Genomic DNA, 56,294 nt, shown 5'->3' with positions numbered 1-56,294 from the left:
GTCGCCAACGTTTTTCATCGTTATCCTCTAAAACCCGGTGGAATGTGGCTGTCAGGTTCACTGACGCTGTTCACATCGCGCTTTGGCATTCCGCCATTGCTGGCCCGTCCAATCTGAATGCTGCGCGCCAGTTTTTGCTGCCACTGAATATGGTGAAAGACTTTGCCTTCAGCCTGCCAGTAGGCAACAAATGAGGCCAGTTCTTCAGCAGTAACCGGCTCTCGCAACGCTACGCCCCATAAAGCGGCCTGACGCTGAAAGTCGGCATCAGGCTGCCAGGCCGCGTACATCGCAAATTTCCCCATTGGCACGGCAACGGGAGCGGTTTGCGGCTCTTCATAAAATTGATCATCCAATGTCACATCGCTTCCCGGGCGTGACAGTTTCTCCTCAAGCGCCAACAGCTCAGCCAGTCTCGCAGGCGTCACCGCGTAAAACGCTGGTGCATTGTTAGCGAATACGGCTACGGCGCCACCCGCAGACTTGGCCAGCACAGCGTGGTGATCGTGTAATAAGGCGTCAATGCTCGTGACGTCTGGCGTCAAAATTTTGCAGGGCATAATGTTTCTCAATACTGAACAACAACCGAGAAGGGGACTGCTTTTATAGTAACACAGAGAAGAAGGAGAGCAGCAGGTGAGGGGAGATTCCCCTCTCTGCACAGTATTAAAGAAAGTGCACCGTTAAACGCGTGGACGTTTGCGATACAGCCATAATCCTGGCACGGACAGACCGATGGAGAGCGCACCGACAATCGATGAGGCTTTCAGGAAGTTGGTCAGCAGGGTAATCATCAGCACTTCGCTGTAACCGAAATGGCCGATTTTTACTGCTGAGATCATGGCGGTGTAGGCGGAGATCCCGGGAAACATGGGGATCACTGCCGCGACGGTGAAGACTTTCGGATGCGCCAGATACCAGCGCGACCACTGGATCCCAATGCAGCCGACCAGCAGCGACGCCATAAATGTTGACCATTCAATATTAAACCCTGCGGTCATCATCACCATTCGTGAGCCGTGACCGAGTGCGCCGAGTAATGCGCACCATGGGAGCGCCCGATGGGGGACATTGAATACCATGGCAAAGCCAAGCGCCGGGATCGCCGACAGGATCATATCCTGCATCAGCGCCAGTATGAAATCGATCACGCCCATCCGCGCAGCCCCCATAAGGTCATCGACACGATCACGCCAATACAGGTCGCCAACGTAAGCAGACTGGCAATAGCCCAGCGAGCGAGTCCGGTATTAATGTGTCCCTTAAACATATCCGCGACGGAGTTGATCAACGGAAAGCCCGGAACCAGCAGTAGCACGCTGGCGGCCATAGCGATAGTCGGAGTATTGCTAAAGGTCGGCAACGTCAGCAGCAAACCTGAAATGGTGGTCGCCACAAAGGCGGTGATGCAAAAATTGATTTGCGGATGTAAATGCCGGGATGCCAGTATCTGGCGGATATACATCGCCACCATGCTGGCAAAAAAGGTGATCACCGCACCATCCCATCCGCCGTTATTGAGTTTACAAAAACAGGCGCAGGATAAACCGACCATCAGGGCGACCAGCCATCTTGGATAGCGCAGTGGTTTAATCTGGCTAAAGCGTTTCTCTACGCCTTTAACATCCAGCAGTTTATGTTCCGCCAAAATGACAATGTGCTGCACTTCCGTCACGACGTGCATATTAATGCCGCGATCCTGATTTTTTCGCGTTGATGTCAGGCATTGCCCGTCTTTAATGGTGGTCAGGACGATAGCGTTAGAGGAGATAGCGCTTTCTACACTATCCATGCCAAGCGCCAGCCCGAGGCGGGTGGATAGCTCGTCAACCAGCGCGCTTTCTGCCCCATGCTGAAGTAAAAAAAGACCGCATTGAATACATAACCGTGTAACCGTTCGCTGTGACGACTGCTCTGTTTGCATGGTTCGCTCTGACTGATAAGGATCTCTTTGAGTGACGAATGTTTACTTTTATCATGAAGCATGAGCCCGCTGGCTCTGGCTAAGATCAATCTTTGTGTCGAAAAAAGACACCGACGATACGGTTATGGCATATTAACACTCCCCACTCGCCGAGGTATGAGAGGGCGCATGACTGTAATGTAGCGTTATTTACCCGGATGGCAAATACATAAGCCATGCTAACGATCTATTGTAGTTATTTTAATTTTACAAATAACGTATTTATGCGTAATCATGTAATAATAGCTTGACAGTTTGGCTTTATCTGGATTGTAGTGCCAATACTTTTATTTTAATAAACGCCAAGGATAAGCAATTCACCCCGTTTATTGTTCGGAGTATTTTCCCGTGAATTAATGGCTATTAATTTATTCGGGAGAACTGAATTAAGTACGATTACGGACTGGTGAGTGTGGAGGGGATATGTTGCAAGGACGCTGCAAAAACGCAATTATTATTAGTAAATCGCCGATTATACAGACCGGGCTTAAAGGTATAATACAGGCGCAGTTTGCCGATTACGAACTTACATACTGTTGTTCTGTTGAAGAACTAACATTATTACAACTACGGTACGCTGATTTGGTGATTGCTGATTTAACTGGAGACTGCAATTATCCTCGTTCAGTCTGCGAACAATATTATTCTTTATTATCTCAATACCGTGATATTCACTGGGTCTTTCTCGTCTCTCGTATTTTTTATCCTTTGGCTATTGAGCTACTGATGTGTCCTGTCAGTTCGCTGCTCTCTGATGCAGAGCCGATAGAAAGTTTAGTGAGCGTCATTCACGCAGGAAATGCGCGAGCAGAAAGAATAAGTAAGACACTACTTTCTCCACCTGCCATGCCGCAATTGTTAGATCATAGCGCGCGCTCAATAGTCCTCACTCTCTCTGAAAGGAAAGTGCTGCGCCTCCTTGGGAAAGGCTGGGGAATTAATCAGATTGCGATGTTGCTGAAGAAAAGCAATAAAACAATCAGTGCCCAAAAGAATAGCGCTATGCGTCGCTTGTCGATAAATAGCAATGCAGAAATGTATGCCTGGATAAATAGTTCTCAAGGATCGCGAGAACTTAATTTACCTTCAGTTTATGGAGAAACCACGGAATGGAAAGCCGAATCATCAAAAGAAACGTTGCACTGGTAGAAAAGTGTACAATGAGCAGTGTAGGTATTAATAGTTTATTTAATACCATGCCAGATGACCAATATAAACTTCATCTCTTTTCTAGCCAGCCCACTTTTAGTCAGGCAATGTTAAAGATGTCGTTTTCGGCAGTTATTTTTTCTCTCTCTGCAATCAGAAGCGATCGCAGAGCTGGGTTGGCCTATTTAACGGAACTGGCGATAAATTTTCCACGGATTCGCCGCGTGGTGATTGCCGATGATGACGCTGAAGCGCGTTTAATTGGCTCCTTGTCCCCCTTGCCGCTGGATGGCGTTGTGAGTAAAGCTTCTTCGTTAACGGTGCTACAGGACGCTTTATTAACGGCGTTAAGCAGCCCAAGCCGAGGAACCGAAAGCACGAAAAACCATTGGTATATTAATCAAAGCCGCATGCTCAGTCCGACAGAACGAGAAATACTGCGCTTTATGTCAAATGGCTATTCGATGCCACAGATTGCCGCTCAGCTTGAACGGAACATTAAAACCATTCGGGCACACAAATTTAATGTGATGTCCAAACTGGGAGTAAGCTCAGATGCCGGGTTACTGGATGCTGCCGATATCCTGCTGTACCTGCGTGCTGGCGAGCCAGCGCCTTTTATGCAGGCGGCTTCGTGACAGGCAACGTTGACGTGCTTTGTGCCGGGTTTGGTCGCCGATTTGGCGCGTGAAGCATTACTGACACACGTCAACCCAGGTGGCAGAAGTCAGTTCAGCCATCCTCTCAGGCGTGATGCGAACCGCGCTGTGGATGGCACCTGCGGCAGGCAACACTTCAGCGTAGTGCTTCAGAGAAACATCACAGTACACTGAAATCGGTGTTTCTAATCCGAAGGGGCAAACGCCGCCAACGGGATGCCCCGTCGCGCTCACGACCTCATCGCTACTCAACATACGGGCTTTGGCACCGAACGTACTCTTTAGCTTTTTATTATCCAGTCGGGCATCACCTTTTGCCACGACCAGGATGATGTCGTTCTTCACCTTTAGCGAAAGTGTTTTCGCTATCTGGCCAGGTTCAACGTTATGGGCTTTTGCTGCCAGATCAACGGTTGCTGTGCTCTGATCTAATTCGATAATCTCAATATCTGGTGCATGTTGCGCCAGGAATTGACGTACTGATTGCAAACTCATTCTTCTCTCCCTATCGCTTACAGATAACCCTTCACAGCAGAAAACATGCAGGATGTAATTTGTCATAGGGGCAACCGCACTGTAAATATTTTATTGTAACAATATAGCAACATTAGCAGTTTTTCGATCGTCTTCACAATCAAAGAAACCGGTTACAGTAACCGGTTGCAGAATGCTGAAATGACGATTAATACTGAAGTTGTCACTTCCTCTGTATCACATAATAAGAGCCATCTATGAAACTTAACTCGAATAGCGGTAGTGCTTGTGTTCCCCCCGGCACGGTTGCGAAAAGTGGTAATGGGATTTACGTGGTGGTGTTGATGCCAACACGGTTGCAAGGTTTTGCACAACGGGAGAACGGCTATGTCCACTAACCATGCTGTGTTTAACGTGATTTTCCGCTTTGTTGAAAACTATGTTAGCCCTGTTGCCGGGCGCATCTCTTCACAACGTCATGTCATGGCTATTCGTGACGGTTTTATTTCGGCGATGCCTTTTATGATTGTAGGCTCTTTTCTGCTGGTTTTTGCCTATCCGCCGTTTTCTCCGGATACCACCTGGGGATTCGCCCGTGTGTGGCTGGATTTGGCAAAACAGTTTGAAGGCCAAATCCTCACACCGTTTGATATGACGATGGGGATCATGTCGGTCTACATATGTGCGGCTATTGCTTATAACCTGGGCAAGCACTATGTGAAGTCGCATCAGTTAGATCCGTTTATGTGTGCGATGCTATCAATCATGGCTTTTTTGCTGATTGCCGCGCCAAAAACCAAAGGCACGATGCCGGTTGATAGTCTGGGAGGAACGGGGATTTTCACCGCCATCCTGGTAGCCATTTACTGCGTTGAAATGATGCGCTTCCTGAAGGCGCACAACATTGGCATCCGTTTACCCGATCAGGTGCCTCCGATGATCAAAAACTCTTTCGATCTGCTGATCCCGGTGCTGGTGGTGGTGTTAACGCTGTACCCGCTAAGCCTGGTGATACAGTCGCAGTTTGACATGCTGATCCCGCAGGCCATTATGGCCATTTTCAAACCACTGGTGTCGGCTGCAGATTCTCTCCCGGCGATCCTGCTGGCGGTATTGATCGGCCATCTGCTGTGGTTTGCCGGTATTCACGGCGCGGCTATTGTGTCGGGAATGCTGCAAATGTTCTGGCTCACCAATCTCGGGATGAACCAGTCGGCGCTGGCGCAGGGTGCGCCGTTGCCGCATATCTTTATGGAAGCGTTCTGGACGTTCTTCATTGTGGTTGGTGGTTCCGGCGCGACGATGGGGTTGGTGATTTGCTATCTGCGGAGTCGTTCAGCTCATCTACGCTCGATTGGGCGTCTGAGCGTGGTCCCCAGCATTTTTAATATTAACGAACCGGTGATATTTGGTACGCCGATTGTCATGAACCCGGTGTTTTTTATCCCCTTCCTGCTGGCTCCGATGGTGAATGCGGTACTGGCGTGGGCGGCGATGAAACTGGATTTAATTGGGCGGGTAATTTCAGTGGTTCCATGGACGGCCCCGGCACCGGTTGGCGCCGCATGGGCGTTAGGTTGGGATTATCGTGCGGCTATCCTGGTGGTGCTGTTGGCGCTGGTATCGGCCGTTATCTACTTCCCGTTCTTTAAGGTCTACGAAAAGCAGTTATTAGCGCAGGAAAAAGAAGAAGCGCAGCGTATGGAAGAGGAAAACCAGCAGGTTGCATAAATATCTGGCGAGGGGCTACGGCTCCTCGCTTACTTCAGCGTGCAGTCTCCGCATTGCTGAACGTCAGGCAGGCGATAGCGTTGGCAGCAGGTTCTGCGCACTAACAGCCCTTCACGCGGAACAACGGTACGCCATAGAGGATTATCCTGACCGCAGGAAAGTTGTTTCTCAAAAAAGCAGGTCTGGCGCAGCGTGGTCAGCAGTTCTTCACCTAACAACGGCTTCATTTCCGTTAAATACCAGTGAATTAAGTATCCGGTGTTGCTCCAGATAAGCTTTGCGTTGATCTCACCCGTTGCTTCCAGCGCCTGCACAACCGGCGTTAGCGCTGAGAGAATCAGCGTTTCCATGCGTTGTTGAGGAGACAGGGCTGTAGCCAGATGATCCTGATGGACATCGATCCAGAAGCAGGCTGCTCGGCCCGTTTCGTGGAATTCTACGTGCATGTGTTCAGGAGAGACGTCTATAGCCTCTTTTTGCGTCAGCAGGGCCACCATTAACGGAGGCATCATCAGGCCGATATACCATTGCGCCCAAAGAGATATCAGGGGCTTATTTTCGCGGGGCAGCGTGGGCTGGTTGCGATAGATATGGTCTGAATAAACAGCGAGCAATGAACTTAGCGTCGTCGGTTGCGTCCATTCATGCAGCGTCATTGCACCTGGCACAGGCGTTTCGTCAAGACGAATGAAGTCCAGCAAGTGCTCGCGAGTTTTGGCTATCGTTGCGCGTACGGCAGCAGCCAGCGAGGGCATCTCTGAGGGGAGATGGCTACGCCAGATGACATCTTCAACGATCGGTGCGGAACGATAAGCCATGTCGATACAAGGATGTTAATCTTAATGATAATGATTGCTAATCCTATAATTGGTGTTAGGCGATAGCAAGATCTTTGTCGCCATCTCGGGTGGCACCGCACAGAAAGCTCAGGTAGAAGGGCAGTTTACCCGTAGCTCATCGCTGACCAGAGTATTGTTACGCCCAAGATTCTTGGCCTCGTAAAGGGCTTTATCCGCTTTGGCAATAGCAGCATCAATATCCTGTTCGACCAGAGGTGCAATGCCGATACTGACGGTTACGTTGGTTGCCACGCTCTCATTAAACATGTGAGGGATTTTAAGGTCGTACACTTTCTGGCGGATACGTTCGGCGGCAGCCTGGGCCTGCTGTGGATCGACTGCGGTCAGCAAAATCATAAACTCTTCACCGCCAAAACGCGCCACCACATCCCTGGAGCGGACGGAGTCTCGGATGGCGGCAGAAACACGGATCAACGCCTGGTCGCCCATCATATGTCCGTAATGATCGTTATAGGATTTGAAATGGTCGATATCCAGCAGAAGAACGAAGTGTCTCGAATTACTTAGGGCCAACAGCGTATCGAGCCGGTGTTGCAGCCCCCGACGATTATACAAACCGGTTAGCGGGTCGAGCATGCTGAGCCCGTTCAGGGTTTCTCGTTCTTCCAGCAGTTTGTACATCAGTTGCTGAGCGAACCCATCGTAGCGCTTTTGTATCACATGCTGGATGGCGATACCGGCCATAGGCAGCGCCATAAAATAGAAAATCCGCAAACCATGCTCGCTGCCGTTAAGCCATAAACAAACGGCGACGGAGGGGAGTGAGTGGAGCGTAAACGCGATGATATTATTGGCAAAAGCGATAGAGCCAATAAACAGTACGCTGAGAAGCGCTATTAACAGGAAATAATAATCATTCTGACCTAAAGCATTATATTTCAATAATATGTGTAACGCCCATAACAAGCCAAAAACGATTGAAATAAAAGGGAGATTAATTCTTTTATCTGCGTATTTCCCATGCCATACCAGCAGCAGTGTACTCATCACCAGTATCAGCAACGCCGATACTGATAAGGCTTTGACCGCAAACAGTGGGAAAAAAAGCGTAAACAGCGCGGAGACTGCGTTGAGCAGCAGAAACAGTCGTAAAGAGAGTTGGTATTTTTTGGTGCGCAGAGTTCGCCAGGATTGTACTGTCATAGGTAAATATTGTTAGTTATCTGCAATGTACGAAGGTGTGTTGGTAAATAAAACAAATAACGAACGGGGTATCATTCGCAGAGGTTTTTATTGTTTTTAGTTGAAGAGCTAACCGGTGAGCAATTTATCACCTTGGGTTATTCATGTCATCAATCGTTAAGTAAAACTCATATAATTGATAGTGCTTCACGGCTGACAAATGAGAAATTTTATCATATGATATTGGTTATCATTATCAGTGTCATAGGTGGAATCATGTTGCAACGTACGCTGGGCAGTGGATGGGGTGTTCTGCTGCCGGGAATGCTGATTGCCGGGATGGCATATAGCGAGCTGTCGGTCTACGTATGGAAGGTGATGATTGTATTAGGATTACTACTGACTTCGCTCATGTTGTACCACAAGCGTTTACGGCACTTTGTTTTGTTACCTTCATGCGCGGCGCTGATTGGTGGCATTGTTCTGGTAATAATGAACTGGAATCAGGGATGAACAAAACTAGAGAAGGAAATCGAGAGGGAAATAAGATAATTGGTGCGAGGGGGGGGACTCGAACCCCCACATCCTAAGGACACTAACACCTGAAGCTAGCGCGTCTACCAATTCCGCCACCTTCGCACAGTCATCTTATTTGTTTGATATCGCCTCGTTGGTGCGAGGGGGGGGACTCGAACCCCCACATCCTAAGGACACTAACACCTGAAGCTAGCGCGTCTACCAATTCCGCCACCTTCGCCCAGTGCGAGCAATATCAACGTGGATTATGGTGCGAGGGGGGGGACTTGAACCCCCACGTCCGAAAGGACACTAACACCTGAAGCTAGCGCGTCTACCAATTCCGCCACCTTCGCATACCATCGACACTCAAAAAGTATCGTTACCACGGAGGCGAATTCTAGAGATTTTATGCAGGGCGTCAACTGTTAATTATCGAACTTAACGTGATTGCCGAAAAAAAAGGCGTTTCTTCTGCTTTGGCGTTTTATGCAGGCCGGATAAGCGATAGCGCCATCCGGCGTTGCTCGGTGTCACGCCAGATGGCGGCGTAAACGCCTTATCTGGCCTACAGCGGTTAGGCTTTTTTCGCCTGGCGCGTCATGATGGTGCGATAGACCTTAAAGCGCCCGGTCTGCGCGATAACTTCGTGGAAGCCAAACACTTCATCCAGAACCTTCGGATAAGGCAGGAAGGCGTTTGCCACGATACGCAGTTCACCGCCACTGTTCAGATGACGCACGGCGCCGCGAATCAGCGTTTGCGCGGCATCAAGGCTGGTCTGCATTCCGTCGTGGAACGGTGGGTTGGAGATGATCATATCAAATCGGCCCGTTACGTCAGAAAAGACGTTACTGGCGATGACGTCACCTTCAATGCCATTGGCTGCAAGCGTTGCGCGGCTTGCTTCAACGGCGGCGGCGCTAACATCGCACAGGGTTAAGCGCACTTTCGGCGAGTGGCTGGCCAAGGCGACGGAGAGAACGCCTGCGCCACAGCCGACATCCAGCACTTTGCCTTTGGTGTGCGGCGTCAGCGTGGAGAGCAGCAGTTGGCTGCCAACATCCAGGCCGTCACGGCTGAAGACGCCCGGCAGCGTTTTGATGGTCAGATTTTCTGTCTGGTATTCATCCCAGTATTTTTCTGCATCAAAGACCGGCTGTTTTTCCAGACGACCGTGGTACAGGCCACAGCGACGTGCGCTGTCGACTTTGTTTAACGGTGCGTATTCGGCCAGCATCTGCTCTGCGCTACGTACGCCGCTGCGATTCTCACCGACAACAAAAATATCGGTGCCAACCGGTAACAGCGACAGAATGTTCATCAACTGGAACTGGGCTTCCGGCTTATTCTTCGGCCAGTAGTAGATCAGCGTATCGCTATCGGCAACGTCATCGGCCTGCGCGATGAGGCTGAAGCGGACGTTGTCGCCCATCTGGCGGTTAAGCACCTGCCAGTGGTGAAGTTGCTGAGTGTGCGCTCGGCTGGCGGCGCTTTCAAAATGGGCAGGCAGGTCATCCTGCAAATCACCGGCAAACAGAATACGGCTTTGTTCGAAATCATCACTGTGGCGCAGCAAGACTTCACTTGCCGGGGTAAAAGCAGACATGGAATGCTCCTTAAATTGTACAGCGGGGGATTATAGTTGTTTGATGGCACGGATTCGACAAATTTGCTATATTTGCGCCCCTGATAGACAGGAGTGTTTCGCTATGACATCCCGACGAGACTGGCAGTTACAGCAACTGGGCATTACGCAGTGGTCGTTGCGTCGTCCTGGCGCACTGCAGGGCGAGATCGCGATTTCCATTCCTGCGCATGTCCGTTTGGTGATGGTTGCTGCACAGTTACCCGCGCTAACCGAACCATTGATGAGCGATATTTTACGCGCATTAACCGTCAGCCCGGATCAGGTTTTACAACTGACGCCTGACCGTGTCGCCATGCTGCCGCAAGGCAGTCGCTGTAATAGCTGGCGGCTGGGAACCGAAGAGCCGCTGCTGCTGGAGGGCGCTCAGGTCGAGAGTCCTGCGTTTAATGAATTACGGGAAAACCCAGCGGCACGCGCCGCGTTATGGCAACAAATCTGCGCATATGAACACGATTTCTTCCCTCGAACCGACTGATTTACCCGCAGCATTTCATATTGAAAAACGCGCCCACGCTTTTCCGTGGAGTGAAAAAACATTTGCCAGCAACCAGGGCGATCGCTATCTCAATTTTCAGTTGAGGGTTGATGACGTGATGGCGGCTTTTGCGATTACGCAGGTCGTGCTGGATGAAGCTACGCTGTTCAATATTGCCGTCGATCCTGACTTTCAGCGCCGTGGGCTGGGGCGTGAGCTGTTGGAGCATTTGATCGATGAGCTGGAAAAGCGTGGCATTTTGACGCTGTGGCTTGAAGTGCGCGCCTCGAATGCGGCCGCTATCGCGCTGTACGAAAGCTTAGGCTTTAACGAGGCGACGATCCGTCGCAATTACTATCCAACGGCCGATGGTCACGAAGACGCCATCATCATGGCGTTGCCAATCAGCATGTAAGACAAGGTGTAATGATGAAGAAGTGGGACTGGATTTTCTTTGATGCCGACGAAACGCTGTTTACATTTGACTCGTTTACCGGCTTACAGCGGATGTTTCTCGACTATAGCATTACCTTTACCGCTGAAGATTTTCAGGACTACCAGGCCGTGAATAAACCGCTGTGGGTGGATTACCAAAACGGCGCGATTACCTCATTACAACTGCAGCATGCCCGTTTTCAGAGCTGGGCCGAACGCCTGAAGGTTGAACCGGGCCAGCTTAATGATGCATTCATCAATGCGATGGCGGAGATCTGCTCGCCGTTGCCGGGGGCGGTTTCTCTGCTCAATGCGATTCGTGATAAAGCGAAAATCGGCATCATTACTAACGGCTTTACCGCGTTGCAGCAAATCCGCCTTGAGCGGACGGGGCTGCGCGATTATTTCGATCTGCTGGTGATTTCTGAGCAGGTTGGGGTGGCAAAACCTGATTCCCGTATTTTTGACCATGCGCTGGAGCAGGCGGGCAATCCTGACCGTTCTCGCGTGCTAATGGTGGGTGACACCGCAGAGTCCGATATTCTTGGCGGCATTAACGCCGGGCTATCCACCTGCTGGCTAAATACGCACCACCGCGAGCAGCCAGCGGGCATTCAGCCGACCTGGACCGTAGCGTCATTAAGCGAACTGGAGCAGCTCCTGTGTAAACACTGATTGCCTCCCCCCCGTTGATGGGTAAAATAGCCGCAATTTTTCGTATTCAACTTGCCCGGCCCGTTGCCGTGCTTACCTAAGAAGATTTGACTATGACGTTGTCTCCTTATTTGCAAGAGGTGGCCAAACGCCGCACTTTTGCCATTATTTCTCACCCGGATGCCGGTAAAACGACAATTACTGAAAAGGTATTGTTATTCGGACAGGCCATTCAGACCGCCGGTACGGTAAAAGGCCGTGGCTCCAGCCAGCATGCAAAATCTGACTGGATGGAAATGGAAAAGCAACGTGGTATCTCCATTACCACTTCTGTGATGCAGTTTCCGTATCATGACTGCCTGGTGAACCTGCTGGACACCCCGGGGCACGAAGACTTCTCCGAAGATACCTATCGTACTCTGACGGCGGTGGACTGTTGCCTGATGGTTATCGATGCTGCAAAAGGCGTTGAAGATCGTACCCGTAAGCTGATGGAAGTTACCCGTCTGCGCGATACGCCGATCCTGACCTTTATGAACAAACTCGACCGTGACATCCGCGATCCGATGGAGCTGCTGGATGAAGTTGAGAACGAACTGAAAATCGGCTGTGCGCCGATCACCTGGCCGATTGGCTGCGGTAAGTTGTTCAAAGGTGTCTATCACCTTTATAAAGATGAAACTTACCTGTATCAGACCGGTAAAGGCCACACCATTCAGGAAGTGCGTGTTGTTAAAGGTCTTAACAACCCGGAACTTGATACTGCCGTGGGTGAAGACCTGGCGCAGCAGCTGCGTGACGAGCTGGAGCTGGTGCAGGGCGCGTCCAACGAGTTCGACCATGAGTTGTTCCTTGCGGGCGAAATCACCCCGGTCTTCTTCGGTACCGCGTTGGGTAACTTCGGCGTTGACCATATGCTGGATGGCTTAGTGGAGTGGGCGCCTGCGCCGATGCCGCGTAAAACCGACACCCGCGTCGTCGAAGCCTCAGAAGAGAAGTTCACCGGTTTCGTGTTTAAAATTCAGGCCAACATGGACCCGAAACACCGTGACCGTGTGGCGTTCATGCGTGTGGTATCCGGCAAGTATGAGAAAGGCATGAAAATGCGCCAGGTGCGCATTGGTAAAGACGTGGTGATCTCCGATGCACTCACCTTTATGGCCGGTGACCGTTCTCATGTGGAAGAAGCGTATCCGGGCGATATTCTTGGTCTACATAACCATGGCACTATCCAGATCGGCGATACCTTTACCCAGGGCGAAATGATGAAGTTCACCGGTATTCCGAACTTCGCGCCGGAGCTGTTCCGTCGTATTCGCCTGAAGGATCCATTGAAGCAGAAACAGCTGCTGAAAGGGCTGGTTCAGCTGTCAGAAGAGGGTGCCGTGCAGGTATTCCGTCCGATCGCCAACAACGATCTGATTGTTGGTGCGGTGGGTGTGCTGCAGTTTGACGTGGTGGTTTCACGTCTGAAGAGCGAGTACAACGTTGAAGCGATTTATGAATCCGTCAATGTGGCGACTGCACGCTGGGTAGAATGTTCTGACGTGAAGAAATTCGAAGAATTTAAGCGTAAGAACGAAATTCAGCTGGCGCTGGATGGCGGCGATAACCTCACCTATATCGCGCCAACCATGGTTAACCTGAATCTCACCCAGGAACGTTACCCGGACGTTCAGTTCCGTAAAACACGCGAACACTAATCGACCTTCCAGGGCACGGTATCCGCCGTGCCCTGCAACTTTCCCTGTCTTTTAAATCCCTTGCGGAATGTTCTTAAAACTTCGCGTTTTTCTTTTGTTTGCCTGTTTTTTAGTCAAATTGGGCAGCGATCACGAAATCCTGAACTATATTTAACAATGTGATGACATAAATATCGGCGTTAAATGCTTTTTAGGCTGCCTGTTGCAGCTTCTATTGCTGATATTTATTCCACTTACAAAATTAGTTGCTGGTTCAGGCCGTGTAACGGCAGAGCCTGGCTTTTAGCAAAACATACAGGAATACATCGATGACAATGACAGGACTTAAGATTTCTAAAACGCTGCTGGCCGTGATGCTGACCTCCGCTGTTGCAACGGGTTCTGCTTATGCAGAAAACGCCACGACGGATAAAGCGCAATCCGGCGTCGAAAGTGCGGGGCAGAAAGTCGATAGCTCTATGAACAAAGTCGGTAATTTCATGGATGACAGCACCATCACCGCGAAAGTAAAAGCCGCGCTGGTGGACCACGATAGCATTAAGAGCACCGATATTTCCGTCAAGACCGATCAGAAAGTAGTAACGCTAAGCGGCTTTGTTGAAAGCCAGGCGCAGGCTGAAGAAGCGGTGAAAGTGGCGAAAGGCGTTGAGGGTGTGACCTCCGTTAGCGACAAACTGCACGTGCGTGATAGTAAAGAAACCTCCGTTAAAGGCTATGCGGGCGATACGGCAATCACCAGTGAAGTAAAAGCGAAGCTGCTGGCCGATGATATTGTCCCTTCACGCAAGGTGAAAGTTGAGACCACCGATGGCGTTGTGCAACTTTCAGGCTCTGTCGATTCACAAGCTCAAAGCGATCGCGCTGAGAGCATCGCCAAAGCGATTGATGGCGTGAAAAGCGTCAAAAACGATCTCAAAACTCACTAATTAGACTTAATTCGCCCTCCTGACGTTTGTCGGGAGGCGTATTGTGCACCACACTGAAAATATCGCCGATGGGTAGCCTGAGCGCTCATATCAAGCGGTGAAATTAACTATGGTAAAGGAGAAGCATATGTTTCGATGGGGCATCATATTTCTGGTTATCGCGTTAATTGCCGCTGCACTGGGTTTTGGTGGACTGGCGGGTACCGCTGCAGGCGCAGCGAAAATTGTTTTTGTGGTGGGTATCATTCTGTTTCTGGTCAGCCTGTTTACCGGGCGTAAACGACCCTAGTACGTAAACCGTAAAGATAACTTGCTACTGAGCCAGTCCAGCGGACTGGCTTTTACGGTTTTAGCTGCAGGCAATTTGCGTTACTTTGTTGTCCTATTACAAAAACAACAGGAAGGCAGAGGTGGGGCAGAGAATACCCGTCACGCTCGGTAATATCGCGCCGTTATCGTTACGTCCGTTTCAACCAGGCAGTATGGCGCTGGTGTGCGAGGGCGGGGGACAAAGAGGCATCTTCACCGCAGGCGTACTGGATGAATTCATGCGCGCGCAGTTCAATCCCTTTGATCTCTTCTACGGGACGTCCGCTGGTGCGCAAAACCTTTCAGCTTATCTCTGTAACCAGCCCGGTTACGGTCGTAAAGTCATCATGCGTTACACTACCCGACGTGAGTTTTTTGACCCGGTGCGCTTTGTGCGCGGGGGAAACTTAATCGATCTCGACTGGCTGGTGGATTCGACCTCGTCCCAAATGCCGCTGGCGATGGACAACGCTGAGCGCTTGTTTGCCGCGGGGAAAGCGTTTTATATGTGCGCCTGTCGGGGTGATGACTACACGCCGGGCTATTTTTCGCCGAACCGGCAAAACTGGCTCGATCTTATTCGTGCCTCCAGCGCGATTCCCGGGTTCTACCGCACAGGGGTTGTGCTGGACGGCGTGAATTACCTGGATGGGGGCGTCAGCGACGCCATTCCCGTGCAGGAAGCGGCGAAGCAGGGGGCGAAAACGCTGGTGGTTATCCGCACTGTGCCTTCGCAAATGTATTACACCCCGCAGTGGTTCAAGCGTATGGAACGCTGGCTGGGCGAAAGCAGCCTGCAACCACTGTTGAATCTGGTGCAGCACCATGAAGCCACCTATCGCGCGATTCAGAGCTTTATTGAGAAACCGCCGGGCAAGCTGCGTATCTTTGAGATCTACCCTCCCAAACCGCTCCATAGCATGGCGTTGGGAAGTCGTATTCCGGCCTTGCGGGAAGACTACAAAACCGGACGCCTGTGCGGTCGTTACTTCCTCGCTACCGTCGGCAAACTGCTGGGGAAAAACGTGCCGCTGTCTCGTCAGACGCCGAAGATTGTGGTGCCGGGACCGGTGGTGGTTCCTCCCGCGCCGGTGGCCAACGATGCCCACGCGCCGGTGGTGGCCAATGCGCCTCAGGCCAACGATACAACGTTTAATAATGAGGATTTGGCGTGAGTTATCGTTTTATCGATACGCACTGTCACTTTGATTTCCCGCCGTTTACCGGCGATGAACCTGTCAGCATTCAGCGCGCGGCGGAGGTTGGTGTACAGAGCATTATCGTTCCGGCCACCCAGGCGGCGAATTTTTCCCGTGTACTGGCGTTAGCGGAAAATTATCCTCCATTATTTGCCGCGCTTGGTTTACATCCCATTGTTATTGAACAACATAGTGATGACTGCCTGGACCAGTTGCAACAGGTGCTGGATAAGCGCCCACAAAAGCTGGTGGCGGTAGGTGAGATTGGATTGGATCTGTATCGCGACGATCCGCAATTCGACAAGCAAGAGCGGGTGCTGGAAGCGCAACTTAAGCTGGCGAAGCGGTACGAACTGCCGGTGATCCTGCATTCGCGACGCACGCATGACAAGCTGGCGATGTACCTTAAACGCCATGCTTTGCCACGAACAGGCGTGGTGCATGGGTTTTCCGGGAGCGTGCAGCAGGCCGAACGCTTTGTACAACTGGGATACAAAATTGGCGTGGGCGGCACCATTACCTATCCGCGCGCCAGTAAAACCCGCGAAGTAATGGCGCAGCTGCCGCTCGAGTCGCTGTTGCTGGAAACCGACGCGCCGGATATGCCGCTCAACGGCTTTCAGGGGCAGCCTAATCGCCCGGAGCAGGTAGTCAGAGTCTTTGACGTCTTATGTGAACTGCGCCCGGAACCTGCGGACGTGATCGCTGACGCGCTGTATCGTAATACCACGGCGTTGTTTGATTTTTGAATTCCGGATGCGGCGCTATTGCATCGCATCCGGCCATCACAGGTACAGCGCCGGGAAAATCAAATTATCCACCCCACGTTCGCGCAATCTTTGCGCCAGGTGTTCCACATCCTCCGGCGTGGCGCTCGGCCAGTCCTTCGCTTCGCCATACACCCCGTGCGCATGAAAGGCATTCAGCCGTACCGGCACGTCACCTGAACCTCTGATAAACGCCGCCAGCGCATCAATATGCTGTAGATAATCCACCTGACCAGGGATAACCAGCAGGCGCAGTTCCGCAAGTTTCCCTTGCCCGGACAGAAAGGTAATGCTTTGTTTAATCAGCGTGTTATCGCGACCGGTCAACTGACGATGACACGTGCTGTCCCAGGCTTTTAAATCCAGCATTACGCCGTCGCACACCGGCAGCAGCTTCTGCCAGCCGGTTTCGCTCAGCATGCCATTGCTGTCGACCATACAGGTCAAGTGTTGCAGTTGCGGATCGGTTTTGATCGCACGAAACAGCGCCACAATAAACGGTAGCTGGGTTGTCGCTTCGCCGCCGCTGACCGTAATTCCCTCAATAAACAGTGCTGCCTTGCGAATATGCTGCAGCACCTCATCAACGCTCATGGTCTGCGCCATCGGCGTGGCCTGCTGGGGGCACATATGAAGGCAGGTGTCACACTGCTGACACAAATCGGACTGCCACCACACTTTCCCCGCGCTCAGGCTCAGCGCCTCATGCGGGCAATGCAGCACACACTCCCCGCAGTCGTTGCAGCGTCCCATCGTCCACGGATTGTGGCAATTTTTACAGCGCAGATTACATCCCTGCAGAAACAGAGCCAGGCGACTGCCCGGCCCGTCGACGCAGGAGAAAGGGATAATCTTACTTACCGAAGCGCATCTGCTGTTCATGGCTAATCACGCGAGGTTGTCGTTCCAGAATGCGCGTATTACGCGCTGCTTCTTCGCCAAGCCAGGTGGTGTTGGTGCGAGAACCTTCGGCGCGATATTTTTCCAGATCCGACAGACGCACCATGTAACCCGTAACGCGAACCAGATCGTTGCCGCTCACGTTGGCGGTAAACTCACGCATCCCGGCTTTAAATGCGCCGAGGCACAGCTGCGCCAGCGCCTGAGGATTGCGCTTGATGGTTTCATCCAGCGTGAGAATGTCGCTGATCCCGGCGTGATAAAACGCGTGATGCGGTGCGACGGTTTGCAGATGAGTGATCGGGTCTGGTTCATCGCCGTAAGGCAGGCGTGCACCCGGTGTGGTGCCGATGTCAGAACTGATCCCCGACTGTGCATGCAGCATCGCGCGCTGCTTCCAGCCATATTTCACCGGGGTGCTTTCGACAAACTCCGCCAATTGGGCGCTGATGCGATAGCCAAGCTGATTGGCGAACTCATCTTTTCCGTAGCGCGCATTTTGTCCCGCCTTATCGCACAGTAGATTCACCGCCTCCGCCAGGCCATACATGCCGAACATAGGCACAAAACGTTCGGGATCAATCAACCCTTCCTGCACGAGGAAGCTATTCTCAAAGAAATGTGATTTTTCATAGAGGAATTCACATCGTGAATCAATGATGGCGATTTGCTGTTGGCAATAGTGCGGTAGAGTGCGCGTAAAGAAGTCATCGACAGAGGCGCTGCGCTCTGCGATGGCTTTCAGATTAAGCCTGACCAGCGTGCTACCACCCCCGGCGAGCGGCAAAGAGTTGTAACAGCTGACGACGCCATACTGACCTTTTGTGAAAATTTTATCATTTTCAGGGCCGTTGGAAATATGTGGCTTACTGCACTCGCAGATATTTTTCGCCACGCTGAGCAGCAGATCGTCAGGTGTGATTTGCGGGTCATAAATGAATGTCAGATTAGGTGAAACCTGCTTTAACTCTGCATCTGCGCGTAAAATTGCACGGGTAACTGGAGTATCGGCGGGGCCGATATTGGCATGCATAAACGCGTCTGGCAGGGTTCTGTCGAGATAACGCCAGAAACGTTTTATTCGAATATCGATCTCTTCTTGTGTTAGAATTCTAACATACGGTTGCAGCAGCGCATCGAGCTGGCCGAGATAAACCGGCATCGACGTCACTGACGGAACGTGGTGGTACAGGATGGTGAGTAAGGATAACGCATCATCAAGATCGCTGGCGCCTTCCAGCTCCAGCCACGATGAACCATTGGCCAGAAAACGCGCGTAATCGGGTAAAACGTAGCGCGGTTTGAACGGGGCATGACCTTCGTACATATCGCAGATTACCCCATCATCCAGCGCCTGACGTGCCTGTGCAGGTAGTTGCGGATAAGGCAGCGCGTTTTCAGCTTCCAGCGCCAGAAAGTGGCGTTTCTGCTCAGGGCTGAGCACCGGGCTGGTCACGATTTGTTGGCAACGCTGTTGCAGCGCGAGTTCGCTTGAAGTGGGCATCGTTGATTCCTTTTTGTCCCGAAGGTGTAACGCCATTGTAGAAAGCAACGCCGCCACAACCTTTGATCCGGATGCGCCTGATGCCACGGCATCCCTTTAGAAAAGGTAATTTATTTGAAGTAGATCTCATTAGAGTAATGCAAATCTGTATGTGGTTTTCATTAACTGTGATGTATATCGAAGTGTAATAGCGAGCGGATGTTAGAATACTAACAAACTCGCAAGGTGAAATTTTATACGGCGATGCCGTTGGAGAATGTTATGACCGATTTAACAGCAAGCAGCCTGCGTGCACTGAAACTGATGGACCTGACCACCCTGAATGACGACGACACCAATGAAAAAGTGATCGCGCTGTGTCATCAGGCGAAGACCCCGGTTGGCAACACTGCCGCAATCTGTATCTATCCGCGTTTCATCCCTATTGCGCGTAAGTCTCTGAAAGAGCAGGGTACGCCGGACATCCGCATTGCAACCGTCACCAACTTCCCGCACGGCAACGACGACATCGAGATTGCGCTGGCGGAAACCCGCGCGGCGATCGCCTACGGTGCCGATGAAGTTGACGTGGTGTTCCCGTACCGTGCGCTAATCGCCGGTAACGAGCAGATTGGTTTTGATCTGGTTAAAGCTTGCAAAGACGCGTGTGCGGCGGCAAACGTGCTGCTGAAAGTGATCATCGAAACCGGTGAGCTGAAAGAAGAAGCACTGATTCGCAAAGCGTCTGAAATCTCCATCAAAGCCGGTGCTGATTTCATCAAAACGTCTACCGGTAAAGTGCCGGTCAATGCGACGCCGGAAAGCGCACGCATCATGATGGAAGTGATCCGCGACATGGGTGTTTCTAAAACTGTAGGTTTCAAACCGGCTGGCGGAGTGCGTACTGCAGAAGATGCACAGCAGTTCCTGGCGATTGCCGATGAACTGTTTGGCGCTGACTGGGCTGATTCTCGTCACTACCGTTTTGGCGCATCCAGCCTGCTGGCTAGCTTGCTGAAAGCGCTGGGTCACGGCGACGGCAAGAGCGCAAGCAGCTACTAAGCCCGTAGGCCGGATAAGGCGCAGCCGCCATCCGGCATTAAGACGACTGCCGGGTGGCGCGTTGCTTACCCGGCTTACAACGGCCTTCTACTCTTTTCCCCTGGGGGTTACCGTGTTTCTCGCACAAGAAATTATTCGTAAAAAACGTGATGGTCATGCGCTGAGCGATGAAGAAATTCGTTTTTTTATCAATGGCATTCGCGACAATACCATCTCTGAAGGGCAAATCGCCGCCCTGGCGATGACCATTTTTTTCCACGATATGACAATGCCTGAGCGTGTTTCGCTGACCATGGCAATGCGTGATTCAGGAACCGTGCTGGACTGGAAAAGCCTGCAGTTGAACGGCCCGATTGTGGATAAACACTCTACCGGCGGTGTAGGTGACGTAACGTCACTGATGTTAGGCCCGATGGTTGCTGCGTGCGGCGGCTATATTCCGATGATCTCCGGGCGTGGCCTGGGGCATACCGGCGGTACGCTCGATAAACTGGAAGCGATTCCTGGATTTGACATCTTCCCGGACGACGCGCGTTTCCGTGAAATTATTAAAGACGTGGGTGTGGCGATTATTGGGCAAACCAGCTCGCTCGCACCGGCGGATAAACGTTTTTATGCCACCCGCGATATTACCGCGACGGTGGATTCCATCCCGCTGATTACCGGTTCCATTCTGGCGAAAAAACTGGCGGAAGGGCTGGATGCGCTGGTGATGGATGTGAAAGTGGGCAGCGGTGCTTTTATGCCGACCTACGAGCTTTCTGAAGCCCTTGCTGAAGCGATTGTCGGCGTGGCAAACGGTGCGGGTGTACGTACCACCGCGCTGTTAACTGATATGAACCAGGTGTTGGCCTCCAGCGCAGGTAACGCGGTCGAAGTCCGCGAAGCGGTGCAGTTCCTGACCGGTGAATACCGCAATCCACGTCTGTTAGACGTCACCATGGCGCTGTGCGTGGAAATGCTGATCTCCGGCAACCTGGCGAAAGATGACGCCGAAGCCCGTGCGAAATTGCAGACGGTGCTGGATAACGGCAAAGCAGCAGAGATTTTTGGTCGCATGGTGGCGGCGCAAAAAGGCCCGACCGATTTCGTCGAAAATTATGCGAAGTACCTGCCGACGGCAATGCTCAGCAAAGCGGTATATGCTGATACCGAAGGCTTTGTCAGCGCGATGGATACCCGTGCGCTGGGAATGGCGGTTGTTTCCATGGGTGGCGGTCGTCGTCAGGCATCGGACACCATTGATTACAGCGTTGGCTTTAGCGATATGGCGCGTCTGGGCGACAGCGTAGACGGACAGCGCCCACTGGCGGTGATCCACGCCAAAGACGAAGCCAGCTGGCAGGAAGCGGCGAAAGCGGTCAAAGCGGCAATTAGCCTTGACGATAAAGCGCCAGAAATTACACCGACAGTCTATCGTCGTATTACCGAATAACTGTATACTGATCTGATCGCTTTTTTGCGGCGCAGATGTATGGAGAACAAGATGAAACGTGCATTTATTATGGTGCTGGACTCCTTTGGTATTGGTGCGACTGAAGATGCGGATCGCTTTGGCGACGTAGGTTCAGACACTATGGGACACATTGCAGAAGCCTGTGCGAAAGGTGAAGCTGACAATGGTCGCAAAGGTCCACTGAATCTGCCTAACCTGACCCGTCTGGGCCTGGTGAAAGCTCACGAAGGTTCTACTGGTAAAATTGCTGCTGGCATGGACGGCAACGCGGAAGTGATTGGTGCCTACGCATGGGCGCATGAACTTTCTTCCGGGAAAGACACGCCGTCTGGCCACTGGGAAATCGCGGGTGTTCCGGTTCTGTTTGACTGGGGATATTTCTCCGATCACGAAAACAGCTTCCCGCAAGAACTGCTGGATAAACTGGTAAAACGTGCCAACCTGCCGGGCTACCTCGGCAACTGCCACTCTTCCGGTACCGTGATCCTGGATCAACTGGGTGAAGAGCATATGAAAACCGGCAAGCCGATTTTCTATACCTCCGCTGACTCCGTGTTCCAGATTGCCTGCCACGAAGAGACTTTTGGCCTGGATAAGCTCTATGAGCTGTGCGAAATCGCCCGTGAAGAGCTGACCGAAGGTGGTTACAACATCGGTCGTGTTATCGCCCGTCCGTTTATCGGCGATAAAGCCGGTAACTTCCAGCGTACCGGTAACCGTCACGACCTGGCCGTTGAGCCGCCAGCACCGACCGTGTTGCAGAAACTGGTCGACGAGAAAGACGGTCACGTGGTTTCCGTCGGTAAAATCGCGGATATCTACGCTAACTGCGGCATCACCAAAAAAGTGAAAGCCACCGGTCTGGACGCGTTGTTCGACGCCACCATCAAAGAGATGAAAGAAGCCGGTGATAAGACCATCGTCTTCACCAACTTCGTTGATTTCGACTCTTCCTGGGGACATCGTCGCGATATCGCCGGTTATGCTGCGGGCCTGGAACTGTTCGACCGCCGTTTGCCTGAGTTGATGGAGCTGGTGGGTGAAGATGACATTCTGATCCTGACCGCTGACCACGGCTGCGACCCAAGCTGGACCGGCACTGACCATACCCGTGAGCACATTCCGGTACTGGTTTACGGCCCGAAAGTGAAACCAGGTTCTTTAGGTCACCGTGAAACCTTCGCGGATATCGGTCAGACGCTGGCGAGCTACTTTGGTACGTCGCCGATGGACTACGGTAAAAATATGCTCTGATGCAATTGCCCGGTGGCGCTTCGCTTACCGGGCCTACGGTTTTGTAGGCCGGGTAAGGCGCAGCCGCCACCCGGCAAAAACAACAATATAAAAGGAACTGAAGATGGCAACTCCACATATTAATGCAGAAATGGGTGATTTCGCTGACGTCGTATTGATGCCGGGCGACCCGCTGCGTGCAAAGCATATTGCTGAAACTTTCCTCGAAGATGTTCGTGAAGTGAACAACGTTCGCGGCATGTTAGGCTTCACCGGTACTTACAAAGGCCGTAAGATCTCCGTAATGGGCCACGGTATGGGTATCCCGTCCTGCTCCATCTACACCAAAGAGCTGATCACCGACTTCGGCGTGAAGAAAATCATTCGCGTAGGCTCCTGCGGCGCTGTGCGTATGGACGTTAAACTGCGTGACGTGGTTATCGGTATGGGCGCTTGCACCGACTCCAAAGTTAACCGTATCCGTTTTAAAGATCATGACTTTGCAGCTATCGCTGACTTCGACATGGTGCGTAACGCAGTTGATGCGGCAAAAGCGCTGGGTGTAGACGCTCGCGTTGGCAACCTGTTCTCCGCTGACCTGTTCTACTCTCCGGATGGTGAAATGTTCGACGTGATGGAAAAATACGGCGTGCTGGGCGTGGAAATGGAAGCGGCGGGTATCTACGGCGTGGCGGCGGAATTCGGTGCGAAAGCGCTGACCATCTGCACCGTATCCGACCATATCCGTACCCACGAGCAGACCACTGCCGCTGAGCGTCAGACGACCTTCAACGACATGATCAAAATCGCACTGGAATCCGTTCTGCTGGGCGATAAAGAGTAAGTTTTGTTGTGGCCCGGAGGCGCTTCGCTGGCCGGGCCTACGGGAATGCCGCTATTAATGCCTGATGGCGCTTCGCTTATCAGGCCTACGGGAGCGGTCTTGTAGGCCGGATAAGGCGCAGCCGCCATCCGGCAATTCGCCACTAATCGCTTAACGCACGGCCTTTGCTACCCAAGCAGCCAGCTCACGCAACTCGCTTTCCTGATCTGGATACTCCGCAAGCAGCGCTTCACAAGTCTGCTGTAAAATATCGGCGCGATACTGGCAGCCCTGTAGTCGTTCTGCCAGTACTTCCAGCGGCGCAGGATTGAGGCTATCGGTGTAGACTTGGGTGCGGGTAATCACGCCTTTTTCGACGTCAAAATGAAGCTCTACGCCGCCCCATGTGAAACGTTCGTCCAGTAAATGTGAAAAAGCAGGCGCCTGGCCAAAATTCCACTCCCAACTGCTCTGGCGGGCAAATGTTTCGGCGAAGTTCGGCAGATCCGGCGCTTTGTTTGGGGAGATGATCTCGGCTTCTACGCGTTCGCCGTAGTGGGCGAAAAAGGCTTCCGTGATGGCCTGACAGACCTGTTGATGAGTGATGCCCGGTAACAGCTCGGTCAAATTCGCTACGCGCGAGCGAACCGAAGTGATGCCTTTGGCGGCAAGTTTCTTTTTATCGGGATTGAGATAGTTTGCCAGGCGGCTGAGATCGGCATTCAACAGCAGCGTGCCGTGGTGGAATCCGCGATCTTTCGTTTCCCTATAAGCAGAGCCGGAAACTTTGCGATCGCCGTCCGGCGTTTTCACCACCAAATCGTTACGCCCGGAGGCATCAGCTTCTACGCCCAGCGAATTCAGCGCATTGAGGACGATCGCGGTGGAGATGGTTTTGTCGTATTCCGGTTTACCAGCCATAAAGGTAAAGCAGGTATTGCCTAAGTCATGGAACACCGCGCCGCCACCGCTGCTGCGCCTGGCGAGCCGCACGTTGTCTTCTTCCATGCGGCGTGTATTACATTCTTTCCACGGGTTTTGCGCCCGGCCAATTACCACCGTATCGGCGTTACGCCACAAGAACAGAACGCGCTGCGTGGCGGGCATCTGGCGAAAAATGCACTCTTCGACCGCGAGGTTAAACCACGGATCGTAAGAGTCTGAGATAAGCAGGCGTAGTGTTGTCATGGTTGATTTCCCTTCTGTTTTACAGTTTTTACAGCTTTTACTCTATCTTCTCGTTGTCTTCTTCCTGCACCGGTTTGTTGGCAGTGAGAAGGAAAGGCGATTGCTGCCAGCGGGTACGCTTACCTTGCAATAAGGTGCGGGTCAGCACTACACCGATTGCTAGTGACAGTAGCAGCATCAGGCGTAAGATGTTGGTGGTGTTATCCACCTGCTTGGCTTCAGTGGCAAGAGTGTGGGTATCCAGCGTCAGTCGCAGATAGCCCAGCGGACCATTTTTTCCCTGAATGGGTTCGACGATCTGCTGGTTAAAATAGCCCCCGGCTTTTTTGCCGTCGAGCGCCAGACGATCACGAACATTGACGCTCTCACCGGTGCGCGTAATCAGGTCTCCCTGTTCGTCGTACACGCCTGCGTCCAGAATACGGCTACTCTCCGTCAACTGCGTGAGCACCGCCTTAATACGCTTTTCATCCGGCGTTTCAGTACGCATCAGCGGGGCGACGTTCAGCGAGACCTGACGGGCTAGCGTGCGGGCCAGCTCTTCGAGCTGCGGATTACGCTGCTGCTGGTGGCTTTGACTAAACCAGGAAGCCCCCTGCATCAGCGCGACGAGCAGCGCAAGGCAGGACAATACAATCACTGCACGATGAAGTCGGAATTTCAGTTTTGTGCGAGCCATATTCCACCTGCTGAAAATTTGAGACTTAATGTTGCCAGAAGCGCTGGTTACAGGGTAGCCTCATGCGTTATTTTCCCCTGATGATTCCGACCCGAACGATTTTACAGGAGCTTTAATGCCTAACATTACCTGGTGCGATCTACCTGAAGATGTCTCTCTGTGGCCAGGTCTGCCCCTCTCTTTAAGCGGTGATGAAGTGATGCCGCTGGATTACCACGCGGGCCGCAGTGGCTGGCTGCTGTACGGTCGTGGGCTGGATAAACAACGGTTAACGCAATACCAGAGTAAACTGGGCGCAGCGATGGTGATCGTGGCGGCGTGGTGCGTTGAGGATTATCAGGTAATTCGTCTGGCGGGCTCGTTAACGCCGCGTGCGGCAAAACTGGCGCATGACGCCAAACTGGATGTTGCGCCGCTGGGTAAAATTCCGCATCTGCGCACGCCGGGTTTGCTGGTGATGGACATGGATTCAACGGCTATCCAGATCGAATGCATTGATGAAATTGCTAAACTGGCCGGAACCGGCGAGATGGTTGCCGAAGTCACCGAACGCGCAATGCGCGGCGAGCTGGACTTTACCGCCAGCCTGCGCAGCCGCGTGGCGACGCTGAAGGGCGCTGATGCCAATATTCTGCACCAGGTGCGCGAAACATTGCCGCTAATGCCAGGCCTGACTCAACTGGTGTTAAAACTGGAAACGCTTGGCTGGAAAGTGGCTATCGCTTCCGGCGGGTTTACTTTCTTTGCCGATTATCTGCGTAACAAGCTGCGCCTGACGGCAGCTGTGGCGAATGAGCTGGAGATCATGGACGGTAAATTTACTGGCAACGTGATCGGCGATATCGTCGATGCGCAGTACAAAGCCAGTACTCTGACCCGCCTGGCGCAAGAATATGAGATCCCGCTGGCGCAGACGGTGGCGATCGGCGACGGTGCCAACGATCTGCCGATGATCAAAACGGCCGGGCTGGGCATTGCGTATCATGCGAAACCCAAAGTGAATGAAAAGACGGAGATTACTATCCGTCACGCTGACCTGATGGGCGTGTTCTGCATTCTCTCTGGCAGTATGAATCAGAAATAATGAGGTAAAACGTGGCAAAAGCTCCTAAACGCGCCTTTGTTTGTAATGAATGCGGGGCCGATTACCCGCGCTGGCAGGGGCAATGCAGCGCCTGTCAGGCCTGGAATACCATTACCGAGGTGCGCCTTGCCGCATCGCCAACGGTGGCGCGCAACGAGCGACTCAGCGGCTACGCCGGAAATGCGGGCGTTGCAAAAGTGCAGAAGCTCTCTGACATCAGCCTTGAGGAACTGCCGCGTTTTTCTACCGGATTTAAAGAGTTTGACCGCGTGCTCGGCGGTGGTGTGGTGCCCGGCAGCGCCATACTGATTGGCGGTAACCCTGGCGCGGGCAAATCAACGCTGCTGTTGCAAACGCTGTGCAGGCTCGCCGAGCAGATGAAAACCCTGTACGTCACCGGCGAAGAGTCGCTGCAACAGGTGGCGATGCGCGCGCATCGGCTTGGCCTGCCGACGGCGAACCTGAACATGCTGTCGGAAACCAGTATCGAACAAATTTGCCTGATTGCTGAAGAAGAACAGCCGAAGCTGATGGTGATCGACTCCATTCAGGTGATGCACATGGCGGATATTCAGTCTTCGCCGGGCAGCGTGGCGCAGGTGCGTGAAACCGCTGCTTACCTGACGCGCTTTGCTAAAACGCGCGGCGTGGCGATTGTGATGGTCGGCCACGTCACCAAAGATGGCTCGCTGGCCGGGCCGAAGGTACTGGAGCACTGTATTGACTGCTCGGTGTTGCTCGACGGCGACGCCGATTCCCGCTTCCGTACACTGCGTAGCCATAAAAACCGCTTTGGCGCGGTGAATGAGCTGGGCGTCTTTGCCATGACGGAACAGGGTCTGCGTGAAGTCAGCAACCCTTCTGCAATTTTCTTAAGCCGTGGCGATGAAGTCACTTCCGGTAGTTCGGTGATGGTAGTCTGGGAAGGCACGCGCCCGCTGCTGGTCGAGATTCAGGCGCTGGTCGATCACTCAATGATGGCGAACCCGCGTCGCGTGGCGGTCGGTCTGGAACAGAACCGTCTGGCGATTCTACTGGCGGTGCTGCATCGTCACGGTGGCTTGCAGATGGCGGATCAGGACGTGTTCGTTAACGTAGTCGGCGGCGTAAAAGTCACCGAAACCAGCGCCGACCTGGCGTTGCTGCTGGCAATGGTCTCCAGCCTGCGTGACAGGCCACTGCCACAGGACTTAGTGGTCTTTGGCGAAGTGGGGTTGGCAGGCGAAATCCGTCCGGTACCCAGCGGGCAGGAGCGTATTTCGGAAGCGGCGAAACACGGTTTTCGCCGAGCGATTGTTCCTGCCGCTAACGTACCGAAAAAAGTACCGGAAGGGATGCAGGTCTTTGGCGTTAAGAAGCTTGCGGATGCGTTAAGCGTGTTTGACGACCTATAATCAAATACCCGTACGTACTGAATTTGTAGGCCTGATAAGCGATGCGCCATCAGGCAGTGTTACGCGATTTTTCCAGCAGGAGGCTCTTGTGTCATTTGATTATCTGAAAACCGCCATTAAGAAAAAGGGTTGTACCCTGCAACAGGTGGCAGATGCCAGTGGCATGACCAAGGGATATCTAAGCCAGCTTCTGAATGCCAAAATTAAAAGCCCCAGCGCGCAAAAGCTGGAGGCGTTGCACCGTTTTCTCGGACTGGAGTTTCCGCGCCAGCAGAAAAATATCGGTGTGGTATTTGGTAAGTTTTATCCGCTGCATACCGGCCATATCTACCTTATCCAGCGCGCCTGTAGTCAGGTTGATGAACTGCATATCATCATGGGCTATGACGACACGCGCGATCGCAGTCTGTTTGAAGACAGTGCCATGTCGCAACAGCCTACGGTGCCCGATCGTCTACGCTGGCTGCTGCAAACCTTTAAGTATCAGAAAAATATCCGTATTCATGCCTTCAACGAAGAGGGCATGGAGCCGTATCCACACGGTTGGGACGTGTGGAGCAACGGGATCAAAACGTTTATGCAGGAGAAAGGGATCCAGCCAAACTGGATTTACACCTCTGAAGAATCAGATGCCCCGCAGTATCTCGAACATCTGGGGATCGAAACCGTGCTGGTGGATCCCAAGCGGACGTTTATGAGCATCAGCGGCGGGCAAATCCGTGAAAACCCGTTTCGCTACTGGGAGTATATTCCGACCGAAGTGAAGCCATTTTTCGTGCGCACCGTGGCGATCCTCGGCGGGGAGTCGAGCGGTAAATCGACGCTGGTGAACAAGCTCGCCAACATCTTTAACACCACCAGTGCGTGGGAATATGGGCGTGATTACGTCTTCTCCCATTTGGGCGGCGATGAGATGGCGTTACAGTATTCTGATTACGATAAAATCGCACTGGGACAAGCGCAATACATTGATTTTGCTGTTAAGTACGCCAATAAAGTGGCGTTCATCGACACCGATTTCGTGACTACTCAGGCTTTCTGCAAAAAGTATGAAGGGCGTGAACACCCGTTTGTGCAAGCGCTGATTGACGAGTATCGCTTCGACCTGGTTATCCTGCTGGAAAACAACACCCCGTGGGTAGCGGATGGCTTGCGCAGCCTTGGAAGTTCGGTTGACAGAAAAGCGTTTCAGACGCTGCTGGTCGAGATGTTGCAGGAAAACAATATCAATTTTGTGCACGTTCAGGAGCCTGACTACGACGGCCGCTTCCTGCGCTGCGTGGAGCTGGTGAAAGAGTTGATGGGCGAGCAGAGGTAGGTTTTAATGCCGGATGCGCTGCGCTTATCCGGCCTACAAGTCGCACTAACCTCGTAGGCCGGATGTGGCATGAGGCCGCCATCCGGCACTTAACGCTAATTACTTAGAAATACGCTTGTACTTAATACGCTTCGGCTCCAGCGCATCGGCGCCCAGCGTGCGTTTCTTGTACTCTTCGTATTCGGTAAAGTTACCTTCGAAGAACTCAACCTTACCCTCATCCTGATAATCCAGGATGTGGGTCGCGATACGGTCAAGGAACCAACGGTCGTGCGAGATAACCATCGCGCAACCCGGGAACTCCAGCAGGGCGTTTTCCAGCGCGCGCAGGGTTTCGATATCCAGGTCGTTGGTTGGTTCATCGAGCAGCAGCATGTTGCCGCCAACCTGCAGCAGCTTCGCCAGGTGCAGACGGCCACGCTCACCGCCGGACAGCTCGCCGACGCGTTTACCCTGATCCACACCTTTGAAGTTAAAGCGGCCCACATAGGCACGGCTTGGCATTTCGGTGTTGCCGATCTTCATGATATCCAGCCCGCCGGAAACTTCTTCCCACACGGTTTTGCTGTTATCCATTGCGTCACGGAACTGGTCAACGGAGGCCAGCTTCACGGTTTCGCCCAGCGTGATGGTGCCGCTGTCAGGCTGTTCCTGACCGGACATCATACGGAACAGGGTTGATTTACCCGCGCCGTTCGGACCGATGATGCCGACAATAGCGCCTTTCGGTACCGAGAAGCTCAGATCGTCGATCAGCACGCGATCGCCGTAAGATTTACGCAGATTAGTGACTTCAACGACTTTATCGCCGAGACGTGGTCCAGGTGGGATAAACAGTTCGTTGGTTTCGTTACGTTTCTGGTATTCGGTGTTATTCAGCTCTTCAAAGCGTGCCAGACGGGCTTTGCCCTTAGACTGACGGCCTTTCGCGCCCTGACGCACCCACTCCAGCTCTTTCTCGATAGATTTACGACGAGCGGCTTCCTGAGAGGCTTCCTGGGCCAGACGTTGATCTTTCTGCTCCAGCCAGGAAGAGTAGTTACCTTCCCATGGAATACCTTCACCACGGTCCAGCTCCAGGATCCAGCCGGCAACGTTGTCGAGGAAGTAACGGTCGTGGGTAATTGCCACTACGGTACCTTCGAAGTCGTGCAGGAAGCGTTCCAGCCACGCGACGGATTCGGCGTCCAGGTGGTTAGTCGGTTCGTCGAGCAGCAGCATGTCTGGTTTTTCCAGCAGCAGGCGGCACAGCGCGACGCGGCGGCGTTCACCACCGGAAAGATTTTCAATTTTGGCATCCCAGTCCGGCAGACGCAGAGCGTCAGCGGCACGCTCAAGCTGCACGTTCAGGTTATGACCGTCGTGCGCCTGAATGATCTCTTCAAACTTGCCCTGTTGCGCGGCCAGCTTATCGAAGTCAGCGTCCGGTTCGGCGTACTTGGCGTACACTTCATCCAGACCTTTCAGCGCGTTAACCACTTCGGCAACCGCTTCTTCCACGGATTCACGAACGGTATGTTCCGGGTTCAGTTTTGGTTCCTGCGGCAGGTAACCGATTTTAATGCCTGGCTGCGGGCGAGCTTCACCTTCAATTTCGGTATCAATACCAGCCATGATGCGCAGCAGGGTAGATTTACCCGCGCCGTTCAGACCGAGAACACCGATTTTGGCGCCAGGGAAGAAGCTCAGTGAGATGTTTTTAAGAATATGACGTTTCGGCGGAACGACCTTGCCGACACGATGCATGGTATAAACGAATTGGGCCACGTTGGACTCGCCTCTATGTTTATCCCGTCATACTTCAAGCCGCAGATGCGTTGGCTGTGTCGTTCACCCCAGTCACGTACTTTTGTACGCTCAGGGGATTCACTTCCTCGCCGCCTTGCTGCAACTTGAATTATTTAGGGCTAATTATTGGTAAATAGTTATCAAAGGCGAAGTGTAGCCTTTTTCATTGTCCAATCCCAGCCAGCAGATCCCACTCGCAACAAAAGTAAAAAAGTGTCCGTGACGTGGCGCATTCTGCAATGTCTGGTTAGCATGAATGAATTAAGCGGCATGATGCTGCACAGACGTAACATGAGAAGAGGAAGAGCTTGTGGACAAAGCCAAACAATTTACCTGGCGCCTGCTGGCTGCCAGCGTATGTCTGCTGACGGTCAGTCAAGTAGCGCGAGCGGATTCCCTGGATGAGCAGCGCAATCGCTATGTGCAAATTAAGCAGGCCTGGGATAACCGACAGATGGATGTCGTAGAGCAGATGATGCCTGGCCTGAAGAACTATCCTCTGTATCCTTATCTGGAATATCGCCAGATCACTGACGATCTGATGAATCAGCCCACCATTACCGTCACCAATTTTGTACGCGCCAACCCGACGCTGCCCCCGGCGCGTACTCTGCAATCTCGTTTCGTGAATGAACTGGCGCGCCGCGAAGACTGGCGTGGGCTGCTGGCGTTCAGTCCGGAAAAACCGGGCACCACCGAAGCGCAATGTAACTATTACTTCGCGAAATGGAGTACCGGGCAAACCGAAGAGGCCTGGCAAGGGGCGAAAGAACTGTGGCTGAGCGGAAAAAGTCAGCCGAACGCCTGTGACAAATTATTCGGCGTATGGCGTGCCTCAGGCACTCAGGATCCGCTGGCGTATCTGGAACGTATTCGTCTGGCGATGAAAGCCGGGAATACCGGACTGGTCACGGCGTTGGCCGGACAGATGCCCGCGCAATACCAAACCATTGCTTCAGCGATCATCGCGCTGGCCAACGATCCGAATTCGGTAATGACCTTTGCTCGCACCACCGGCGCAACGGATTTCACCCGACAGATGGCGGCGGTCGCCTTTGCCAGCGTGGCGCGTCAGGATGTGGAGAATGCCCGCCTGATGATCCCTTCCCTGGTGCAGGCGCAACAGCTTAATGACGAGCAAACCCAGGAGCTGCGCGACATTGTCGCCTGGCGTCTGATGGGCAATGACGTTACCGACGAGCAGGCCAAATGGCGTGATGATGCGATTATGCGCTCCAACTCCACCTCGCTTGTGGAGCGCCGGGTGCGTATGGCGCTGGGAACCGGCGATCGTCGTGGCCTGAATACCTGGCTGGCGCGTCTGCCAATGGAAGCCAAAGAAAAAGATGAGTGGCGCTACTGGCAAGCGGATCTGCTGCTGGAGCGCGGACGCGATGCGGAAGCCAAAGAGATCCTGCACCAACTCATGCAGCAGCGCGGTTTCTATCCGATGGTGGCGGCACAGCGCCTGGGCGAAGAGTACGAGCTGAAAGTGGATAAAGCACCAGCGAACGTTGATTCTGCGCTGACTCAGGGCCCGGAAATGGCACGCGTCCGCGAGCTAATGTACTGGAACATGGATAATACTGCGCGCAGTGAATGGGCGAATCTGGTCACCAGCCGTACCAAGTCCGAGCAGGCTCAGTTGGCGCGTTACGCGTTCAATAATCACTGGTGGGATCTAAGCGTTCAGGCGACGATCGCCGGAAAGCTGTGGGATCATTTGGAAGAGCGCTTCCCATTGGCCTATAAAGATCTTTTTACCCGTTACACCAGCGGCAAGGATATTCAGCCAAGCTATGCGATGGCGATAGCGCGTCAGGAAAGCGCCTGGAACCCGAAAGTGAAATCACCGGTTGGCGCAAGCGGGCTGATGCAGATTATGCCGGGTACGGCGACGCATACGGTGAAAATGTTCTCGATTCCAGGTTACAGCAGTCCGAGCCAGCTATTGGATCCTGATACCAACATCAACATCGGAACCAGCTATTTGCAGTACGTGTATCAGCAATTTGGCAATAACCGCATCTTTGCGTCAGCAGCCTATAACGCCGGTCCGGGACGCGTTCGCACCTGGCTTGGCAATAGCGCTGGCCGCATTGATGCCGTCGCGTTTGTCGAGAGCATTCCATTCTCAGAGACGCGTGGTTATGTGAAGAACGTGCTGGCTTACGATGCGTACTATCGCTATTTCCTCGGTGATAAACCGGAGTTGATGAGCGACGCAGAATGGCAACGTCGTTACTGATCGTGTCGATTGTGTTATGCTATCGTACTCGTTAAAGAGTACAAAAGGGGGAGGCAAGCACGCTTCCCCCGCAACGATGGCGATATCTTATGACTCAGCAATCACCCTATTCAGCAGAGATGGCAGAACAACGTCACCAGGAGTGGTTACGTTTTGTCGATCTGCTTAAACACGCCTACGAACAAGATTTACACCTGCCACTGCTCAATTTGATGTTAACGCCGGATGAGCGTGAAGCGTTGGGAACGCGTGTGCGTATCATTGAAGAGCTGCTGCGCGGTGAGATGAGCCAGCGTGAGCTTAAAAACGAGCTCGGGGCGGGGATTGCTACTATTACGCGAGGGTCGAACAGCCTCAAATCCGCGCCGGTGGATCTGCGTCAGTGGCTGGAACAGGTGTTGCTCGGGAAAAATTGATCCGCCGGATGTGGCTTTGCCTTATCCGGCCTACGATTGAACATCCGGCACAATGCTATAAATACACCGCGTTATGAAACGGGCTGAGCGCCAGAATCACCGCCTGATGGTAGACGCTCGAGCGCGTCAGCTTACCCGCGGTAAAGACGCCGATTGCGCCCTCTTTACGGCCAATCTCATCAATACCTGTATAGTCCGACATCACCGGGCCGAGTGCTTCACCTTTGCGGACTCTGTCGAGAATGACAGCAGGCAATGGCAGCGTGGCTGAACGGGCTTCACCGCGCTGGATGCCGTTATCAATCACCACCCAACTGAAGGTGGCATCGTCGTCAATTCCTGCTTCAATGGCGACCCAGAAATCAGCCTGTGGGTGCTGGCGGCGAGCGTTATCAACGCGATTTCGTGCGCCAGTGCGCGTTTCCTGGTTTCCGAAAGGTTGTTCCGGCACGCCACTCTCGACGGCGACGGGTTCAATATGGCAGGATCCTTCCCCGAAAATCTCTTCAAATGCCCGCAGAATTGCCTGAATTTTGGCAGGATTGGTGGTCGCAGAGATAACCTTGTGCATAATTAAGCTCAGTTTGAAAATTCATCGCAGAGTCTACTCAAAGTATGACGAGTATATAACGGAAAAAAAGCATGTTACAGGTATACCTTGTTCGCCATGGCGAAACGCAGTGGAACGCCGAGCGACGTATTCAAGGCCAGTCAGACAGCCCACTAACCGCTAAAGGTGAACAGCAAGCCATGCAGGTGGGTGAACGCGCTCGCTCGTTTGGTATTACGCATGTCATCAGTAGCGATCTTGGTCGTACACGACGCACTGCAGAAATCATCGCCCAGGCCTGTGGCTGTGATATCACCTATGACTCCCGTCTGCGCGAGCTAAATATGGGTGTGCTGGAAAAACGTCACATCGATACGCTGACGCCGGAGGAAGAGGGCTGGCGTCGCCAGTTGGTGAACGGTACGGTGGATGGTCGTATCCCGGAAGGGGAATCGATGCAGGAATTGAGCGATCGCGTCAACGCAGCGCTGGCATCCTGTCTGGAATTGCCGCCGGGAAGTCGTCCGCTGCTGGTCAGTCACGGTATCGCGCTGGGTTGCCTGGTGAGTACAATTCTTGGATTACCGGCATGGGCTGAACGTCGCTTGCGTCTGCGCAACTGTTCTATTTCTCGCGTTGATTACCAGGAAAGCTTATGGCTGGCGCCGGGATGGGTCGTTGAAACGGCAGGGGACATCTCACATCTGGACGCCCCTGCGTTGGATGAACTACAGCGCTAGCGGCGAATCGGAATCAGGAATTCGCAGCGCAGGTTGATCGGGCGATCCCCCGCTTTGGCATCTTCTGCCGGGTAGTATCGCTCGATATCCTGTCCTTTACGGCGCGTCAGGTTCAGCATTGGCATGCATGTGCCGTAAACCGTCAGGATAAACTCTTGCACGCCGGTTCCCAGCCCTTCGTAGGTAAACATCACGTACTCGCCACCCTGTAACAGGATAGGCTGCGCCGACGGCACATAGCCATTGGCCTGTTCCGGCGTCAGTGCAGTGGTGTAAAACACTTCCTGCTCGTCATCTTTTTCAATGCTCGGACGCGTTTCGTTAAGCCCGTACAGCACCGGTGGGATCGCAGGAGCCTGACTGAGGAAGTCGCGCCAGAACTGAATACGCATTTCATGACGGAAATCTGAAATCTGTTCCAGCGAGCAGGAATAGCTTTGCGTGGTGCCGAGTAGTTGCGTATCTTCCAGGGTGACAAACTCGTGCGCAGGCATCGCAAATTCACCCAGGCGCATTGGCGGGCGAATACCAAACGCACTCCATTCCGGGGAGCGACGATACAGCGCAGGCGTTTGGGAAAACTGTTTCTTGAACGCGCGAGTAAAGGTTTGTTGAGAGTCGAAGCGATATTGCAGCGCAATATCCAAAATTGGGCGCGCAGTCAGGCGCAGCGCCACTGCAGATTTCGATAAACGACGGGCGCGGATATAGGCGCCAATAGCATGGCCCGTCACGTCCTTAAACATTCTCTGCAGGTGCCACTTGGAATAGCCCGCTTTTGCCGCCACATTGTCAAGCGACAAAGGCTGATCCAGATGACCTTCCAGCCAGATTAATAGGTCGCGAATAATGCCAGCCTGATCCATAAAATATCCTCATCCTTTCAACAACGAGTACCTGACGTCAGGTATGAGGATAATAGCATTTTTTGCTGTTTTAGCATTCAGTGTTTTTTTTGCTCATAAATGCTTTTTTCGGACATACGAAAGCGTGATTATTGTAATCCTGTGATCTGTATACGTTTTATCTTAGAATGTCGAATAATTGCACAGAGTAACTTTTAAAAATGGTAACAATATGAAATATAAGAGCTTAGTCATTTCCTCAATTCTGCTGATGTTGGCGCAGGTTGCCCATGCGGAGCAGATTGGATCTGTCGATACGGTGTTCAAAATGTTCGGCCCGGATCATAAAATTGTGGTCGAAGCGTTTGACGATCCGGATGTTACCAACGTGACCTGCTACGTGAGTCGGGCGAAGACTGGCGGCATCAAAGGTGGTCTGGGGCTGGCGGAAGATACCTCCGATGCCGCCATTTCCTGCCAGCAGGTTGGGCCGGTAGAACTGAGCGACAGAATCAAGAACGGTAAAGCTCAGGGCGAAGTGGTATTTAAAAAACGTACCTCGCTGGTGTTTAAATCTTTACAGGTCGTGCGTTTTTACGATGCGAAACGTAATGCGCTGGCCTATCTGGCTTATTCAGATAAAGTCGTCGATGGATCGCCCAAAAATGCCATTAGCGCGGTACCCATCATGCCGTGGCGGCAATAACAAGGAAGCACAATGCAACAGCCGTTGATCTGGTTGGTTGAGGATGAGCAGGGAATCGCTGATACGCTTATCTACATGCTGCAGCAAGAGGGGTTTAGCGTAGAGGCGTTTGAGCGCGGATTTCCCGTGCTGGAGAAGTCTCGCCAGCAATGCCCTGATGCCATCATTCTGGATGTCGGGCTACCGGATATAAGCGGTTTTGAACTGTGCCGACGTTTACTTGAACGCCACCCGGCGTTGCCGATCCTGTTTCTGACCGCACGCAGCGATGAAGTGGATCGCCTGTTGGGGCTGGAAATTGGCGCGGATGATTATGTTGCCAAGCCTTTCTCGCCGCGTGAAGTGTGCGCTCGTGTGCGTACGCTGCTGCGGCGGGTGCAAAAATTCTCCACGCCTTCATTGACAACGCGCTGTGGGGATTTTGAACTTAATGAGCTGGCCGCGCAGATCACCTGGTTCGGCATGCCGTTGAACCTGACGCGCTATGAATTCCTGCTGCTGAAAACACTGCTGATGTCGCCGGGACGTATTTACTCCCGCCAACAACTGATGGATTTAGTCTGGGCCGATGCGCAGGATACCTTTGACAGAACGGTCGATACCCACATCAAAACGCTGCGCGCCAAGCTGAGGGCCATCAACCCCGAGCTTTCCCCCATCAATACGCATCGCGGTATGGGATACAGCCTGAGGAGCGCCTGATGCGCATTGGCATGCGTTTGCTGCTCGGCTATTTTCTGATTGTTGCCGTCGCTGCCTAGTTCGTTCTGTCTATCTTTGTGCAGGAAATTAAGCCAGGCGTCCGTCGAGCGACTGAAGGCACATTGATTGATACCGCCACGCTGCTGGCTGCGCTGGCGCGTGATGACTTACTCTCTGACACCCCCGCCAACGGCAAGCTGGCGCAGGCCTTTTCGCAACTGCATAACCGCCCATTCCGCGCCAATATCAGCGGCATTAACAAAGTACGTAATGAATACCATGTCTACATGACGGACGCACAGGGCAAGGTGGTGTTTGATTCAGCTAATCAGGCCGTCGGTCAGGACTACTCCCGCTGGAACGACGTGTGGTTAACGTTACGTGGGCAGTATGGCGCTCGTAGTACGCCGCAAAATCCGGACGACCCGGAAAGCTCGGTGATGTACGTTGCCGCGCCGATTGTAGACGGTAGTCGTATTATCGGTGTGCTCAGTGTCGGCAAACCAAATGCAGCGATGGCGCCGGTGATTAAACGCAGTGAACGGCGAATGCTGTGGGCCAGCGCCGTATTGCTGGGTATTGCCCTGGTGATTGGCTTCGGGATGGTATGGTGGATAAACCGCTCCATTGCCCGGCTGGCGCGTTATGCCGATTCCGTTACTGAGAATCGCCCCGTCCCACTGCCTGATTTAGGCAGTAGCGAGTTACGCAAACTGGCGCAGGCGCTGGAAAGTATGCGTCTGAAGCTCGAAGGCAAGAACTACATTGAGCAGTATGTCTACGCGTTAACGCATGAGCTGAAAAGCCCGCTGGCGGCCATTCGTGGCGCGGCAGAGATACTGCGCGAAGGTCCGCCGCCAAACGTGGTAGCGCGCTTTACCGATAATATTCTGACGCAAAATGCGCGCATGCAGGCGCTGGTTGAAACCTTGTTACGTCAGGCGCGACTGGAGAATCGGCAGGACATTACGTTGACGCCAGTGGCGGTAGATGCGCTGTTTGCTCAGCTTAAAGAGGCGCGTAGCGTGCAGCTGGCGGCAAAAAACATCACGCTGACCATTCTGCCTTCATCGCTTAGCGTCGCAGCCGATCCCGCGTTACTGGAGCAGGCATTGGGAAATTTACTCGACAACGCTATCGACTTTACGCCACAGGACGGGACGATTGTGCTGAGTGCACATCAGCACGAGGATCGGGTCACGTTGCAGGTTACCGACCGCGGTAGCGGGATCCCTGACTTTGCGTTGCCGCGTATTTTTGAGCGCTTCTACTCGCTGCCCCGCGAGAATGGACACAAGAGCAGCGGTTTGGGGCTGGCGTTTGTCAGTGAAGTTGCACGACTGCATGAAGGCGCGGTGACATTATCTAACCGACCAGAGGGCGGTGCACAAGCTTCGTTTACGCTTCACCGTCACTTCACATAACTTCAAATTCTCCGCACATAGCTGTTCTACCTTGCTGATATTGCAAAGGAGAACGCTATGTTGAAATCACCCCTGTTCTGGAAAATCGTCACTCTGGGTGGCGCCATGCTGCTGCTGTTAATTCCCCTGACAATGGTCAGGCAGATAATCGTAGAGCGATCGGATTATCGCAATGACGTTGAAGATGCAATCCGCCAGAGCACCAGCGGACCGCAAAAGATGGTCGGCCCGTTGATAGCCATTCCGGTGACAGAGCTTTATACCTCGCTGGAGGATGGCAAAGAGATCCAGCGTAAGCGAAGCTATATCCATTTCTGGCTGCCGGAGTCGTTGGTGGTTGAGGGGAGTCAGAACGTTGAAGCGCGTAAAATCGGTATTTATGAGGGCCAGGTCTGGCACAACGATATCTCGGTGAAGGCCGAGTTTAACGCTGAACGTTTGCGTGATTTAAACCATCCCAACGTCAGCGTCGGCAAACCGTTTATCGTGGTTGGCGTGGGGGATGCGCGCGGGATTGGTGTGGTGCAAGCGCCGCAGGTCAATGGAACGTCGCTGGCGGTTGAGCCGGGGACGGGGTTGGATGGACGTGCGCAGGGGATCCACATTCCGTTACCCGACGCGAGCTGGGCGGAGCAAAACCTGAGCATGACGCTGTCGCTGAATTTGAGCGGAACAGGAGATTTCTCCGTTGTTCCGGTTGGCCGTAACAGTGAAATGACCTTAACCAGCAATTGGTCGCATCCCAACTTTCTTGGGGATTTTCTTCCGGCTAAGCGCGAAATCAGTAAGTCTGGATTCAATGCCCAGTGGCAAAGCAGTTGGTTTGCCAATAACCTCGGCGAACGCTTTGATGGCGAAAAGATTGGCTGGGAGGGAATGCCTGCATTTAGCGTCGCTGTCGCCACGCCTGCGGATCAATACCAACTGACGGACAGGGCGACAAAATATGCCATTTTGCTGATTGTGCTGACCTTTATGTCTTTCTTTGTTCTTGAAAGCATGACCAGCCTTCGACTGCACCCGATGCAGTACCTGCTGGTGGGATTATCGCTGGTGATGTTTTATCTGTTGCTGCTGGCGTTGTCAGAACATATTGGTTTTACCGCCGCGTGGATTACGGCGAGTCTGGTGGGGGCGTTGATGAACGGTGTGTATCTGCAGGCGATATTACAGGGTTGGCTTAAGAGTATTTTGTTCACCGTAGCGCTGCTGGGGCTGGATGGTGTGATGTGGGTGTTGCTCCGTTCACAGGACAGCTCTTTACTGCTGGGAACCGGCGTGCTGTTGGTCGCGTTGTGTGGCGTGATGTTCCTGACGCGTCATCTTGACTGGCACTCGCTGGCACAGCCAAAACCAAAGCCGACAGAAATTCCGGAGTCTCAGCCTGCGCAGAGTGACGAGTTTCGCTTATGGAAATAGGGTTGTGGTGAAATGAAAAACGGCGCATATTGCGCCGTTTTTTTACCTGTGAGGATCGAATTAATCCTGCAGGTCGCCGCAGAAACGGTAGCCTTCACCGTGAATGGTGGCGATAATTTCTGGCGTATCCGGCGTTGATTCGAAATGTTTACGAATGCGGCGGATAGTCACGTCAACGGTACGGTCATGCGGCTTCAGTTCGCGACCGGTCATTTTTTTCAGCAGTTCTGCGCGAGACTGGATTTTGCCCGGATTCTCACAGAAGTGAAGCATGGCGCGGAATTCGCTGCGTGGCAGTTTATACTGCTCGCCATCAGGACCAATCAGAGAGCGGCTGTTGATGTCCAGCTCCCAGCCATTGAACTTGTAGCTCTCGACGCTACGGCGTTCTTCGCTGACGGTACCCAGGTTCATGGTACGCGACAGCAGGTTACGAGCACGGATAGTCAGTTCGCGCGGGTTAAACGGCTTGGTGATGTAATCGTCTGCGCCGATTTCGAGGCCGAGAATTTTATCGACTTCGTTATCACGGCCCGTCAGGAACATCAGCGCAACGTTAGCTTGTTCGCGGAGTTCGCGCGCTAACAGGAGGCCATTTTTCCCAGGCAGATTGATATCCATAATCACAAGGTTGATGTCATATTCAGAGAGAATCTGATGCATTTCCGCGCCATCTGTCGCTTCGAATACATCATAGCCTTCTGCTTCGAAAATGCTTTTCAACGTGTTGCGTGTTACTAACTCGTCTTCAACGATAAGAATGTGCGGGGTCTGCATGTTTGCTACCTAAATTGCCAACTAAATCGAAACAGGAAGTACAAAAGTCCCTGACCTGCCTGATGCATGCCGTAAATTAACATGATCGGCGTAACATGACTAAAGTACGTAATTGCGTTCTTGATGCACTTTCCATCAACGTCAACAACATCATTAGCTTGGTCGTGGGTAGTTTCCCTCTGGACCCGACAGTGTCAAAAACGGCTGTCATCCTAACCATTTTAACAGCAACATAACAGGCTAAGACATGCCGGACACCCAATAAAACTACGCTTCGTTGACATATATCAAGTTCAATTGTAGCACGTTAACAGTTTGATGAAATCAACGTATCCAAATGTTTGCTTTCATCACAAAATTGCAATATTACAACTAGTTGCACGCGCTAATTAATAAATGTAATGAATCCAACCAATGCGATCCATTTTAAATTAAATTATCATGGATAAACAGAAGGATATGCAACTTTTGTTAACATAAAGGGCAATAGTTCAGCCTGGAAATAGTTTAGCATTTTTTACCGGATGCGAAATGCTTTTTCAGTGATTTCTGTTAAAAATATGTAAATTCGCGCTGCGTAATATGTTGATGCACGTCACATTATTACCTGCACATAGGCTAAAAGAGTATCGAAATGCGTTTAACAATTATTCTGGTTGCCCCCGCCAGAGCGGAAAATATTGGTGCGGCAGCCCGTGCGATGAAGACCATGGGATTCACCCAGTTGCGGATCGTTGACAGCGAGGCCCACCTGGAACCTGCCACGCGATGGGTTGCGCATGGCTCGGGTGATATTATTGATAATATTAACGTTTTTCCAACGTTAGCCGAGGCGCTTCACGACGTGGATTTTACCGTCGCGACCACGGCGCGCAGCCGCGCGAAGTTTCATTATTACGCTACGCCGGTCGAACTGGTTCCCCTGTTGCAGGAAAAATCAACGTGGATGGATCACGCCGCGCTGGTTTTTGGTCGTGAAGATTCGGGGCTGACCAACGAAGAATTGGCTCTGGCGGATGTCCTCACCGGGGTACCGATGGTGGCTGACTATCCATCACTCAATTTGGGGCAGGCGGTGATGGTGTATTGCTATCAATTAGCAGGTTTAATACAACAACCGGCCAGAAACATTGAGATGACGGATGAGCATCAGCTACAGGCATTGCGCGAACGTGTTTTGCGTTTATTAGCCACGCTGAACGTTTCTGACGACATTAAGTTGACGGACTGGCTGCAACAGCGAATGGGTCTGTTAGAGCAGCGAGACACGGCAATGTTGCACCGTTTTTTACATGATATAGAAAAAAATCTAACAAAATAAAGTTTTGATCAATGTTTGTTGTGCAGTGTTTTGCTCTGGTTTCAAGTGGGCGAGACATGCTGTATTGGTTGAAAGTAAAAGGGCAAGCAGTCGCTCATGAACAAGTTTCGGAATGTGATCAATTTAAAAATTTATTGACTTAGGTCAGCAGATACTTTAACCCTAAAAGAATACAAGACAGACAGATAATAATTACAGAGCACACAACATCATGAAACGCATCAGCATCACTATTACCACAACCATCACCATTACCACAGGTAACGGTGCGGGCTGACGCGTACAGGAAACACAAGAAAAAGCCCGCACCTAAACAGTGCGGGCTTTTTTTTCGACCAAAGGCAATGAGGTAAACCATGCGAGTGTTGAAGTTCGGCGGTACATCAGTGGCAAATGCAGAGCGCTTTCTGCGGGTTGCCGATATTCTGGAAAGCAATGCCAGACAGGGGCAGGTCGCGACCGTGCTCTCTGCCCCCGCAAAAATTACCAACCATCTGGTGGCGATGATTGAGAAGACCATCGGTGGTCAGGATGCTTTAGCCAATATCAGCGACGCCGAACGTATTTTCTCTGAGCTATTGGTGGGTTTGGCCGCCGCGCAGCCGGGTTTTCCGCTGGCCCAGCTCAAAGCCTTTGTTGAACAAGAGTTTGCCCAGATTAAACACGTCCTGCATGGCATCAGCCTGTTGGGACAGTGCCCGGACAGCATCAATGCCGCGCTTATCTGCCGTGGCGAAAAAATGTCGATCGCCATCATGGCAGGCCTGCTGGAAGCGCGCGGGCACAACGTGACGGTCATCGATCCGGTGGAGAAATTGCTGGCAGTCGGCCATTACCTCGAATCTACCGTTGATATCGCCGAATCTACGCGCCGCATTGCCGCCAGCCGTATTCCTGCGGACCACATGATTTTGATGGCCGGATTTACCGCCGGGAATGAGAAAGGTGAGTTAGTGGTGCTGGGGCGTAATGGCTCCGACTACTCTGCCGCCGTACTGGCCGCCTGTTTGCGCGCTGATTGTTGTGAGATCTGGACCGATGTTGACGGCGTATATACTTGCGATCCGCGCCAGGTACCCGACGCCCGACTGCTGAAGTCGATGTCTTATCAGGAAGCGATGGAGCTTTCTTACTTCGGCGCCAAAGTGCTGCACCCGCGCACCATTACCCCTATTGCCCAGTTCCAGATCCCTTGCCTGATTAAAAATACCGGCAATCCACAAGCGCCTGGCACGTTGATTGGCGCCAGCAGTGATGACGACGATTTGCCGGTAAAAGGTATTTCTAATCTCAATAACATGGCGATGTTTAGCGTTTCCGGCCCAGGAATGAAAGGCATGGTGGGTATGGCGGCACGCGTTTTTGCCGCAATGTCGCGTGCGGGCATCTCGGTAGTGCTGATCACCCAATCCTCTTCCGAATATAGCATCAGCTTCTGCGTCCCGCAGGGCGACTGCGCACGTGCGCAACGCGCCATGCAGGATGAATTCTACCTCGAACTGAAAGAAGGCCTGCTGGAGCCGCTGGCGGTGACTGAGCGTCTGGCTATCATCTCTGTTGTTGGCGATGGTATGCGTACTCTGCGTGGCATTTCGGCGAAATTCTTTGCCGCATTGGCTCGCGCGAACATCAATATCGTGGCGATCGCCCAGGGGTCGTCTGAGCGTTCTATTTCGGTGGTGGTGAACAACGACGACGCGACCACCGGCGTTCGCGTGACCCATCAAATGCTGTTCAACACCGACCAGGTGATTGAAGTGTTTGTGATTGGCGTAGGCGGCGTGGGCGGTGCGCTACTGGAGCAGCTTAAACGTCAGCAAACCTGGCTCAAAAAGAAGCATATCGATCTTCGCGTGTGTGGCGTGGCGAATTCGAAGGCTCTGCTGACCAACGTCCATGGTTTGAATCTGGAAAACTGGCAGGCGGAGCTGGAAAGCGCGAAAGAGCCATTCAACCTTGGGCGCTTAATTCGCCTGGTGAAAGAATATCATCTGCTTAATCCGGTGATTGTCGACTGTACGTCAAGCCAGGCGGTGGCGGATCAGTATGCTGATTTCCTGCGCGAAGGCTTCCATGTGGTTACGCCGAACAAAAAGGCCAACACCTCGTCGATGGATTACTACCATCAGCTGCGTTTTGCCGCCGCGAAGTCCCGGCGTAAATTCCTCTACGACACCAACGTGGGCGCAGGCTTGCCGGTAATTGAAAACCTGCAAAACCTGCTCAGCGCAGGTGATGAATTGCAGCGTTTCTCCGGTATTCTTTCCGGCTCGCTGTCGTTTATTTTCGGCAAGCTGGATGAAGGCATGAGCTTCTCGCAAGCCACCACCATGGCACGTGAGATGGGCTATACCGAGCCCGATCCGCGTGACGATCTTTCCGGCATGGATGTGGCACGTAAGCTGCTGATCCTCGCCCGTGAGACCGGTCGTGAGCTGGAGCTTTCAGACGTGGTCATTGAGCCAGTTCTGCCAAACGAGTTTGATGATTCTGGTGATGTATCCGCGTTTATGGCGAAATTGCCGCAGTTGGATGACGTCTTTGCCGCGCGCGTGGCGAAAGCCCGTGATGAGGGAAAAGTATTGCGTTATGTTGGCAATATCGAAGAGGACGGCGTTTGTCGCGTGAAAATTGATGCAGTAGACGGCAACGATCCGTTGTTTAAAGTGAAAAACGGTGAGAACGCGCTGGCATTCTATAGCCACTACTATCAGCCGTTACCGTTGGTTCTGCGCGGATATGGCGCGGGTAACGACGTGACGGCAGCGGGCGTCTTTGCTGACCTGCTACGCACCCTTTCATGGAAGTTAGGAGTCTGACATGGTGAGAGTTTATGCCCCGGCTTCCAGTGCCAATATGAGCGTCGGGTTTGATGTGCTCGGTGCGGCGGTAACTCCGGTGGACGGTTCGCTGTTGGGCGATGTGGTGTCCGTTGAGGCGGCTGATCAGTTCAGCCTGAACAACCTTGGGCGCTTTGCCAACAAGCTGCCGTCAGAGCCGCGCGAAAATATTGTCTATCAGTGTTGGGAGCGATTCTGCCAGGAGCTGGGTAAAACGGTTCCGGTGGCGATGACGCTGGAAAAAAATATGCCGATTGGCTCCGGGTTAGGCTCCAGTGCCTGTTCCGTCGTGGCGGCGTTAGTCGCTATGAACGAACACTGCGGTAAGCCGCTCAACGATACGCGCCTGTTGGCGATAATGGGCGAGCTGGAAGGGCGTATCTCCGGCAGTATTCATTACGATAACGTTGCCCCGTGCTTTTTGGGCGGTATGCAGTTAATGATTGAAGAAAACGGCATTATTAGCCAGCAGGTGCCAGGCTTTGATGAGTGGCTATGGGTACTGGCGTATCCGGGGATTAAAGTGTCCACGGCAGAAGCGCGGGCGATTCTACCTGCGCAGTATCGCCGTCAGGACTGTATCGCCCACGGGCGACATCTGGCTGGATTTATCCATGCCTGCTATTCCCGTCAGCCTGGGCTTGCCGCGAAGCTGATGAAGGACGTCATTGCTGAGCCGTATCGTACCCGCTTGCTGCCTGGCTTTAGTCAGGCGCGTCAGGCGGTAACAGAAATTGGCGCGCTGGCCAGCGGGATCTCCGGGTCAGGGCCGACGCAGTTCGCCTTGTGCGATAAGCCGGATACGGCGCAGCGCGTAGCAGATTGGCTGAGTAAAAATTACCTGCAAAATCAGGAAGGTTTTGTTCATATTTGCCGGCTGGACACGGCGGGCGCACGGGTACTGGGATAATCAATGAAACTGTATAATCTGAAAGATCATAACGAGCAGGTCAGCTTTGCGCAGGCCGTCACGCAAGGGCTTGGCAAGAATCAGGGATTGTTTTTTCCGCACGATCTACCGGAATTCAATCTGACAGAAGTGGATGAGATGCTGAACCAGGACTTCGTTAGCCGCAGCGCGAAGATCCTGTCCGCATTTATTGGTGATGAGATCCCTCAGGAAATTCTGGAAAAACGCGTGCGTGCTGCATTTGCTTTTCCGGCACCGGTTGCTCAGGTTGCTGCAGATATCGGCTGTCTGGAACTGTTCCACGGCCCTACGCTTGCATTTAAAGACTTTGGCGGGCGCTTTATGGCGCAAATGCTGACGCACATCAGCGGCGAGAAGCCGGTAACCATTCTGACGGCGACCTCAGGTGATACTGGCGCGGCGGTTGCACATGCCTTTTATGGCCTGAAAAATGTGCGCGTGGTGATCCTCTACCCGAACGGCAAGATCAGCCCATTACAGGAAAAACTGTTCTGTACGCTGGGCGGTAACATTGAAACTGTAGCGATTGATGGCGATTTTGATGCCTGCCAGGCGCTGGTGAAACAGGCGTTTGATGACGAAGAGCTGAAGGTGGCTCTGGGACTGAACTCGGCTAATTCAATTAACATCAGCCGTCTGCTGGCGCAAATCTGTTACTACTTTGAGGCTGTGGCTCAGCTACCGCAAGAGGCGCGGAATCAGCTGGTGATTTCTGTTCCCAGCGGTAACTTTGGCGATCTGACCGCTGGGCTGCTGGCGAAATCACTGGGCTTGCCGGTGAAGCGTTTTATCGCCGCGACTAACGTTAACGATACGGTTCCGCGTTTTCTTGCTGAAGGTGAGTGGGCGCCGAAAGCGACTCAGGCGACGTTATCGAATGCGATGGATGTCAGCCAGCCGAACAACTGGCCGCGCGTGGAAGAACTGTTCCGCCGTAAAATCTGGCGTCTGAATGAGCTGGGTTATGCCGCCGTTGATGATGCCACGACTCAGGACACCATGCGTGAGTTACATGAGATAGGCTACACCTCAGAACCGCATGCGGCGGTGGCTTACCGTGCGCTGCGTGACCAACTGAACCCTGGCGAGTACGGCCTGTTCCTTGGTACTGCGCATCCGGCGAAGTTTAAAGAAAGCGTTGAAGAGATTCTTGATCTGACGCTGGCGTTGCCAAAAGAGCTGGCGGAACGCGCGGACTTGCCGCTGCTTTCTCATCACCTGCCTGCTGATTTTGCGCAACTGCGTAAGCTGATGATGACCCGCGGGTAATGGTTGTGCCCGCTGGCGCTTTGCTTAGCGGGCCTACAAAACCTGTAGGCCGGATAAGGCGTTAGCCGTCATCCGGCATGTAAATTATTGCTCGTGGCGTTTAAACACCAGTTCGCCGTTTCCTGACGCTTCTTCATCAAAGAAATAGCCTTCGCTGTTAAATGCGGTCAGCTGTTCCGGCTGCGTTAAGCGGTTCTCAATGATGTAGCGGCTCATCAGGCCGCGCGCTTTCTTGGCATAAAAGCTGATGACTTTGAACTTGCCGTTTTTCTCGTCGAGGAAGACTGGTTTAATCAGCTCGGCATTGAGCTTTTTCGGCTTCACGGATTTAAAATACTCATCCGAAGCGAGATTAATCACCACGCTGTCGCCTTGTGCTTCAAGTGCTTCATTAAGTTTATCGGTGATGATATCTCCCCAGAACTGGTAGAGATCTTTACCCTTCGCATTGGCCAAACGAATGCCCATCTCCAGACGATAAGGCTGCATCAAATCCAGTGGACGTAGAACGCCGTACAGTCCGGACAACATCCGTAAATGCTGCTGAGCGAAGTCGAAATCCGCCTCGCTGAAGGTTTCAGCCTGCAGCCCGGTATACACGTCGCCCTTAAATGCCAGAATGGCCTGGCGCGCATTGTCCGGCGTGAAGTCAGGCTGCCAGTCATGGAAACGCGTGGCATTCAAATCCGCCAGTTTGTCGCTAATTCCCATCAGCTTGCCAATCTGCGGCGCAGAGAGCTGGCGCGCCACATGGATAAGCTGCTGAGAGTGATCCAGCAGTTCGGGTAGCGTATGGCGTGTTGTTGCCAGCGGACTTTGGTAGTCGAGCGTTTTTGCAGGTGAAATCAGAATCAGCATATCCAGTCCTTGCAGGAAATTTACTGCGACTTTAGCAAAAAAAACGACAGATTTGATCGATGGTTGTGATTGCCGCGCTATCCGCGCGGCGTTTCATCCCAGCTTTCGGGGGCAAGCTGTTGTCTGATATCAGGATAACGGTGCGGATCGAATTCCGGGCGCACCCCGAGTTTACGCTGGCGCAGATAGTCGCTGGCGATGGTATGGACAACCGGAGAAAGCAGCAGAATCGCTGTCAGGTTAGTAATGGCCATACAAGCCATAATGATATCGGCCAACTGCCAGACCAGCGGGAAGCTGACAAACGTTCCGCCGATAATGGTGCTAATGGTAGCGATTCGCAATAGCCAGATGACGCGCATATTGTCCAGTTTCAGAAAGACGAGATTGTTCTCCGCATAGATGTAGTTGGCGACGATCGAGCTAAAGGCAAACAGAATCACAATAAAAGCCACGAATCCGGCTCCCCATTCTCCCGTCAGCGTTACCATTGCTTTTTGAAGTAACTGGATGCCTTCCATTGGCACATAGCTGGTGCCATTGCCTGCCAACAGAATAATCATCGCGCTAGCCGTACAGACCACGAGAGTGTCGCCTAATACCCCAATCATTTGCACAATGCCTTGTGCCGCAGGATGCGGTGGCCAGGAGGCGGCCGATGCGGCTGCATTCGGCGTAGATCCCATTCCGGCTTCGTTAGAAAACATGCCGCGCTGAAAACCGTTGGCAATAGCCTGGCTTAGCGTATATCCGGCCGCACCCGCCGCTGCTTCCTGCCAGCCAAAGGCGCTTTTTATAATGGTGACGATAATGTCGGGAAGCTGCCCGATATGCCACAGACAGATGATGATGCTACTTCCAACCCACAGCAGTGCCATCATCGGAACGAACCATTGCATCAGGCGTGCGACGCCTTTAATACCGCCGACGATGACCAGTAATGACACTATTGCCAGTGCGATACCGGAGAAGAGGGGAGGGATGTCAAAAGCAAAGGTCAACGCACGAGAGACCGAGTTCGCCTGAACGCTGTTAAAAATCAGTCCATAGGCAATCAGTAAAAAGATGGCAAAAAGGACGCCCATCCAGCGCATGCCCAGACCACGTGCCATATACCACGCAGGACCACCGCGGAACTGTCCTTTGCTATCGCGTTCTTTATACAGTTGGGCAAGTGAGCACTCGGCGAATGACGTTGCCATACCAATGACCGCTGAGACCCACATCCAGAAAATGGCTCCAGGGCCGCCAGCGGCGATCGCCAACGCTACGCCGGCCAGGTTCCCGCTACCGATACGCGCGGCAAGGCTGGTGCACAGAGCCTGAAAGGAAGTTAAACCGCCCGGCTGCGGGCTAATGCTGTTTTTAAGACTTGTGCCAAACTGGCGAATGTAGCGGAACTGCACGAACCCTGTACGCCAGGTGAACCAACATCCTGCGCCAAGCAGGAGGTAGATCATCACCGATCCCCAGAGTATTTCATTAATAAATGAGAAAAAATCAGGCATTAACATCCCTCTTGTTGATGCCGGTAAGCGCGAAGATTTCCGTGTAAGCGCTACCAATAATCGACCAGTATATACCTTGTCATGAGAGTGATTGCGGGAGTTTATCATAACAATCGTTATATCCCGCAATTGCGCATCACAGGCTTTGAGATGCGTAATCAGGGCTGAGCAGCGGGTCGGACAATCCAGGCGGTTGCGCTGAGAGTGCGTCGTGCTATCATCAGGGAAGATCGGTTACATCCCCCTAACAAGCTGTTTAAAGAGAATCGCTATCATGACGGACAAATTGACCTCCCTTCGTCAGTTCACCACAGTAGTGGCCGACACCGGAGACATCGCGGCAATGAAGCTGTATCAGCCTCAGGATGCCACAACTAACCCTTCTCTCATTCTTAACGCAGCGCAGATCCCAGAATACCGCAAGCTGATTGATGACGCTGTAGCCTGGGCTAAGCAGCAGAGCAACGACCGCGCACAGCAGATCGTCGACGCGACCGACAAACTGGCAGTAAATATCGGTCTGGAGATCCTGAAACTGGTCCCGGGTCGTATCTCTACTGAAGTTGACGCTCGTCTGTCTTACGACACCGACGCGTCCATCGCGAAAGCAAAACGTCTGATCAAGATGTACAACGACGCTGGCATCAGCAACGATCGCATTCTGATTAAACTGGCTTCAACCTGGCAGGGCATCCGTGCCGCTGAGCAGCTGGAAAAAGAAGGCATCAACTGTAACCTGACTCTGCTGTTCTCCTTCGCGCAGGCACGTGCATGTGCAGAAGCTGGCGTATACCTGATTTCTCCGTTCGTTGGTCGTATTCTTGACTGGTACAAAGCCAACACCGACAAGAAAGAGTATGCACCGGCAGAAGATCCGGGTGTGGTTTCCGTAACGGAAATCTACGAGTACTACAAACAGCACGGTTACGAAACCGTGGTGATGGGTGCGAGCTTCCGTAACATCGGCGAAATCATTGAGCTGGCAGGCTGCGATCGTCTGACGATTGCTCCGGCACTGCTGAAAGAGCTGGCGGAAAGCGAAGGCGCTATCGAACGTAAACTGTCCTTCTCCGGCGAAGTGAAAGCGCGTCCTGCACGCATCACCGAAGCTGAGTTCCTGTGGCAGCACAACCAGGATCCGATGGCTGTAGATAAACTGGCGGACGGTATCCGTAAGTTTGCTGTAGACCAGGGTAAACTGGAAAAAATGATCGGCGATCTGCTGTAATCATTAACGCGTGGCCCTGATATGGGTCACGCTACCTCTTCTGAAACCTGTCTGTCCTTCCTTTCGCAGTGTATCATTCTGTTTAACGAGACTGTTTAAACGGAATAATCATGAATACTTTACGCATTGGCCTGGTTTCCATTTCTGACCGTGCTTCCAGCGGCGTTTACCAGGATAAAGGTATCCCGGCCCTTGAAGAGTGGCTGGCATCTGCCCTTACCACCCCTTTTGAGCTGCAAACGCGACTGATCCCGGATGAACAGGCGATCATCGAACAGACCTTATGCGAGCTGGTGGATGAAATGAGCTGTCATCTGGTGCTGACAACCGGCGGAACGGGTCCGGCACGTCGCGACGTGACCCCCGATGCTACGCTTGCCGTGGCTGACCGCCAGATGCCAGGCTTTGGCGAACAGATGCGCCAGATAAGTCTGCACTTTGTGCCAACGGCTATTCTCTCCCGCCAGGTTGGTGTTATTCGTAAACAGGCGTTGATCCTGAATCTGCCTGGGCAGCCGAAATCGATCAAAGAAACGCTGGAAGGCGTGAAAGATGCCGACGGTAAGGTGATCGTACCGGGTATTTTTGCAAGTGTACCGTATTGTATACAGTTGCTGGATGGGCCGTATGTGGAAACCGCACCGGCTGTTGTAGCATCTTTTCGTCCTAAAAGCGCAATTCGCGATACAAACAGCTGAAAGTAGCCCGATCGTGACATAAGTGCCAATCACAGTGGAGTGTTGAATTGTTTACGATATAGTAATTTTTGCTTTACATATATCGACAGACAGATTCAATAACTCCACTGACTGATGGTTTGCTATGTCACAACACACTCGACCGCTTAATCGCCAGGATTATAAAACTCTTACGCTTGCTGCCCTCGGCGGTGCGCTTGAGTTTTATGATTTCATTATCTTCGTCTTCTTTGCCGCTGTTGTTGGTGAACTCTTCTTTCCGGCAGACATTCCTGAGTGGCTACGTCAGGTGCAAACCTTCGGCATTTTTGCCGCCGGATATCTGGCGCGTCCGCTGGGTGGCATCATCATGGCGCACTTTGGCGATCTGGTCGGGCGTAAGAAAATGTTCACCCTGAGCATTTTGCTGATGGCGATACCGACGCTGGCGATTGGTCTTTTGCCTACCTACGCCTCAATGGGGATCCTCGCACCGTTGTTGTTACTGCTGATGCGCATTTTGCAAGGCGCTGCCATCGGCGGAGAAGTGCCGGGCGCGTGGGTGTTCGTGGCGGAGCATGTACCGGAGCGCCGCATCGGCATTGCCTGTGGCACGCTGACCGCCGGGCTGACGGTGGGGATTCTGTTGGGGTCGGTGGTTGCGACGCTGGTGAATACCAACCTGACGCAACAGGCGGTGCATGACTACGGCTGGCGTATCCCGTTCCTGTTGGGGGGCGTTTTTGGGCTGGTGGCGATGTACCTGCGTCGCTGGTTGCAGGAAACGCCCATCTTCCTCGAAATGCAGCAGCGTAAAGCACTTGCGCAAGAGCTACCGGTGAAGTCGGTGGTGAGTAAGCATAAAAAAGCGGTGGTTATTTCAATGCTGCTGACCTGGTTGTTATCGGCCGGGATTGTGGTGGTGATCCTGATGTCACCAGTCTGGTTGCAGAAGCAGTATGGCTTTGCACCCGCGCTAACGCTACAGGCCAACAGTGTCGCTACCATTATGCTGTGCGTCGGCTGTCTGCTGGCCGGATTTATTGTCGACCGGGTCGGCGCCAGCAAAACCTTTATTGTCGGCAGCCTGCTGCTGGCCTGTTCGAGCTGGTTTTTCTATCACCTGACCGGCAGCCATCCTCAGCACTTGTTCCTGTTATACGGGCTGGTGGGATTATGCGTTGGCGTGGTCGGCGCAGTGCCTTATGTCATGGTGCGGGCGTTTCCGGCGGAAGTCCGTTTTACCGGTATTTCCTTTTCCTATAACGTCTCATATGCCATTTTTGGTGGTCTGACGCCAATCGCCGTGACGATGTTAATGGGCGTGTCGCCAATGGCTCCGGCCTGGTATGTGCTGGCCTTATCGCTGGTGGGGTTAGGTCTGGGGATTTGGCTGCGACAGGATATTTATCATCGCGATACGAGCGTACAGGGAGAGTTACAGCGTTTGTAAGGAATATCCCCCCTTCAGGGGGGATATTGTCAGATTAGTGCGCTTCACCAATCGGCAGGATGGTACGGCCAAACTGTTCGTTCAGCACTTCACCCATCGCCAGGTAAATGGCGCTTGCACCACACACTAAGCCAACCCAACCCGCTACGTGAATGATTGCTTCGTTACCTGCAATGTTGCCAACGGCCAGCAGGGCGAACAGCACTGTCAGGCTCAGGAACACGAACTGCAGCATGCGCGCGGCTTTCAGCGTACCGAAGAACATGAACAGAGTGAACACGCCCCACAGACCCAGGTAAGCGCCCAGGAACTGACCATTGGTTGCATCCGCGAGGCCCATTTTCGGCATCAGCAGAATCGCAACCAGCGTCAGCCAGAACGAACCGTAGGAGGTAAAGGCGGTTAAACCGAAGGTGTTGCCTTTTTTATATTCCAGAAGACCGGCAAAAATTTGCGCGATACCGCCGTAGAAAATGCCCATCGCCAGAATAATAACGTCTAAAGCGAAGAAACCCGCGTTATGCAGGTTAAGCAGAATGGTGGTCATGCCAAAGCCCATCAGGCCCAGCGGTGCCGGATTAGCCAACTTAGTGTTGCCCATAATTCCTCAAAATCATCATTGATTGAATGGTGAAATAGTTTCCCCGAATAACGATCGCTGTCTTCGGGGCGCGGCATAATAATCAGGGGAGAGGGCACTGTCTATGATCTAACGAAGGGAAAACGAATTATTTTCCCTGTGATGGGCATCACGCTTGTGCGTGGTTGAACATTCTGCGCAGGCAGGCAATGTGGAGTACAGCCGGGATCGTCACCCGATAAGCGCTGCCGCTCACCGCTTTAACCCCGTTTAAAGCCGCACCTACCGGGCCGCCAAGTCCGGCTCCGCGCAGTAATCCGTGCCCGATTACGCTGACGGCGGCGTGGGTTCGCAGAATTTTGGTTAACTGGCCGGAGAGCAGGTGAGAGACGCCTTTTGCCAGGTGACGATCCTTCAATAATAACGGTAGCAGTTCTTCCAGTTCAAAAACTTTTGCATCGACAGCCTGCAGAAATTCCTGCTTTTGTCCGGCATCCATTTTTTGCCAGGCATTGCGTAAAAAGTGCTCCAGCAGAGACTGTTCAATTTCGAACGTGGACATCTCTTTATCAGCTTTAATCTTCAGACGCTTCGAAACGTCCAGCAAAATCGCCCGATACAGTTTTCCATGTCCACGGAGTTTATTGGCAATGCTGTCGCCCCCATAATGCTGCAGTTCGCCAGCAATCAGTTGCCAGTTGCGGCGGTGCTGTTCCGGATGTCCTTCCATCGATTTAAATAAATCGTTGTGGTTGAGAACGCTCGACAGACGGGCTTTCCCCTTTTCATTATGTGTAAGCAGGCGGGTAATATTGGCGAGCTGCTCCTCACTGCAATGCTGAAGAAAATCGAGATCGTCGTCATTCAAATAGGTGACATTCATGTTTCTATGGCTTTTGAATAAAAGTATGGGGAATTAGTCGTCGCCGATGATTTTCAGCGTCGCCATATCAGAAGAGTTCACCGTATGGCCGGAGAAGGTAATTTTTTTCACGCAGCGCTTATTGTCGTTGTCGCTATTGATGTTGATCCAATTGGTCGTTTGCCCTTCTTTGATGGAGGAAGGCACGTTCAGACTCTGGCTGGACATGCGGGCAGCTTTGAAATAAACCGATGCACCACTGAGCTGTAAATCACCATGATCGGCCGTAAGTTGAATGCGTTTCACCACGCGGCAAACAGGAAGTTTCAGCGTTAGATCGTTGGTTTCATTACGAGGCATGGCGATCACGCCGAGGACTTTATGATCGTTAGCGTGTGCGGCGCTGCTCAGCAGCAGGCCCATAAGCAGGCTGGCGGAAAGGGTTAATACGGATTTCATGGAATTTCTCTTTGACGGCTGTAAAAGTGTGTCGTTTCAGACCATCTTACCGCTGTCAGAATCATGATTCATGCTTGTAATCTTTTCTTTTTATTACAATTTTTATGTGAATGGCTGTGCTGAATTTATCTGTTTTATGAATTAATTTTGATTTGAGACTATTCATTTTTTAATCTTTTAGCCTTTTTTCTGCGATTTTATTGCCACAAGGCTAAAAAAAATTTTCATGCCCCCCTTGATGACGTGGGTTACGACCCCATCTTGTAAGCAACCGCAGTGGTGAGTCTGAAAAAAAACGATTCAGGGTAGTTGAAACCGCACGTTTCGCCCTTATTACAGATTCACAACCACATGATGACCGAATTTTTAGTGGAGACGTTTAGATGGGTAAAATTATTGGTATCGACCTGGGTACTACCAACTCTTGTGTAGCGATTATGGATGGCACTACTGCACGTGTGCTGGAGAACGCCGAGGGCGATCGCACCACGCCTTCTATCATTGCTTATACCCAGGATGGTGAAACTCTGGTTGGTCAGCCGGCTAAACGTCAGGCAGTGACAAACCCGCAAAACACCCTGTTTGCGATTAAACGCCTGATTGGCCGCCGCTTCCAGGACGAAGAAGTACAGCGTGATGAAGCCATCATGCCGTACAAAATCATCGGTGCTGACAACGGTGATGCATGGATTGACGTAAAAGGTCAGAAACTGGCACCGCCGCAGATTTCTGCTGAAGTGCTGAAAAAAATGAAGAAAACAGCTGAAGATTACCTGGGTGAGCCGGTAACTGAAGCAGTTATCACCGTACCTGCATACTTTAACGATGCTCAGCGTCAGGCAACTAAAGACGCCGGTCGTATCGCAGGTCTGGAAGTAAAACGTATCATCAACGAACCAACCGCAGCTGCGCTGGCTTACGGTCTGGATAAAGAAGTCGGCAACCGTACTATCGCGGTATATGACCTCGGTGGTGGTACTTTCGATATCTCTATTATCGAAATCGACGAAGTTGACGGCGAAAAAACCTTCGAAGTTCTGGCAACCAACGGTGATACCCACCTGGGTGGTGAAGACTTCGACAGCCGTATGATCAACTACCTGGTTGACGAGTTTAAGAAAGATCAGGGTATCGACCTGCGTAATGACCCGCTGGCGATGCAGCGTCTGAAAGAAGCCGCTGAGAAAGCGAAGATCGAGCTGTCTTCCGCTCAGCAGACCGACGTGAACCTGCCGTACATCACTGCAGACGCGACCGGTCCGAAACATATGAACATCAAAGTGACCCGTGCGAAACTGGAAAGCCTGGTTGAAGACCTGGTTAACCGTTCTATCGAGCCGCTGAAAGTTGCTCTGCAGGATGCTGGCCTGTCTGTATCTGATATCAACGACGTTATCCTCGTTGGTGGTCAGACGCGTATGCCGATGGTGCAGAAGAAAGTCGCTGAGTTCTTCGGTAAAGAACCGCGTAAAGACGTTAA

At 52.6% G+C, this 56,294-nt stretch carries 56 protein-coding genes, 3 tRNA genes, 1 pseudogene and 1 other annotated feature (2 of these 61 running past the window's edge); of the genes and pseudogenes, 36 read left to right on the top strand and 24 right to left on the bottom strand.

Features of this window, described 5'->3' with window-relative positions; genetic code table 11:
• The 4 genes from dnaC to OGX66_RS18515 all read right to left on the bottom strand — a co-directional run.
• Positions 1 to 18 carry the start of a replicative helicase loader DnaC gene (gene dnaC, locus OGX66_RS18530; protein WP_003019133.1) on the bottom strand. 720 nt of this gene lie to the left of the window's left edge, so the window shows 18 of its 738 coding nt (coding positions 1–18); the start codon lies at positions 16 to 18; its stop codon lies off the left edge, out of view.
• Between the two features lie 2 nt (positions 19 to 20).
• Positions 21 to 560, bottom strand: a complete 540-nt coding sequence (gene dnaT / locus OGX66_RS18525; protein ID WP_003019130.1) for a primosomal protein DnaT — start codon at positions 558 to 560, stop codon at positions 21 to 23.
• Positions 561 to 683: 123 nt separating this feature from the next.
• Positions 684 to 1,157, bottom strand: coding sequence for a threonine/serine exporter (locus OGX66_RS18520; RefSeq protein ID WP_003019127.1), 474 nt, complete (start codon positions 1,155 to 1,157; stop codon positions 684 to 686).
• Positions 1,148 to 1,924, bottom strand: a complete 777-nt coding sequence (locus OGX66_RS18515; RefSeq protein WP_003019122.1) for a threonine/serine exporter family protein — start codon at positions 1,922 to 1,924, stop codon at positions 1,148 to 1,150. Before OGX66_RS18515 ends, OGX66_RS18520 begins: the two co-directional genes overlap by 10 nt.
• 462 nt (positions 1,925 to 2,386) lie before the next feature.
• Between OGX66_RS18515 and OGX66_RS18510 the strand changes: the two genes are divergently transcribed.
• Positions 2,387 to 3,112 carry a helix-turn-helix transcriptional regulator gene (locus tag OGX66_RS18510; RefSeq protein ID WP_003837239.1) on the top strand — a complete coding sequence of 242 codons (726 nt, stop codon included), beginning with the start codon at positions 2,387 to 2,389 and terminating at the stop codon, positions 3,110 to 3,112.
• Positions 3,073 to 3,750: a DNA-binding transcriptional activator BglJ gene (bglJ, locus tag OGX66_RS18505; RefSeq protein WP_048997871.1), complete on the top strand. Its 678-nt coding sequence runs from the start codon at positions 3,073 to 3,075 to the stop codon at positions 3,748 to 3,750. The genes OGX66_RS18510 and bglJ overlap by 40 nt, the downstream gene beginning before the upstream one ends.
• Before the next feature lie 57 nt (positions 3,751 to 3,807).
• Here bglJ and OGX66_RS18500 read toward each other — a convergent pair whose 3' ends face one another.
• Complete coding sequence (locus tag OGX66_RS18500; protein WP_003019114.1) at positions 3,808 to 4,266, bottom strand: YbaK/EbsC family protein; 459 nt, start codon at positions 4,264 to 4,266, stop codon at positions 3,808 to 3,810.
• A 366-nt stretch (positions 4,267 to 4,632) separates the two neighbouring features.
• Here OGX66_RS18500 and OGX66_RS18495 point away from each other — a divergent pair, with 366 nt between their 5' ends.
• Positions 4,633 to 5,976 carry a PTS sugar transporter subunit IIC gene (locus OGX66_RS18495; protein ID WP_063941069.1) on the top strand — a complete coding sequence of 448 codons (1,344 nt, stop codon included), beginning with the start codon at positions 4,633 to 4,635 and terminating at the stop codon, positions 5,974 to 5,976.
• A gap of 29 nt (positions 5,977 to 6,005) precedes the next feature.
• Here OGX66_RS18495 and fhuF read toward each other — a convergent pair whose 3' ends face one another.
• Together fhuF and OGX66_RS18485 are read right to left on the bottom strand one after the other, a co-directional pair.
• Positions 6,006 to 6,794: a siderophore-iron reductase FhuF gene (gene fhuF / locus OGX66_RS18490; RefSeq protein ID WP_003837247.1), complete on the bottom strand. Its 789-nt coding sequence runs from the start codon at positions 6,792 to 6,794 to the stop codon at positions 6,006 to 6,008.
• Between the two features lie 108 nt (positions 6,795 to 6,902).
• On the bottom strand, positions 6,903 to 7,979 hold the full coding sequence (locus OGX66_RS18485; protein ID WP_003845616.1) for a GGDEF domain-containing protein: 1,077 nt from the start codon (positions 7,977 to 7,979) through the stop codon (positions 6,903 to 6,905).
• A 255-nt stretch (positions 7,980 to 8,234) separates the two neighbouring features.
• Here OGX66_RS18485 and OGX66_RS18480 point away from each other — a divergent pair, with 255 nt between their 5' ends.
• A complete protein-coding gene (locus OGX66_RS18480) occupies positions 8,235 to 8,471 on the top strand; it encodes a DUF1435 domain-containing protein (protein ID WP_072144002.1) in 237 nt (78 codons plus the stop codon).
• 40 nt (positions 8,472 to 8,511) lie between these two features.
• On the opposite strand, the gene OGX66_RS18475 is transcribed toward OGX66_RS18480, so the two are convergent.
• The 4 genes from OGX66_RS18475 to rsmC all read right to left on the bottom strand — a co-directional run bounded on the left by OGX66_RS18475 (position 8,512) and on the right by rsmC (position 10,083).
• Positions 8,512 to 8,597 (bottom strand) — tRNA-Leu (locus OGX66_RS18475).
• Between the two features lie 32 nt (positions 8,598 to 8,629).
• A tRNA-Leu gene (locus OGX66_RS18470) sits at positions 8,630 to 8,715 on the bottom strand.
• A gap of 28 nt (positions 8,716 to 8,743) precedes the next feature.
• Positions 8,744 to 8,830: transfer RNA gene (locus OGX66_RS18465), tRNA-Leu, on the bottom strand.
• Positions 8,831 to 9,051: 221 nt separating this feature from the next.
• Entirely contained in the window at positions 9,052 to 10,083 is a 1,032-nt protein-coding gene (gene rsmC / locus OGX66_RS18460; RefSeq protein WP_003837251.1) for a 16S rRNA (guanine(1207)-N(2))-methyltransferase RsmC, read from the bottom strand.
• A gap of 103 nt (positions 10,084 to 10,186) precedes the next feature.
• Here rsmC and holD point away from each other — a divergent pair, with 103 nt between their 5' ends.
• From holD to OGX66_RS18420, 8 genes are all read left to right on the top strand, one after another.
• Entirely contained in the window at positions 10,187 to 10,600 is a 414-nt protein-coding gene (gene holD / locus OGX66_RS18455) for a DNA polymerase III subunit psi (protein WP_003837254.1), read from the top strand.
• Entirely contained in the window at positions 10,569 to 11,015 is a 447-nt protein-coding gene (rimI, locus tag OGX66_RS18450; protein WP_003019092.1) for a ribosomal protein S18-alanine N-acetyltransferase, read from the top strand. Before holD ends, rimI begins: the two co-directional genes overlap by 32 nt.
• Before the next feature lie 14 nt (positions 11,016 to 11,029).
• Positions 11,030 to 11,710 carry a pyrimidine 5'-nucleotidase gene (yjjG, locus tag OGX66_RS18445; protein ID WP_003019088.1) on the top strand — a complete coding sequence of 227 codons (681 nt, stop codon included), beginning with the start codon at positions 11,030 to 11,032 and terminating at the stop codon, positions 11,708 to 11,710.
• Positions 11,711 to 11,802: 92 nt separating this feature from the next.
• The gene (gene prfC / locus OGX66_RS18440; RefSeq protein WP_003019086.1) at positions 11,803 to 13,392 is read left to right on the top strand and encodes a peptide chain release factor 3; all 1,590 of its coding nucleotides are present in this window, start codon (positions 11,803 to 11,805) and stop codon (positions 13,390 to 13,392) included.
• A 308-nt stretch (positions 13,393 to 13,700) separates the two neighbouring features.
• Positions 13,701 to 14,318, top strand: coding sequence for a molecular chaperone OsmY (gene osmY, locus OGX66_RS18435; protein ID WP_003837258.1), 618 nt, complete (start codon positions 13,701 to 13,703; stop codon positions 14,316 to 14,318).
• Between the two features lie 127 nt (positions 14,319 to 14,445).
• Positions 14,446 to 14,607 carry a DUF1328 domain-containing protein gene (locus OGX66_RS18430; protein WP_003019081.1) on the top strand — a complete coding sequence of 54 codons (162 nt, stop codon included), beginning with the start codon at positions 14,446 to 14,448 and terminating at the stop codon, positions 14,605 to 14,607.
• A gap of 121 nt (positions 14,608 to 14,728) precedes the next feature.
• Positions 14,729 to 15,802, top strand: coding sequence for a patatin-like phospholipase family protein (locus OGX66_RS18425; protein WP_016149513.1), 1,074 nt, complete (start codon positions 14,729 to 14,731; stop codon positions 15,800 to 15,802).
• Positions 15,799 to 16,575 (top strand): metal-dependent hydrolase, encoded by a 777-nt coding sequence (locus OGX66_RS18420; protein WP_032948474.1) that lies wholly within the window; start codon positions 15,799 to 15,801, stop codon positions 16,573 to 16,575. The genes OGX66_RS18425 and OGX66_RS18420 overlap by 4 nt, the downstream gene beginning before the upstream one ends.
• A 36-nt stretch (positions 16,576 to 16,611) precedes the next feature.
• Here the strand turns inward: OGX66_RS18420 and OGX66_RS18415 are convergent, their stop codons facing one another.
• Positions 16,612 to 17,475, bottom strand: a complete 864-nt coding sequence (locus tag OGX66_RS18415) for a YjjW family glycine radical enzyme activase (protein ID WP_003837280.1) — start codon at positions 17,473 to 17,475, stop codon at positions 16,612 to 16,614.
• Complete coding sequence (locus tag OGX66_RS18410; RefSeq protein ID WP_044713006.1) at positions 17,447 to 18,997, bottom strand: YjjI family glycine radical enzyme; 1,551 nt, start codon at positions 18,995 to 18,997, stop codon at positions 17,447 to 17,449. Before OGX66_RS18410 ends, OGX66_RS18415 begins: the two co-directional genes overlap by 29 nt.
• Before the next feature lie 261 nt (positions 18,998 to 19,258).
• On the opposite strand from OGX66_RS18410, the gene deoC reads away from it, so the two are divergent.
• From deoC to deoD, 4 genes are all read left to right on the top strand, one after another.
• Positions 19,259 to 20,038: a deoxyribose-phosphate aldolase gene (gene deoC, locus OGX66_RS18405; RefSeq protein ID WP_197557723.1), complete on the top strand. Its 780-nt coding sequence runs from the start codon at positions 19,259 to 19,261 to the stop codon at positions 20,036 to 20,038.
• A gap of 112 nt (positions 20,039 to 20,150) precedes the next feature.
• A complete protein-coding gene (gene deoA, locus OGX66_RS18400) occupies positions 20,151 to 21,473 on the top strand; it encodes a thymidine phosphorylase (protein ID WP_003845626.1) in 1,323 nt (440 codons plus the stop codon).
• Positions 21,474 to 21,524: 51 nt separating this feature from the next.
• Complete coding sequence (gene deoB / locus OGX66_RS18395) at positions 21,525 to 22,748, top strand: phosphopentomutase (protein WP_003019037.1); 1,224 nt, start codon at positions 21,525 to 21,527, stop codon at positions 22,746 to 22,748.
• A 103-nt stretch (positions 22,749 to 22,851) separates the two neighbouring features.
• Positions 22,852 to 23,571 carry a purine-nucleoside phosphorylase gene (deoD, locus tag OGX66_RS18390; RefSeq protein WP_000224864.1) on the top strand — a complete coding sequence of 240 codons (720 nt, stop codon included), beginning with the start codon at positions 22,852 to 22,854 and terminating at the stop codon, positions 23,569 to 23,571.
• A gap of 150 nt (positions 23,572 to 23,721) precedes the next feature.
• Here deoD and lplA read toward each other — a convergent pair whose 3' ends face one another.
• Positions 23,722 to 24,738 carry a lipoate--protein ligase gene (lplA, locus tag OGX66_RS18385; RefSeq protein WP_044699053.1) on the bottom strand — a complete coding sequence of 339 codons (1,017 nt, stop codon included), beginning with the start codon at positions 24,736 to 24,738 and terminating at the stop codon, positions 23,722 to 23,724.
• A 37-nt stretch (positions 24,739 to 24,775) separates the two neighbouring features.
• Positions 24,776 to 25,417: a YtjB family periplasmic protein gene (locus tag OGX66_RS18380; RefSeq protein ID WP_003837287.1), complete on the bottom strand. Its 642-nt coding sequence runs from the start codon at positions 25,415 to 25,417 to the stop codon at positions 24,776 to 24,778.
• A 115-nt stretch (positions 25,418 to 25,532) separates the two neighbouring features.
• Here OGX66_RS18380 and serB point away from each other — a divergent pair, with 115 nt between their 5' ends.
• The 3 genes from serB (at position 25,533) to nadR (ending at position 29,213) form a co-directional block, all read left to right on the top strand.
• Positions 25,533 to 26,501, top strand: a complete 969-nt coding sequence (gene serB, locus OGX66_RS18375; RefSeq protein WP_087879168.1) for a phosphoserine phosphatase — start codon at positions 25,533 to 25,535, stop codon at positions 26,499 to 26,501.
• Between the two features lie 11 nt (positions 26,502 to 26,512).
• Positions 26,513 to 27,895, top strand: coding sequence for a DNA repair protein RadA (gene radA / locus OGX66_RS18370; protein ID WP_001728171.1), 1,383 nt, complete (start codon positions 26,513 to 26,515; stop codon positions 27,893 to 27,895).
• Positions 27,896 to 27,983: 88 nt separating this feature from the next.
• Entirely contained in the window at positions 27,984 to 29,213 is a 1,230-nt protein-coding gene (gene nadR, locus OGX66_RS18365) for a multifunctional transcriptional regulator/nicotinamide-nucleotide adenylyltransferase/ribosylnicotinamide kinase NadR (RefSeq protein ID WP_003019021.1), read from the top strand.
• A gap of 99 nt (positions 29,214 to 29,312) precedes the next feature.
• On the opposite strand, the gene ettA is transcribed toward nadR, so the two are convergent.
• A complete protein-coding gene (gene ettA / locus OGX66_RS18360; protein WP_003845630.1) occupies positions 29,313 to 30,980 on the bottom strand; it encodes an energy-dependent translational throttle protein EttA in 1,668 nt (555 codons plus the stop codon).
• A gap of 331 nt (positions 30,981 to 31,311) precedes the next feature.
• On the opposite strand from ettA, the gene sltY reads away from it, so the two are divergent.
• The gene (gene sltY, locus OGX66_RS18355) at positions 31,312 to 33,249 is read left to right on the top strand and encodes a murein transglycosylase (RefSeq protein ID WP_270924659.1); all 1,938 of its coding nucleotides are present in this window, start codon (positions 31,312 to 31,314) and stop codon (positions 33,247 to 33,249) included.
• An 89-nt stretch (positions 33,250 to 33,338) separates the two neighbouring features.
• On the top strand, positions 33,339 to 33,665 hold the full coding sequence (gene trpR / locus OGX66_RS18350; protein ID WP_003837292.1) for a trp operon repressor: 327 nt from the start codon (positions 33,339 to 33,341) through the stop codon (positions 33,663 to 33,665).
• A gap of 55 nt (positions 33,666 to 33,720) precedes the next feature.
• On the opposite strand, the gene yjjX is transcribed toward trpR, so the two are convergent.
• Positions 33,721 to 34,236, bottom strand: coding sequence for an inosine/xanthosine triphosphatase (gene yjjX, locus OGX66_RS18345; RefSeq protein ID WP_003837294.1), 516 nt, complete (start codon positions 34,234 to 34,236; stop codon positions 33,721 to 33,723).
• Positions 34,237 to 34,307: 71 nt separating this feature from the next.
• Between yjjX and gpmB the strand changes: the two genes are divergently transcribed.
• Complete coding sequence (gene gpmB / locus OGX66_RS18340) at positions 34,308 to 34,955, top strand: 2,3-diphosphoglycerate-dependent phosphoglycerate mutase GpmB (protein WP_003019006.1); 648 nt, start codon at positions 34,308 to 34,310, stop codon at positions 34,953 to 34,955.
• Here gpmB and robA read toward each other — a convergent pair.
• Positions 34,952 to 35,821, bottom strand: a complete 870-nt coding sequence (gene robA / locus OGX66_RS18335) for an MDR efflux pump AcrAB transcriptional activator RobA (RefSeq protein ID WP_003837295.1) — start codon at positions 35,819 to 35,821, stop codon at positions 34,952 to 34,954. The two genes, gpmB and robA, sit on opposite strands and share 4 nt — an antisense overlap.
• Positions 35,822 to 36,032: 211 nt before the next feature.
• Here robA and creA point away from each other — a divergent pair, with 211 nt between their 5' ends.
• The 4 genes and pseudogenes from creA to creD all read left to right on the top strand — a co-directional run bounded on the left by creA (position 36,033) and on the right by creD (position 40,051).
• Positions 36,033 to 36,506 carry a protein CreA gene (gene creA / locus OGX66_RS18330; protein ID WP_003018998.1) on the top strand — a complete coding sequence of 158 codons (474 nt, stop codon included), beginning with the start codon at positions 36,033 to 36,035 and terminating at the stop codon, positions 36,504 to 36,506.
• 12 nt (positions 36,507 to 36,518) lie between these two features.
• Positions 36,519 to 37,208, top strand: coding sequence for a two-component system response regulator CreB (gene creB, locus OGX66_RS18325; RefSeq protein WP_003845635.1), 690 nt, complete (start codon positions 36,519 to 36,521; stop codon positions 37,206 to 37,208).
• A pseudogene (gene creC / locus OGX66_RS18320) lies at positions 37,208 to 38,632 on the top strand (two-component system sensor histidine kinase CreC). Before creB ends, creC begins: the two are co-directional and overlap by 1 nt.
• 57 nt (positions 38,633 to 38,689) lie before the next feature.
• The gene (gene creD / locus OGX66_RS18315) at positions 38,690 to 40,051 is read left to right on the top strand and encodes a cell envelope integrity protein CreD (RefSeq protein WP_032937489.1); all 1,362 of its coding nucleotides are present in this window, start codon (positions 38,690 to 38,692) and stop codon (positions 40,049 to 40,051) included.
• A gap of 60 nt (positions 40,052 to 40,111) precedes the next feature.
• Here creD and arcA read toward each other — a convergent pair whose 3' ends face one another.
• Positions 40,112 to 40,828 (bottom strand): two-component system response regulator ArcA, encoded by a 717-nt coding sequence (gene arcA, locus OGX66_RS18310; RefSeq protein ID WP_001194359.1) that lies wholly within the window; start codon positions 40,826 to 40,828, stop codon positions 40,112 to 40,114.
• A 95-nt stretch (positions 40,829 to 40,923) separates the two neighbouring features.
• On the opposite strand from arcA, the gene yjjY reads away from it, so the two are divergent.
• The 6 genes from yjjY to thrC all read left to right on the top strand — a co-directional run bounded on the left by yjjY (position 40,924) and on the right by thrC (position 47,189).
• Positions 40,924 to 41,064, top strand: coding sequence for a YjjY family protein (gene yjjY / locus OGX66_RS18305; protein WP_042998021.1), 141 nt, complete (start codon positions 40,924 to 40,926; stop codon positions 41,062 to 41,064).
• 398 nt (positions 41,065 to 41,462) lie between these two features.
• Complete coding sequence (locus tag OGX66_RS18300; RefSeq protein WP_003018988.1) at positions 41,463 to 42,149, top strand: tRNA/rRNA methyltransferase; 687 nt, start codon at positions 41,463 to 41,465, stop codon at positions 42,147 to 42,149.
• 206 nt (positions 42,150 to 42,355) lie between these two features.
• Positions 42,356 to 42,482, top strand: a sequence feature (Thr leader region).
• Positions 42,361 to 42,426, top strand: coding sequence for a thr operon leader peptide (gene thrL / locus OGX66_RS18295; protein ID WP_032337689.1), 66 nt, complete (start codon positions 42,361 to 42,363; stop codon positions 42,424 to 42,426). Its footprint overlaps the feature before it by 66 nt.
• 23 nt (positions 42,483 to 42,505) lie before the next feature.
• A complete protein-coding gene (gene thrA, locus OGX66_RS18290; RefSeq protein WP_088902761.1) occupies positions 42,506 to 44,968 on the top strand; it encodes a bifunctional aspartate kinase/homoserine dehydrogenase I in 2,463 nt (820 codons plus the stop codon).
• A 1-nt stretch (position 44,969) separates the two neighbouring features.
• Complete coding sequence (thrB, locus tag OGX66_RS18285) at positions 44,970 to 45,899, top strand: homoserine kinase (protein WP_270925275.1); 930 nt, start codon at positions 44,970 to 44,972, stop codon at positions 45,897 to 45,899.
• Between the two features lie 3 nt (positions 45,900 to 45,902).
• Positions 45,903 to 47,189 (top strand): threonine synthase, encoded by a 1,287-nt coding sequence (gene thrC / locus OGX66_RS18280; protein WP_088902760.1) that lies wholly within the window; start codon positions 45,903 to 45,905, stop codon positions 47,187 to 47,189.
• A gap of 84 nt (positions 47,190 to 47,273) precedes the next feature.
• Here thrC and yaaA read toward each other — a convergent pair whose 3' ends face one another.
• Positions 47,274 to 48,047: a peroxide stress protein YaaA gene (gene yaaA / locus OGX66_RS18275; protein WP_003018978.1), complete on the bottom strand. Its 774-nt coding sequence runs from the start codon at positions 48,045 to 48,047 to the stop codon at positions 47,274 to 47,276.
• A 77-nt stretch (positions 48,048 to 48,124) separates the two neighbouring features.
• Positions 48,125 to 49,555, bottom strand: a complete 1,431-nt coding sequence (locus tag OGX66_RS18270) for an alanine/glycine:cation symporter family protein (RefSeq protein WP_003018976.1) — start codon at positions 49,553 to 49,555, stop codon at positions 48,125 to 48,127.
• Between the two features lie 274 nt (positions 49,556 to 49,829).
• Between OGX66_RS18270 and tal the strand changes: the two genes are divergently transcribed.
• The 3 genes from tal to OGX66_RS18255 all read left to right on the top strand — a co-directional run bounded on the left by tal (position 49,830) and on the right by OGX66_RS18255 (position 52,913).
• Positions 49,830 to 50,783: a transaldolase gene (gene tal, locus OGX66_RS18265; RefSeq protein WP_003018974.1), complete on the top strand. Its 954-nt coding sequence runs from the start codon at positions 49,830 to 49,832 to the stop codon at positions 50,781 to 50,783.
• A gap of 110 nt (positions 50,784 to 50,893) precedes the next feature.
• Positions 50,894 to 51,481, top strand: coding sequence for a molybdopterin adenylyltransferase (gene mog, locus OGX66_RS18260; protein ID WP_003837312.1), 588 nt, complete (start codon positions 50,894 to 50,896; stop codon positions 51,479 to 51,481).
• A gap of 124 nt (positions 51,482 to 51,605) precedes the next feature.
• Positions 51,606 to 52,913, top strand: coding sequence for an MFS transporter (locus OGX66_RS18255; protein WP_003018971.1), 1,308 nt, complete (start codon positions 51,606 to 51,608; stop codon positions 52,911 to 52,913).
• Between the two features lie 34 nt (positions 52,914 to 52,947).
• Here OGX66_RS18255 and satP read toward each other — a convergent pair whose 3' ends face one another.
• The 3 genes from satP to OGX66_RS18240 form a co-directional block, all read right to left on the bottom strand.
• The gene (satP, locus tag OGX66_RS18250) at positions 52,948 to 53,514 is read right to left on the bottom strand and encodes an acetate uptake transporter (RefSeq protein WP_003018969.1); all 567 of its coding nucleotides are present in this window, start codon (positions 53,512 to 53,514) and stop codon (positions 52,948 to 52,950) included.
• Positions 53,515 to 53,662: 148 nt separating this feature from the next.
• Positions 53,663 to 54,376 carry an acidic protein MsyB gene (gene msyB / locus OGX66_RS18245; protein WP_046670910.1) on the bottom strand — a complete coding sequence of 238 codons (714 nt, stop codon included), beginning with the start codon at positions 54,374 to 54,376 and terminating at the stop codon, positions 53,663 to 53,665.
• A gap of 33 nt (positions 54,377 to 54,409) precedes the next feature.
• Complete coding sequence (locus OGX66_RS18240; RefSeq protein WP_003018965.1) at positions 54,410 to 54,814, bottom strand: DUF2541 family protein; 405 nt, start codon at positions 54,812 to 54,814, stop codon at positions 54,410 to 54,412.
• A gap of 383 nt (positions 54,815 to 55,197) precedes the next feature.
• Here OGX66_RS18240 and dnaK point away from each other — a divergent pair, with 383 nt between their 5' ends.
• Positions 55,198 to 56,294, top strand: the 5' portion of a protein-coding gene (dnaK, locus tag OGX66_RS18235; RefSeq protein WP_003018959.1) for a molecular chaperone DnaK. Its footprint extends 826 nt past the window's final position; the window shows 1,097 of its 1,923 coding nt (coding positions 1–1,097); its start codon is at positions 55,198 to 55,200; its stop codon lies beyond the right edge, outside the window.

The sequence above is a fragment of the Citrobacter sp. Cf072 genome (assembly GCF_030334485.1).
Lineage (GTDB): Bacteria > Pseudomonadota > Gammaproteobacteria > Enterobacterales > Enterobacteriaceae > Citrobacter > Citrobacter freundii.
This window is presented reverse-complemented; position numbering and strand designations above follow the sequence as displayed.

Excerpts from the sequence above, each read along its gene's own strand:
- deoB (WP_003019037.1), top strand. The coding sequence starts at position 21,525 with ATGAAACGTGCATTTATTATGGTGCTGGACTCCTTTGGTATTGGTGCG.
- OGX66_RS18510 (WP_003837239.1), top strand. The coding sequence starts at position 2,387 with ATGTTGCAAGGACGCTGCAAAAACGCAATTATTATTAGTAAATCGCCG.
- yaaA (WP_003018978.1), bottom strand. The coding sequence starts at position 48,047 with ATGCTGATTCTGATTTCACCTGCAAAAACGCTCGACTACCAAAGTCCG.
- OGX66_RS18415 (WP_003837280.1), bottom strand. The coding sequence starts at position 17,475 with ATGAACAGCAGATGCGCTTCGGTAAGTAAGATTATCCCTTTCTCCTGC.
- OGX66_RS18500 (WP_003019114.1), bottom strand. The coding sequence starts at position 4,266 with ATGAGTTTGCAATCAGTACGTCAATTCCTGGCGCAACATGCACCAGAT.
- tal (WP_003018974.1), top strand. The coding sequence starts at position 49,830 with ATGACGGACAAATTGACCTCCCTTCGTCAGTTCACCACAGTAGTGGCC.
- OGX66_RS18515 (WP_003019122.1), bottom strand. The coding sequence starts at position 1,924 with ATGCAAACAGAGCAGTCGTCACAGCGAACGGTTACACGGTTATGTATT.
- OGX66_RS18430 (WP_003019081.1), top strand. The coding sequence starts at position 14,446 with ATGTTTCGATGGGGCATCATATTTCTGGTTATCGCGTTAATTGCCGCT.
- arcA (WP_001194359.1), bottom strand. The coding sequence starts at position 40,828 with ATGCAGACCCCGCACATTCTTATCGTTGAAGACGAGTTAGTAACACGC.
- thrB (WP_270925275.1), top strand. The coding sequence starts at position 44,970 with ATGGTGAGAGTTTATGCCCCGGCTTCCAGTGCCAATATGAGCGTCGGG.
- dnaT (WP_003019130.1), bottom strand. The coding sequence starts at position 560 with ATGCCCTGCAAAATTTTGACGCCAGACGTCACGAGCATTGACGCCTTA.
- serB (WP_087879168.1), top strand. The coding sequence starts at position 25,533 with ATGCCTAACATTACCTGGTGCGATCTACCTGAAGATGTCTCTCTGTGG.
- holD (WP_003837254.1), top strand. The coding sequence starts at position 10,187 with ATGACATCCCGACGAGACTGGCAGTTACAGCAACTGGGCATTACGCAG.
- deoC (WP_197557723.1), top strand. The coding sequence starts at position 19,259 with ATGACCGATTTAACAGCAAGCAGCCTGCGTGCACTGAAACTGATGGAC.
- rsmC (WP_003837251.1), bottom strand. The coding sequence starts at position 10,083 with ATGTCTGCTTTTACCCCGGCAAGTGAAGTCTTGCTGCGCCACAGTGAT.
- yjjY (WP_042998021.1), top strand. The coding sequence starts at position 40,924 with ATGACTAAAGTACGTAATTGCGTTCTTGATGCACTTTCCATCAACGTC.
- OGX66_RS18240 (WP_003018965.1), bottom strand. The coding sequence starts at position 54,814 with ATGAAATCCGTATTAACCCTTTCCGCCAGCCTGCTTATGGGCCTGCTG.
- fhuF (WP_003837247.1), bottom strand. The coding sequence starts at position 6,794 with ATGGCTTATCGTTCCGCACCGATCGTTGAAGATGTCATCTGGCGTAGC.
- OGX66_RS18300 (WP_003018988.1), top strand. The coding sequence starts at position 41,463 with ATGCGTTTAACAATTATTCTGGTTGCCCCCGCCAGAGCGGAAAATATT.
- OGX66_RS18520 (WP_003019127.1), bottom strand. The coding sequence starts at position 1,157 with ATGGGCGTGATCGATTTCATACTGGCGCTGATGCAGGATATGATCCTG.
- prfC (WP_003019086.1), top strand. The coding sequence starts at position 11,803 with ATGACGTTGTCTCCTTATTTGCAAGAGGTGGCCAAACGCCGCACTTTT.
- robA (WP_003837295.1), bottom strand. The coding sequence starts at position 35,821 with ATGGATCAGGCTGGCATTATTCGCGACCTATTAATCTGGCTGGAAGGT.
- yjjX (WP_003837294.1), bottom strand. The coding sequence starts at position 34,236 with ATGCACAAGGTTATCTCTGCGACCACCAATCCTGCCAAAATTCAGGCA.
- msyB (WP_046670910.1), bottom strand. The coding sequence starts at position 54,376 with ATGAATGTCACCTATTTGAATGACGACGATCTCGATTTTCTTCAGCAT.
- trpR (WP_003837292.1), top strand. The coding sequence starts at position 33,339 with ATGACTCAGCAATCACCCTATTCAGCAGAGATGGCAGAACAACGTCAC.
- OGX66_RS18480 (WP_072144002.1), top strand. The coding sequence starts at position 8,235 with ATGTTGCAACGTACGCTGGGCAGTGGATGGGGTGTTCTGCTGCCGGGA.
- OGX66_RS18495 (WP_063941069.1), top strand. The coding sequence starts at position 4,633 with ATGTCCACTAACCATGCTGTGTTTAACGTGATTTTCCGCTTTGTTGAA.
- gpmB (WP_003019006.1), top strand. The coding sequence starts at position 34,308 with ATGTTACAGGTATACCTTGTTCGCCATGGCGAAACGCAGTGGAACGCC.
- bglJ (WP_048997871.1), top strand. The coding sequence starts at position 3,073 with ATGGAAAGCCGAATCATCAAAAGAAACGTTGCACTGGTAGAAAAGTGT.
- thrC (WP_088902760.1), top strand. The coding sequence starts at position 45,903 with ATGAAACTGTATAATCTGAAAGATCATAACGAGCAGGTCAGCTTTGCG.
- OGX66_RS18255 (WP_003018971.1), top strand. The coding sequence starts at position 51,606 with ATGTCACAACACACTCGACCGCTTAATCGCCAGGATTATAAAACTCTT.
- thrA (WP_088902761.1), top strand. The coding sequence starts at position 42,506 with ATGCGAGTGTTGAAGTTCGGCGGTACATCAGTGGCAAATGCAGAGCGC.
- mog (WP_003837312.1), top strand. The coding sequence starts at position 50,894 with ATGAATACTTTACGCATTGGCCTGGTTTCCATTTCTGACCGTGCTTCC.
- lplA (WP_044699053.1), bottom strand. The coding sequence starts at position 24,738 with ATGACAACACTACGCCTGCTTATCTCAGACTCTTACGATCCGTGGTTT.
- rimI (WP_003019092.1), top strand. The coding sequence starts at position 10,569 with ATGAACACGATTTCTTCCCTCGAACCGACTGATTTACCCGCAGCATTT.
- creA (WP_003018998.1), top strand. The coding sequence starts at position 36,033 with ATGAAATATAAGAGCTTAGTCATTTCCTCAATTCTGCTGATGTTGGCG.
- OGX66_RS18485 (WP_003845616.1), bottom strand. The coding sequence starts at position 7,979 with ATGACAGTACAATCCTGGCGAACTCTGCGCACCAAAAAATACCAACTC.
- yjjG (WP_003019088.1), top strand. The coding sequence starts at position 11,030 with ATGAAGAAGTGGGACTGGATTTTCTTTGATGCCGACGAAACGCTGTTT.
- creD (WP_032937489.1), top strand. The coding sequence starts at position 38,690 with ATGTTGAAATCACCCCTGTTCTGGAAAATCGTCACTCTGGGTGGCGCC.
- deoD (WP_000224864.1), top strand. The coding sequence starts at position 22,852 with ATGGCAACTCCACATATTAATGCAGAAATGGGTGATTTCGCTGACGTC.
- creB (WP_003845635.1), top strand. The coding sequence starts at position 36,519 with ATGCAACAGCCGTTGATCTGGTTGGTTGAGGATGAGCAGGGAATCGCT.
- OGX66_RS18270 (WP_003018976.1), bottom strand. The coding sequence starts at position 49,555 with ATGCCTGATTTTTTCTCATTTATTAATGAAATACTCTGGGGATCGGTG.
- OGX66_RS18410 (WP_044713006.1), bottom strand. The coding sequence starts at position 18,997 with ATGCCCACTTCAAGCGAACTCGCGCTGCAACAGCGTTGCCAACAAATC.
- satP (WP_003018969.1), bottom strand. The coding sequence starts at position 53,514 with ATGGGCAACACTAAGTTGGCTAATCCGGCACCGCTGGGCCTGATGGGC.
- osmY (WP_003837258.1), top strand. The coding sequence starts at position 13,701 with ATGACAATGACAGGACTTAAGATTTCTAAAACGCTGCTGGCCGTGATG.
- OGX66_RS18380 (WP_003837287.1), bottom strand. The coding sequence starts at position 25,417 with ATGGCTCGCACAAAACTGAAATTCCGACTTCATCGTGCAGTGATTGTA.